44 protein-coding genes and 1 pseudogene are annotated in these 54,701 nt (G+C 64.2%); 20 read left to right on the top strand and 25 right to left on the bottom strand.

Translation table 11 applies throughout. The features are described from left to right. Positions 1 to 1,550: thiamine pyrophosphate-binding protein (locus Q7T45_RS17610; RefSeq protein WP_304872270.1), on the bottom strand; the 1,550-nt coding region annotated here is incomplete at its 3' end. A 218-nt stretch (positions 1,551 to 1,768) separates the two neighbouring features. Here Q7T45_RS17610 and Q7T45_RS17605 point away from each other — a divergent pair. The 7 genes from Q7T45_RS17605 to Q7T45_RS17575 all read left to right on the top strand — a co-directional run bounded on the left by Q7T45_RS17605 (position 1,769) and on the right by Q7T45_RS17575 (position 12,354). Continuing rightward, positions 1,769 to 2,662, top strand: coding sequence for an IclR family transcriptional regulator (locus Q7T45_RS17605; RefSeq protein WP_370691301.1), 894 nt, complete (start codon positions 1,769 to 1,771; stop codon positions 2,660 to 2,662). A 147-nt stretch (positions 2,663 to 2,809) separates the two neighbouring features. Then, positions 2,810 to 4,048: an ABC transporter substrate-binding protein gene (locus Q7T45_RS17600; RefSeq protein ID WP_304872266.1), complete on the top strand. Its 1,239-nt coding sequence runs from the start codon at positions 2,810 to 2,812 to the stop codon at positions 4,046 to 4,048. A 105-nt stretch (positions 4,049 to 4,153) separates the two neighbouring features. Further along, positions 4,154 to 5,029: a branched-chain amino acid ABC transporter permease gene (locus Q7T45_RS17595; RefSeq protein ID WP_304872265.1), complete on the top strand. Its 876-nt coding sequence runs from the start codon at positions 4,154 to 4,156 to the stop codon at positions 5,027 to 5,029. Further along, positions 5,026 to 7,566, top strand: a complete 2,541-nt coding sequence (locus tag Q7T45_RS17590) for a branched-chain amino acid ABC transporter ATP-binding protein/permease (RefSeq protein WP_304872264.1) — start codon at positions 5,026 to 5,028, stop codon at positions 7,564 to 7,566. The genes Q7T45_RS17595 and Q7T45_RS17590 overlap by 4 nt, the downstream gene beginning before the upstream one ends. A gap of 123 nt (positions 7,567 to 7,689) precedes the next feature. Then, complete coding sequence (locus Q7T45_RS17585; RefSeq protein ID WP_304872263.1) at positions 7,690 to 8,646, top strand: sugar ABC transporter substrate-binding protein; 957 nt, start codon at positions 7,690 to 7,692, stop codon at positions 8,644 to 8,646. Positions 8,647 to 9,143: 497 nt separating this feature from the next. Then, entirely contained in the window at positions 9,144 to 10,205 is a 1,062-nt protein-coding gene (locus tag Q7T45_RS17580) for a ketopantoate reductase family protein (RefSeq protein WP_304872262.1), read from the top strand. A gap of 280 nt (positions 10,206 to 10,485) precedes the next feature. After that, complete coding sequence (locus Q7T45_RS17575; RefSeq protein WP_304872261.1) at positions 10,486 to 12,354, top strand: caspase family protein; 1,869 nt, start codon at positions 10,486 to 10,488, stop codon at positions 12,352 to 12,354. A gap of 176 nt (positions 12,355 to 12,530) precedes the next feature. Here Q7T45_RS17575 and Q7T45_RS17570 read toward each other — a convergent pair whose 3' ends face one another. The 8 genes and pseudogenes from Q7T45_RS17570 to Q7T45_RS17535 all read right to left on the bottom strand — a co-directional run bounded on the left by Q7T45_RS17570 (position 12,531) and on the right by Q7T45_RS17535 (position 20,369). After that, positions 12,531 to 13,301, bottom strand: a complete 771-nt coding sequence (locus tag Q7T45_RS17570; RefSeq protein WP_304872260.1) for an ABC transporter ATP-binding protein — start codon at positions 13,299 to 13,301, stop codon at positions 12,531 to 12,533. Further along, positions 13,298 to 14,110 (bottom strand): ABC transporter permease, encoded by an 813-nt coding sequence (locus Q7T45_RS17565; protein ID WP_304872259.1) that lies wholly within the window; start codon positions 14,108 to 14,110, stop codon positions 13,298 to 13,300. The genes Q7T45_RS17570 and Q7T45_RS17565 overlap by 4 nt, the downstream gene beginning before the upstream one ends. Continuing rightward, positions 14,107 to 15,078 (bottom strand): ABC transporter substrate-binding protein, encoded by a 972-nt coding sequence (locus tag Q7T45_RS17560; RefSeq protein WP_304872257.1) that lies wholly within the window; start codon positions 15,076 to 15,078, stop codon positions 14,107 to 14,109. Before Q7T45_RS17560 ends, Q7T45_RS17565 begins: the two co-directional genes overlap by 4 nt. 36 nt (positions 15,079 to 15,114) lie before the next feature. Beyond that, positions 15,115 to 15,579 (bottom strand): carbon monoxide dehydrogenase subunit G, encoded by a 465-nt coding sequence (locus Q7T45_RS17555; RefSeq protein WP_304872254.1) that lies wholly within the window; start codon positions 15,577 to 15,579, stop codon positions 15,115 to 15,117. A 12-nt stretch (positions 15,580 to 15,591) separates the two neighbouring features. Beyond that, the gene (locus Q7T45_RS17550; protein ID WP_304872253.1) at positions 15,592 to 16,569 is read right to left on the bottom strand and encodes an amidohydrolase family protein; all 978 of its coding nucleotides are present in this window, start codon (positions 16,567 to 16,569) and stop codon (positions 15,592 to 15,594) included. Positions 16,570 to 16,804: 235 nt separating this feature from the next. Continuing rightward, positions 16,805 to 18,970 (bottom strand): annotated as a pseudogene (locus tag Q7T45_RS17545) (xanthine dehydrogenase family protein molybdopterin-binding subunit); the annotation flags it as partial. Next, positions 18,967 to 19,488, bottom strand: a complete 522-nt coding sequence (locus Q7T45_RS17540) for a (2Fe-2S)-binding protein (protein WP_304872252.1) — start codon at positions 19,486 to 19,488, stop codon at positions 18,967 to 18,969. The pseudogene Q7T45_RS17545 and the gene Q7T45_RS17540, both read right to left, overlap by 4 nt. Further along, positions 19,485 to 20,369 carry a xanthine dehydrogenase family protein subunit M gene (locus Q7T45_RS17535; protein ID WP_304872249.1) on the bottom strand — a complete coding sequence of 295 codons (885 nt, stop codon included), beginning with the start codon at positions 20,367 to 20,369 and terminating at the stop codon, positions 19,485 to 19,487. The genes Q7T45_RS17540 and Q7T45_RS17535 overlap by 4 nt, the downstream gene beginning before the upstream one ends. Positions 20,370 to 20,789: 420 nt before the next feature. Here Q7T45_RS17535 and Q7T45_RS17530 point away from each other — a divergent pair, with 420 nt between their 5' ends. The 3 genes from Q7T45_RS17530 to hemE all read left to right on the top strand — a co-directional run bounded on the left by Q7T45_RS17530 (position 20,790) and on the right by hemE (position 25,431). Next, positions 20,790 to 22,160: a PLP-dependent aminotransferase family protein gene (locus Q7T45_RS17530; protein WP_304872247.1), complete on the top strand. Its 1,371-nt coding sequence runs from the start codon at positions 20,790 to 20,792 to the stop codon at positions 22,158 to 22,160. A gap of 263 nt (positions 22,161 to 22,423) precedes the next feature. Further along, positions 22,424 to 24,277, top strand: a complete 1,854-nt coding sequence (locus Q7T45_RS17525) for an alpha/beta hydrolase (protein ID WP_304872273.1) — start codon at positions 22,424 to 22,426, stop codon at positions 24,275 to 24,277. 182 nt (positions 24,278 to 24,459) lie between these two features. Then, positions 24,460 to 25,431, top strand: a complete 972-nt coding sequence (hemE, locus tag Q7T45_RS17520) for a uroporphyrinogen decarboxylase (RefSeq protein ID WP_370691305.1) — start codon at positions 24,460 to 24,462, stop codon at positions 25,429 to 25,431. A gap of 165 nt (positions 25,432 to 25,596) precedes the next feature. Here hemE and hemC read toward each other — a convergent pair whose 3' ends face one another. From hemC to Q7T45_RS17465, 11 genes are all read right to left on the bottom strand, one after another. Next, entirely contained in the window at positions 25,597 to 26,565 is a 969-nt protein-coding gene (gene hemC / locus Q7T45_RS17515) for a hydroxymethylbilane synthase (protein ID WP_370691303.1), read from the bottom strand. 280 nt (positions 26,566 to 26,845) lie between these two features. Continuing rightward, complete coding sequence (locus Q7T45_RS17510; protein ID WP_304872244.1) at positions 26,846 to 27,703, bottom strand: CoA ester lyase; 858 nt, start codon at positions 27,701 to 27,703, stop codon at positions 26,846 to 26,848. 4 nt (positions 27,704 to 27,707) lie between these two features. Further along, the gene (locus tag Q7T45_RS17505) at positions 27,708 to 28,169 is read right to left on the bottom strand and encodes a MaoC family dehydratase (protein WP_304872243.1); all 462 of its coding nucleotides are present in this window, start codon (positions 28,167 to 28,169) and stop codon (positions 27,708 to 27,710) included. A 40-nt stretch (positions 28,170 to 28,209) separates the two neighbouring features. Next, positions 28,210 to 28,986: an enoyl-CoA hydratase/isomerase family protein gene (locus Q7T45_RS17500; RefSeq protein ID WP_304872242.1), complete on the bottom strand. Its 777-nt coding sequence runs from the start codon at positions 28,984 to 28,986 to the stop codon at positions 28,210 to 28,212. Between the two features lie 26 nt (positions 28,987 to 29,012). Then, positions 29,013 to 30,218: a CaiB/BaiF CoA-transferase family protein gene (locus tag Q7T45_RS17495; protein WP_304872241.1), complete on the bottom strand. Its 1,206-nt coding sequence runs from the start codon at positions 30,216 to 30,218 to the stop codon at positions 29,013 to 29,015. 142 nt (positions 30,219 to 30,360) lie between these two features. Then, positions 30,361 to 31,560, bottom strand: a complete 1,200-nt coding sequence (gene uxuA / locus Q7T45_RS17490) for a mannonate dehydratase (RefSeq protein ID WP_304872240.1) — start codon at positions 31,558 to 31,560, stop codon at positions 30,361 to 30,363. A gap of 10 nt (positions 31,561 to 31,570) precedes the next feature. Next, entirely contained in the window at positions 31,571 to 32,644 is a 1,074-nt protein-coding gene (locus tag Q7T45_RS17485; RefSeq protein WP_304872239.1) for an L-idonate 5-dehydrogenase, read from the bottom strand. Next, positions 32,641 to 34,047, bottom strand: coding sequence for a TRAP transporter large permease (locus Q7T45_RS17480; RefSeq protein ID WP_304872238.1), 1,407 nt, complete (start codon positions 34,045 to 34,047; stop codon positions 32,641 to 32,643). The genes Q7T45_RS17485 and Q7T45_RS17480 overlap by 4 nt, the downstream gene beginning before the upstream one ends. Before the next feature lie 4 nt (positions 34,048 to 34,051). Then, positions 34,052 to 34,627, bottom strand: coding sequence for a TRAP transporter small permease (locus Q7T45_RS17475; RefSeq protein WP_304872236.1), 576 nt, complete (start codon positions 34,625 to 34,627; stop codon positions 34,052 to 34,054). A 69-nt stretch (positions 34,628 to 34,696) separates the two neighbouring features. Then, positions 34,697 to 35,605, bottom strand: coding sequence for a sialic acid TRAP transporter substrate-binding protein SiaP (locus Q7T45_RS17470; RefSeq protein WP_370691302.1), 909 nt, complete (start codon positions 35,603 to 35,605; stop codon positions 34,697 to 34,699). A gap of 185 nt (positions 35,606 to 35,790) precedes the next feature. After that, positions 35,791 to 36,528 carry a FadR/GntR family transcriptional regulator gene (locus Q7T45_RS17465; RefSeq protein WP_304872233.1) on the bottom strand — a complete coding sequence of 246 codons (738 nt, stop codon included), beginning with the start codon at positions 36,526 to 36,528 and terminating at the stop codon, positions 35,791 to 35,793. 129 nt (positions 36,529 to 36,657) lie between these two features. Between Q7T45_RS17465 and Q7T45_RS17460 the strand changes: the two genes are divergently transcribed. The 4 genes from Q7T45_RS17460 to ppsA all read left to right on the top strand — a co-directional run bounded on the left by Q7T45_RS17460 (position 36,658) and on the right by ppsA (position 44,151). Then, positions 36,658 to 38,115, top strand: a complete 1,458-nt coding sequence (locus tag Q7T45_RS17460) for a mannitol dehydrogenase family protein (RefSeq protein WP_304872231.1) — start codon at positions 36,658 to 36,660, stop codon at positions 38,113 to 38,115. Positions 38,116 to 38,265: 150 nt separating this feature from the next. Continuing rightward, complete coding sequence (locus Q7T45_RS17455) at positions 38,266 to 39,540, top strand: efflux RND transporter periplasmic adaptor subunit (RefSeq protein WP_304872230.1); 1,275 nt, start codon at positions 38,266 to 38,268, stop codon at positions 39,538 to 39,540. A 65-nt stretch (positions 39,541 to 39,605) separates the two neighbouring features. Then, entirely contained in the window at positions 39,606 to 41,693 is a 2,088-nt protein-coding gene (locus tag Q7T45_RS17450; RefSeq protein WP_304872229.1) for an ABC transporter permease, read from the top strand. A 52-nt stretch (positions 41,694 to 41,745) separates the two neighbouring features. After that, entirely contained in the window at positions 41,746 to 44,151 is a 2,406-nt protein-coding gene (ppsA, locus tag Q7T45_RS17445) for a phosphoenolpyruvate synthase (protein ID WP_304872228.1), read from the top strand. Positions 44,152 to 44,229: 78 nt separating this feature from the next. On the opposite strand, the gene Q7T45_RS17440 is transcribed toward ppsA, so the two are convergent. Beyond that, a complete protein-coding gene (locus Q7T45_RS17440; RefSeq protein ID WP_304872227.1) occupies positions 44,230 to 45,567 on the bottom strand; it encodes an agarase in 1,338 nt (445 codons plus the stop codon). Between the two features lie 143 nt (positions 45,568 to 45,710). On the opposite strand from Q7T45_RS17440, the gene Q7T45_RS17435 reads away from it, so the two are divergent. The 6 genes from Q7T45_RS17435 (at position 45,711) to Q7T45_RS17410 (ending at position 51,034) form a co-directional block, all read left to right on the top strand. After that, complete coding sequence (locus Q7T45_RS17435; RefSeq protein WP_304872225.1) at positions 45,711 to 47,066, top strand: GH1 family beta-glucosidase; 1,356 nt, start codon at positions 45,711 to 45,713, stop codon at positions 47,064 to 47,066. 32 nt (positions 47,067 to 47,098) lie between these two features. Continuing rightward, a complete protein-coding gene (glk, locus tag Q7T45_RS17430) occupies positions 47,099 to 48,046 on the top strand; it encodes a glucokinase (protein WP_304872222.1) in 948 nt (315 codons plus the stop codon). Further along, positions 48,039 to 49,022, top strand: coding sequence for a 1-phosphofructokinase family hexose kinase (locus tag Q7T45_RS17425; RefSeq protein WP_304872220.1), 984 nt, complete (start codon positions 48,039 to 48,041; stop codon positions 49,020 to 49,022). The genes glk and Q7T45_RS17425 overlap by 8 nt, the downstream gene beginning before the upstream one ends. Then, positions 49,015 to 50,109, top strand: coding sequence for an SbmA/BacA-like family transporter (locus Q7T45_RS17420; RefSeq protein ID WP_304872219.1), 1,095 nt, complete (start codon positions 49,015 to 49,017; stop codon positions 50,107 to 50,109). Before Q7T45_RS17425 ends, Q7T45_RS17420 begins: the two co-directional genes overlap by 8 nt. A 111-nt stretch (positions 50,110 to 50,220) precedes the next feature. Continuing rightward, on the top strand, positions 50,221 to 50,502 hold the full coding sequence (locus Q7T45_RS17415) for a YARHG domain-containing protein (protein WP_304872217.1): 282 nt from the start codon (positions 50,221 to 50,223) through the stop codon (positions 50,500 to 50,502). A gap of 67 nt (positions 50,503 to 50,569) precedes the next feature. Next, positions 50,570 to 51,034 (top strand): hypothetical protein, encoded by a 465-nt coding sequence (locus Q7T45_RS17410; RefSeq protein WP_304872216.1) that lies wholly within the window; start codon positions 50,570 to 50,572, stop codon positions 51,032 to 51,034. A 34-nt stretch (positions 51,035 to 51,068) separates the two neighbouring features. Here Q7T45_RS17410 and Q7T45_RS17405 read toward each other — a convergent pair whose 3' ends face one another. The 4 genes from Q7T45_RS17405 to Q7T45_RS17390 form a co-directional block, all read right to left on the bottom strand. After that, a complete protein-coding gene (locus tag Q7T45_RS17405; protein WP_304872215.1) occupies positions 51,069 to 51,668 on the bottom strand; it encodes a hypothetical protein in 600 nt (199 codons plus the stop codon). Between the two features lie 49 nt (positions 51,669 to 51,717). Then, complete coding sequence (locus Q7T45_RS17400; protein ID WP_304872213.1) at positions 51,718 to 52,029, bottom strand: hypothetical protein; 312 nt, start codon at positions 52,027 to 52,029, stop codon at positions 51,718 to 51,720. A 77-nt stretch (positions 52,030 to 52,106) separates the two neighbouring features. After that, positions 52,107 to 53,084, bottom strand: coding sequence for a zinc ribbon domain-containing protein (locus Q7T45_RS17395; RefSeq protein WP_304872212.1), 978 nt, complete (start codon positions 53,082 to 53,084; stop codon positions 52,107 to 52,109). A 31-nt stretch (positions 53,085 to 53,115) separates the two neighbouring features. Continuing rightward, positions 53,116 to 54,701: hypothetical protein (locus tag Q7T45_RS17390; RefSeq protein WP_304872210.1), on the bottom strand; the 1,586-nt coding region annotated here is incomplete at its 5' end.

Below are 54,701 nucleotides of genomic sequence, written 5' to 3'. Positions count from 1 at the left end.
TCATGGAAGTCGGTGGCGAGTTCGCGGCCGCCGAGATAGCCGCGCTGCAGGCCCCGGATCGAGGCATAGGCGTAGTTGTTCCAGACCACCCAGACCACGGGCAGATTATATTCGACCGCCGTCCCCAGCACGTTGGCGTGCATGAAGAATGCACCGTCGCCGCACACCGACACGCAGGGCCGGTCGGGAGCCGCGAACTTCGCCCCCATGACGCCGGCCACCCCAAATCCCATCGGGCCAAAGCCCATCGAACCAATCAGCGAGTCCGGTCGCTTCGGCTTGCAGAAGCTCAGCAGCCAATTGTGGTGGACACCGATGTCAGAGACCAGGATCGCATTCTCCGGCAGCGCCTTGTCGATTTCGAGCGCGGCGCGCTGCGGATTGATCGGCGTGGTGTCGTCGGAGAATCCCGGCGCAACGAACTTGTCCCACTCCTGGCGATAGGTGTCGATCTGCGCCAGCCACTTCTTGCGGGCATCGGCGCGCTTCGTCAGATCGGCGCGGCGGTCGAGTTCGGCATGGATCTGTCGCAGGAACGTACGCACATCGGCCATCAGACCGAGCGCGACCGGATAGTTGCGGCCGATTTCGTCGGGATCGATATCGACATGGATCAGCCTGGTCGGCGGAATATTGAAGGAATAGCCCGGGATCCACGAACTCGAAGTGCGGTCGTCGAAGCGCATCCCCATCGCCAGCAGCACGTCGGCCTGGCGCGTCGCATGATTGGCCTGGTAATGGCCCGCGCGTGCGACGAGGCCGAGCGCCAGCGGATGATTGCAGTCGATGGCGCCAAGCCCCGAGGCTGACGCCGCCACCGGAATTTGCAGGCGCTCGGCAAGCTTGAGCAATTCGTCGGCCGCGCCGCCGTAGCGGACGCCCTGCCCGACGATCATCACCGGCCGCTCGGCGCCGAGCAGCATGTCGACCGCTTTCACCACGCCTTCCGGGTCGGCGCCGCAGCGGCTAGAGATATTGCCGTTCCAGGCTTCCGCGTTCGGCGCCTCCTCGGCGGCCGACTCCATGAACACATCGAAGGGAACGTCGAGCACGACCGGGCCCGGACGGCCGGTGGTCATGGTCTTCCAGGCCTGCCGGATCGCCAGCGGCACCATCTCGCCGCGCGTCGGCTGGAACACCTTCTTGCAGTAGGATCGCACGGTGGAGGGAAAGTCGGCCTGATAATGCCGATACAATTCCTGAAACGCGCCGCGATTGAACTGGCTGGTCGGCACGTTGCCGGTCACCGCCAGGAACGGGACCGAGTCGAGAAAGGCGTTGCCGAGCGAGATCGGCAGGTTCGCCGAGCCCGGGCCGCAGGAAGTGAAGGTGGCGGTCGGCCGCCCGGAAACGCGGTAATAGACGTCGGCCATGAAGCCGGCGACGCTCTCGTGATGCACCGAGATGGTCTTGAGTTCGTCGGCACGCTCGTACAGCGCGTCGATGAACTGAATATTGCCGTGGCCGCACAGGCCGAACACCTGCGGAACTTTCTCCTGGATCAGATAGTCGACGATAACCTGGGCACCATTGAGCGTATTACCCGCCATTGCATTACTCTCCTGCTCGCTCAACGATATCGCGGCCCAAGCGAATGGGAGCCGCCTCCGACACGTCAGTCCGGCGCGCGAAACCTATTTCCCATAATACTGTACGTCAATTGATATTGTGGTATGCTTGAGATCGACGCCGTACGCGCGGCCAGGGCGCTGTTCAGTCGTTCCGATCGCCTGATAGAGTGCGGCATCGTCGCGGGGAGATGAGATTCGTGGCAGCGCGTACCAGACAAAAGACCGTTGAGAAGCAAGCCGCTCCGCGCAAGACCGCGATCGCGAAGCTGGTGCAGCCTCCGCAGGCCGACATCGACGACGACGCCGACGACCGGCAGCGGGTCGGCGTTCAATCGCTCGGTCGCGCCTTCGCGATTCTCGAAGAAGTGGCGCGTCACCGTGACGGTATCGGGCTGGCCGACCTCTCCAAGCTGGTCGGCCTGCACAATTCCACTACGTTCCATCTGGCCAAGACCATGGTGTCGCTGGGCTATCTGCGCCAGGAGAAGGACTCCAAGCGCTACCGCATCGGCCGGCCGCTGTTTGCGCTGGCGGCCAGTGCGCTCGACGAAATCGAGATGGTGAATGTCGCCACTCCGGTGCTCGAGGATTTGTCGCGCGAAACCAGCGAAAGTGCCCATTTTGCAGTGCGAATGGGCGATGCGGTGGTGGTGATCGCCCGCACCAGCGGCCCCGGCGCGTTTCAACTGACCGACCGCGTCGGCGTGGTGCGGCCGGCGCATTGCACCGCGCTTGGCAAGATCATTCTCGCCTCGCTGCGTCCCGAGCAGTTGAAGCGGTTTCTCGAACGCGTCGACCTGAAACCATCGACCGAAAAATCGATCACCGACAGTGCGGCGCTGATGAAGGAGATCGCCGAGATCAAGCACAGCGGCATCGCCTTCGATGACGCCGAGTTCAATCCGGAAGTGCGCTGCATCGCCGTGCCGGTGATGGATTTCACCGGCCAGACCGTTGGAGCGCTTGGGATATCCGGCCCGATCTGGCGCCTTTCCATCCAGGCGTTGCAGAACCACGCCAGGACGATTCGGGCTGCGGCCAATCGTCTGTCTGCCGAATTTGGCGCCAAGGACACCGCGAAATCCTCCTGACGGCGAAGCCGGCGCCCGCTTTTGGCGTTGACAGGAACCTCCGCGTCCGAAAATATCATCCAACATTAGAAAAACGTCTCTCACATTCTCGCATACGCCGGAATGAAGGGGGACATCGCGGAAACGCCCTTTGGGAGGAGACCAACGATGACCCGCTACAGCCGACGAACATTGTTGAAAGGAAGCGCCGCCTTTGCCGGCGCTGCCGCGATCGGATTTCCGGCGATCAGCTATGGCCAGTCCGAAAAGATCAAGATCGGCCATCTGACGCCGCTGACCGGCTTTCTCGGCGCGCTCGGCGCCTATGCGCAGCTCGGCATCCGCATGGCCGAGGAGGAAATCAACCAGGCCGGCGGCGTCATGGGCCGGCAGCTCGACATCACCTCGGAAGATTCGGTCAATCCCGCCACCGCCGCGACCAAGGCACAGCGCATGCTGGATCAGGACGGCGCGCTCGTCTTGATGGGCGAAATCAATTCCGCCTCGGCGCTCACGATCATGCAGGTCGCCGAACGCAACAAGAAGCTGTTCATGCAGATCGGCGCGCGCTCCGACGCGCTGCGCGGCAAGAACTGCAACAAGTACACCTTCCACGTCGACATCCCCTCCACCGTCATGGTCAACGCGGTCGGCAAGGCGCTGGTGCGCGACAACATGATGAAGGACAAGAAGTTCTACACGCTGACCGCCGACTACATCTTCGGCCACGATCTCGGCCGCGCGGCGAAAGCGTTCTTCAGCGCCAACGGCGGCAACCTGATCGGCGACGAACTGGTCGCCACCGACGTCACTGACTTCAGCCCGTACCTCTTGAAAATCCGCCAGGCCAAGCCGGACATCGTCTGCTCCAACCTCGCCGGCAACCAGGTCACCAACCTGATCAAGCAATATGCCGAATTCGGCCTGCCCTACCCGATCGTCGGCTTCAACCTCAACACCGCCGACGCCTGGGCGGCGGGCGACGGCAATCTGAGCGGCACCTGGCCGACGGTCTGGTACCACACCTCGGAAGTGCCGAGCTCGAAGACCTTCGTGACCAACTTCACCAAGAAGTACGGCAAGCCGCCGGAGAACCATGCCTGGATCGAATATGTCTCGCTGAAGATGATGGCGCAGGCCATGAACGAGACCAAGTCGACCGACACCACCAAGCTGATTGGCTACTTCGAGAAGGAAACCCAGTTCGATATCCTGAAGGCGCGCAAGGCGCATTTCCGGTCGTGGGATCATCAGCTGATGCAGGAGGCCTACCCCTTCACCGTCAAGGCCAAGGGCCAGGCCAAGGACAAGTGGGACATGCTGGTGCTCGGCGGGGCGATCCCCGCAGCGAACGAATCGCTGGAATCCATCGCCCTCACCAAAGAGCAGAACCCCTGCTCGATGTAATCGTTGCGTAGTTTCACCCGGCGCAGCGCCCATCAGGCGCGCGCCGGGTGACACGCTTATCGGCGTCTTTTCACCGCCGCCACCTTGTGTCTTCCGGGATCGAGAATGCAGTTCGGGTTCTTGCTGGAACAGGTGGTGAATGGCCTCGTGCTCGGGGGCTACTATCTCCTCATCGCGCTCGGCCTGTCGCTGATCTTCAGCGTCGGCGGCGTGGTCAATCTGGCGCATGGCGCTTTCTACGCGCTCGGCGCCTATGCCTCGGTCGAGATCACCAGATATCTCGGCTTCGGCCCGGCCATGGTGTTGTCGCCGATCGCGGTCGGCATGCTCGGCATTCTGTTCGAGCGATTCATCCTGCGCCGGTTCTATAGCGCCGATCCGATCCTGAGCCTGCTGGTGACCTTCGGGCTCGCCATGGTCGCGGAGCAGGCGATCCGCATCGTCTGGGGCGCGGCGCCGCTGTCGGCGTCGATCCCCCAGGTGTTTCGTGGCTCGGTCATCGTCGGCGATTTCCTGTTCTCGCGCTACCGGCTGCTGATCCTGGCCGTGGTCGCGCTGGTGTTGCTTGCGATCTGGCTGTTGCTGCACAAGACCTCGTTCGGCCGCGTCGTGCGCGCCGGCATCCAGCGGCCGGACATGGTCGCCGCCCTCGGCATCCGGCTGCAGCCCTACATGACCGCCATCGTCATGCTCGGCGTCGGCATGGCCGCGATGGGCGGCGCTTTCTTCGCACCGATCACCATCGTGCATCCGGCGATGGGGGCCGAGATCATCACTGTCGCCTTTGTCGTCGTGGTGATCGGCGGCCTCGGGAGTTTCTGGGGCGTCGTGATCGCCGCCATGCTGGTCGGCGTCGTCAGGGGCATCACCATCCATTTCGTTCCCGCCGCCGGCGAAGCCTCGATCTACGTCCTGATGTTCCTGATCCTGCTGGTACGCCCGCGCGGCCTGCTCGGCGAGCGTATCGAGAAGTTCGAATGAAAACCGCCCCGCATCTGGTAAAATACCGGCCATTGCTATTGGCAGCCCTTGCACTGGTCGCACTGCCGTTCGGCTTGCAGGCGCTCGGGCTGTCGCTCAACACCGGCATCATGGTGGTGGCGCTGGCGATTGCGGCGATGGGCCTCAATCTCTGCGTCGGCTACACCGGGCTGGTGTCGTTCGGTCACGGCACCTGGTTCGGCATCGGCGCCTATGCCGCGGGATTGATGCAGCTCAACTGGTTTCGCGGCGATGTCTGGCTGCCGCTGCTGCTGTCGATGGTATTCGTCGCGGTCGCCTCGACCATCGTCGGCATCGTCATCCTGCGCCGCCGCGGCGTCTACTTCTCGCTGCTGACGCTGGCGCTGGCCGCACTCAGCTACACGATCGCGTTCCGCTGGAGCAACGTCACCGGCGGCGAGGATGGCCTCGGCGGCCTGAAACGCGGCAGCATCGGGCCCTTCAATCTCGACAATGCGCTGACCTACTACACCGTCGTCGCGCTGATCGGGCTCGCCGTGCTCTACGTGCTGCTGCGCATCGTGCGCTCACCGTTCGGCCATGTGCTGGTGGCGATCCGCGAGAACCAGCTGCGCGCCACGTTCCAGGGCTATCCGGTGGAGCGCTACAAGCTCGGCGTGTTCGTGATCTCGGCCGTGGTGACCGGGCTCGCCGGCGCGCTGACCGGGTTCCAGAATTATCTGGTTTCGGCCGAAGCGGTGTCGGTACCCTTCTCCGGCGAGTTGCTGGCGATCGTCGTGATCGGCGGCATGCGCAACATGCTGGGGCCGGCGCTCGGCGCGCTGTTCTTCATCCTGTTCCGCGAGCTGTTTTCGATCTGGACGCCGAACTGGCTGCTCTGGTTCGGACTGATCTTCGTCGCCTTCGTGCTGTATTCGCCGGGCGGGCTGGTCGGGATCTGGGCCACGCTGAGCCGGCGCTGGTGGCCCGCTCCGGAAGAAGCCGCCGCGATGTCGAGGCGCAAGATCTACGAAGGCCTGCCGCTGCCGGAATTCTTGCGGCCGGAGGGCCTCAAGGGCACCGTGCTGGAGGTTACGGGCATCTCCAAGCATTTCGGCGGCATCCGCGCCGTTCACAACGCCAGCCTCGAGGTCGGCGCCGGCCAGATTCATGCCCTGATCGGTCCCAACGGCGCCGGCAAGACCACGCTGTTCAACCTGATTTCCGGACTCTACACCGCAGAACACGGCACCATCCGCCTCGATGGCCAGCCAATTCACGGCGTGCCTGCCGAGTTGATCTGCCACCGCGGGCTGGCGCGCTCGTTTCAGATCACCAATTTGTTCAAGGAGCTCACGATCTACGAGAACCTGCGGCTCTCGCTGCAGGCGCAACGCGCCATGCGCTTCAACATCTGGCGCGATATCGACAGCTACCCGGAAGTTCACGCCGAGACCGCCGAACTCGTCAAATTCCTTGGCCTCGAAGGCATCGAGGAGATCCAGGGTGGTGAGCTGTCCTATGGCGGACAGCGGCTGGTCGACCTCGGCATTGCGCTCGGCTCCAAGCCGAAGGTGCTGCTGCTCGACGAACCCTTGGCGGGGCTGGCCGCCGCCGAGCGCGAACGGGTCTCCAACCTGATCAAGAACGTGGCCGCCAACATTCCGGTCCTGATCGTCGAGCACGACATCGATCGCGTGCTCGGCTTCTCGCAAGTAGTCACCGTGATGAACCAGGGCGAAGTGCTGATGACCGGCACGCCTGAGGCGGTGCGCAGCGACCGCCGCGTGCAGCAGATCTATACGGGAACCGGCATTCCCGAAGTCGAGCACAGCCGCAGCGATGCGGCTCGCGAGGACGCGGCACAAGTGCTGCGCTTCGAGGGCGTCAATACGTTCTATGGCAAGAGCCACATCCTGCACGATGCCACGCTCGATGTTCGCGAAGGCGAGATCGTGGCGCTGCTCGGGCGCAACGGCGCCGGCAAATCCACGCTGTTGAAGACGATCGCCGGGCTCGTGCCGCTGGCGTCCGGAACCATGCAGTATGAGGGCCGCGATATCGCCGGAACCTCCGCGCCGGATATCGCGCGCGCCGGCATCGGTTACGTGCCGCAGGGCCGCGGCCTGTTCGCGGGCATGACGGTGCGGGAAAATCTCTCGCTCGGCCGTCTCGCGCGCAAGACCGACGGCAGCCACGGCGTGGTGTGGAGCGAGGAGCAGATCCTCGATTATTTCCCGCGGCTGAGGGAGCGGCTCGATGTCGCGGCGGATTACCTCTCCGGCGGCGAACAACAGATGGTGGCGGTGGCGCGCGCGATGTCGGGCAACGTCAAGCTGCTGCTGCTGGATGAGCCGTTCGAGGGGCTGGCGCCGACCGTGATCCTCGAACTGTTCAAGGTGTTTGATCTGTTGCGCCGGCACACTTCGATCGTGATCGTCGAACATAATCTCGATCTGGTGCTGGCGCTGGCCGACCGCGTCTTCGCGCTGGAGCGCGGTACGGTGTTCCACCAGGGGCCAGCGACGCCGCTGCTGACCGACCTGGAGTACCGCAAGAAGATTCTGTGGCTGTGAATAGTTCGTCATTGCGAGCGGAGCGAAGCAATCCATAGCAACAATGAGAGGGAAGCTGGATTGCTTCGCTCTGCTCGCAATGACGGGATTGGGTTCCTGAGCAAAACTCCAAGGGAGGCTGCGATGCGATATCTTGTTGCGACCATGCTGGTCGGTTCGATCACCTTGTTCGCTGGTCACGCCCGGGCGGCGGACGGCATGACCATCGCCGTCTTCACCAAGAACTCGACCAACCCGGCCTATGAGGCGTTCCGCATCGCCGCCGACCAGGTCGCAAGGACGGCGGGCGCGCGCGTCGTGCATCTGGTTCCGAAAAAGCCCGACAATGTCGAGGAGCAGAAGGCGATGGTGGAGCAGGCCCTGAACGACAAACCGGATGCCGTGATCTTCATCCCGGTCGATGACGTCGCCATGATCGACTCTGTGAAGAAGCTGAACGAGGCGAAGATACCCATCATCCTGGTCTCCAACCCCCTTCCCGGAAAATTCGTCACCTATGTCGGCGCCGACGATTTTGAGATTGGATACCGGGAGGCGAAATATCTGTTCGAACATCTCGGCGGCAAAGGCAAAATCGTCGTCATCGAGGGCACACCAGCCGCGCCGACCAACCGCGAGCGCGTGCGCGGGTACCAGCGCGCCTTCGCCGAATTTCCCGGTATCCAGGTGCTCGGCTCCGGGGTCGGCAATTACCAGCAGCCCGACGCCAAGCGCGTGATGGCGAAATTTCTGGGTGAGCATCCCCAGATCGACGCCGCGCTCTCGGCCAATGACGGCATGGCACTCGGCGTGCTGGAGGCGCTGAAGGAAGCCGGCCGCAGCTCGATCGTGATCGGCATCAACGGCATCCTGCCGGCGGTGAAGCAGATCGAGGCCGGCGCGATTCTCGCCACCGTCGATTTCAACATGTTCAAGATCGGCTGCACCGCCACGCGGGCTGCGGTGCGCCATCTCAAGAAGGAACCGCTGCCGGAAAAAGTCATGCTGCCGGCCGAGATCATCGACAAGACCAACTACAAGGCATGGCTGGTGCCGGTGGATCAGCGCGCATGTCCGGAGTGGAGTGAGGTGGTGAGGTAGCTGCCGATCGCAAGGCACGCTCGCTGAACACCCACAACTGTCGTCCTCCGCGAAAGCGGGGGACCCAGTACGCCGCGGCTTCTCGGTTCTATCGCTGGCGTCTCTGGAATACTGGGCGCCCGGTCTGCGCCGGGCGATTACAGCGGTGTTTGTGCGAACGGTGTACGCTCATTCCTCAGATTCAAAATTTCGAACAGCACGAAGATACACGCCCGCATTCTCGCGGCGCGATGCGCCCGAGGCTTGCTTCAGCTTCACTCCTCTTGAGAAAGAAGGGCGCAGGGAAAGCCGGGCGCCGATTGCACCCACGGTCGTGCACACAAGGCGCACGAGTGGACCACAGGTAAACCGGATCATTCGGCTTTCCCGGCACGATGGTTACGGCTTATAGGTGAGCGCAGAGCATAGCGGCCGTGCAGGCTGCGCCACGGTTCGCCGCTTGTGATGAGCCCCATCGGCGCGCTAGCCTCGGGCAAAGGGAATGCCGGGAGGACAGAATGGGCCGCAAGATAGCGATCGTCGGAGCAGGTGCGGTCGGCGGATATGCCGGCGCCCATATGGTGCAGGCCGGCGAAGACGTCACCTTCATCGATCCATGGCCCGAGCATGTCGAGCACATGCGCAAGCACGGCCTGCGCGTCACCCACGCCAAAGACGTCGCGGAATTCACCGTCCCCGTGCGCGCGCTGCACGTCACCGACGCGCAACAGCTGGCGCGGGAAGCGCCGGTCGACATCGCCTTCATCTGCATGAAATCCTACGACACGGCATGGGCCACCATGCTGATCCAGCAATATCTGGCGCCGGATGGCTACGTGGTGTCGCTGCAGAACTGCATGAATGAAGAAACCATCGCCGGCATCGTCGGCTGGGGCAAGACGCTGGGCTGCATTGCCAGCAGCATCACGGTCAACCTGCCCGAGCCCGGCCACATCCACCGCGGCGCCGGCAAGCACGGGGCAGCCCACACGGTGTTTCGCGCCGGCGAGGTGCACGGCCGTATCACGCCACGGGCGGAGGAAATCTGCCGCCTGGTCGGCACCGCCGACAGCGCCAAGGCGACTTCCAATCTATGGGGCGAACGCTGGTCGAAACTGGTGGCCAACGCCATGGGCAACGGGCTCTCCGCCTGCACCGGTCTGCCCGGCGGCGAGATGCTGCACAACGAGCCGATCCGCCGCTTCTCCACCCGGCTCGGCAGCGAAGCGATCCGCGTCGGCCAGGCGCACGGCTATCAGCTCGAAGAGATCCTGCACCTGGCGCCCGAGACCATCGCGCGTGCCGGCGAAGGCGACGAAGCAGCGATGCGCGCCTGCGACGACCGGCGCTTCGCCGACAGCAAGCATACCGCCGCCGGCCAGCGTCCCTCGATGGGCCAGGACATGGAGAAGGGCCGCCGCACCGAGATCGAATTCCTCAACGGGTTTGTGGTGCGCGAGGGCGAAAAGGCCGGCGTCTCCTGCCACGCCAATGCCGCGCTGACGGATATCGTCAAGCGCGTGGAACGTGGCGAACTGAAGCCGGATCCGCGGCATATCACGGAGCTCAGGTTGAACTGAGCGGGCTTCAGGCAAAGGCGTTCCTTTGAACCTAGTGTAACCAGCGCCTTTGCAGAAATATTCTGGAAAGTCTTGCCCATACGATATCAACATTTCGCCGACCTGCATGGTCGTCGGCATCTCATACGCCGACGCCGGGATGGACCGGCTTCCCCCACGGCGTTAGTCTGCAACACTAGACCGCGCACGACTGTGACTGAGATCACATAGATTAATCTGATTCTAGCGCATTGTGATCGATAGCTCTGAAGCTTGGCTCGTTATCATCTGGGATTTCCTGATGCGCGCCGTGGGGACTATTTTTTTAACAGTTTGGCTGACTTCGCTGTTCGGCCAACCGGCGCTGGCTGAGAAGCGAGTTGCGTTGGTCATCGGCAATTCTGGATACCAAAATGTTGCTCGCCTGACTAATCCTGCGAACGATGCTGCGACAATCGCTGGCACGCTTAAGAAAGCCGGGTTCGATATTGTAAATACCCGGTCCGATCTCAAAGCAGCAGAGATGCGGCGCGCGTTGCGCGATTTTGGCAACAAGACCCACGATGCCGATGTGGCTTTGATCTACTATGCGGGGCACGGAATCGAGTTGGATAATACAAACTACCTAATTCCAGTCGATGCTCGACTCGAAACCGACGTTGACGTTTATGACGAGACCATTTCGCTTGATCGGGTTTTTGTAGCTATTGAGTCCGCCAAAAGACTACGGCTCATCATTCTCGATGCTTGCCGTGACAATCCCTTCTCCAAGATCATGAGACGTTCTGCGGCTTCACGTACGATCGGCCGCGGGCTGGCCAAAGTTGAACCGACAAATCCCAACACGATGATAGCATTTGCGGCGAAAGCGGGGTTCATCGCATTTGATGGCGACGGGACGAACAGTCCCTTTGCGGCAGCGCTTTCGAAGCATTTGGCGACACCGGGGCTCGACCTGCGCAAGGCTTTCGGGTTCGTTCGAGACGACGTGCTGAAAGCGACGGATAACAAGCAGGAGCCATACATTTATGGTTCACTGGGCGGCGACGATGTCCTGCTGGTTCCAGCGAAGGCTGCTGTCTCGACGCCTGGGTCGAATTCGCAGGCTGAAATGCGCCGTGATTATGAATTGGCTCTCCAGATTGGCAGCCGGGCTATCTGGGCTTCCTTTTTGAACCAACATCCTTCGGGATTTTACGCCGATCTTGCCAGGGGGCATCTGGAAAAGATCGCCTCGAAAGAATCGCGCGTCGCTGCTGCCGAGAAGCTTCGGTTGGTGCAGGAGGATAGCGCTCGACTGGCGACAGAGAACGCGAAGCAAGCCGAGCAGACTAAGGCCGCGACGCAAGCCAAAGCGGCCGATGATGCCAGACTCGTCGCCGAGAAAGTCAAGCAGGTCCAACAAGCAAAGGCGGCTGCGGCAGAGCAGGCCCGCTTTGCCGACGAAAAAGCCTCGGCTGAGATGGCTGCGGCGATGAAGGCCGAAGCCGACAAAGCTGTGGAAACCCGTTTAGCTGGAGAGAAGGCCGCCGCTAACAGGTTCAATGAGGAGAAATTGGTAACCGAGAAAGCCACCTCAAGGGAAGCCACGGCTGAAGCCAAGCCTCCGGAGCCCAAGGTGCCCCAACAAGTCGCATCGCTTCCCACCGAGACAGCTTCGGCCGAACGAGAGCTTTCGTCGCGGGAGATTGCTCAATCGATCCACACCGAGTTGCGGCGAGTCGGATGCTTTTCCGGTTCGGTCGATGGCGAATGGAACGCAGCATCGCGACGCTCGCTGGACCTGTTCAACGCGCGTGCCGGCACGAAGCTCGACGGGGAACTCGCCCGTCTCGAGGTTCTGAAGGTGATCAAGGAGAAGCCGGCGCATTTTTGCCGCTTGACCTGCGATCACGGCTTCAAAGCTGACGGTGAACGCTGCGTCACGATGACCTGCGGCGCAGGCTTATTCCTCAACGGGAATAATGAATGTGAAAGAAAGCTCAAGAAGCGGTCAGCCGCGCGGTACCGACCGGAACGCGCCAAGGCCGAAAACGAGCCAGCCAAGCCTAGGACGAGTGAGCCATACTGCAGCATGTCTGCCATGTGCGACCGAACTGAGGGTGCCGAAAAACGCGCGGTTGAGGCTTTCCGCAAAGAGGAATTGCGCCTCGGCCGAGGATCCCGATAAAAGGATGCCACAATCGCTCGTTGCCGTCGCCGACAAGGTGATCGAATGGCTCATTTCCGCTGTCGGCAGTTTTCGGACAGGCGCCATACCTTGCTTGAGTCCGCAATCCGCACCAAAGCGCACATCCGCCAACCCGATGGATTTACGAGTTCTGCTTCGGGTGCCAGCGTCGCCCCTCACACCGCCAGCACCTCGACGATCCGGCTCCTGATGTCCTCGCGTTCCTCCGGGCCGGTGTCGGCATCGAAGCTGACGTCATAGGCGATCATCGCGGGGCGTTTCAGCACCACGATGCGGTCGCCGATCTCGAGGGCTTCGCGAATCGAATGGGTGATGAAGACGGCGGTCTTGCCGTTTTCCTTCACCAGTCTGACGAATTCGGCGCGCAGCCGTCCGGCGGTGGATTCATCGAGCGCCGAGAACGGTTCGTCGCAGAGCAGGATGTTGGCGTTGGTGGCAAAGGCGCGCGCGATCGAGACGCGCTGGCGCATGCCGCCGGACAGCGCGTGCGGATAGTCGTTCTCGTGGCCGCCGAGCCCGAGTTTGGTCAGCCACAGCTGCGCGGTCGCGCGGCGCTCGGCGACCGGTACCTCCAGCATCTCGAGCCCGAGTTCGACGTTCTGGATCGCGGTGCGCCATGGCAGCAGACGGTCGTTCTGGAACACGATCGCCATCTTGCCGCGAAAGGAATCGAACTCGGCGAAGGGATCGCGGCCGTCGACCCGCACCGTGCCGCTGCTCGGCGCGGTCAGGCCCGCGATCATGTTGAAGATGGTCGACTTGCCGCAGCCGGTCTTGCCGAGCAACGCCAGCATCTGCCCCGGGCGGACGTCCAGATTGAGACCGTCCACGGCGCGGAACGCGGCGTCGGTGCCGATCTTGCCGAACACCTTCGAGACATCGACGAGGTGAATGGCGGCTTCGGCCGGCGTGACATTGTCCTTCATATCGCCCGCTCCGACACCGCGCGATAGCGAAACGCGATGTTTTCGATCAGCGTCAAGGAGCCCTGCACGATCAGCACGAAGAACACCAGCTGCAACGTCCAGGCCAGCGCGCCGGCCATGTCGAACAGCTGCTGCTGCAGCAGCAATTGATAGCCGACGCCGCCGGTGGCGCCGACCAGTTCGGCGACCACGACCACGCGCGAGGCGTTGCCGAGATTGACTTTCCAGGCGGTAAGAATGTCCGGCAGGATCGCGGGCAGGATCATCACCCGGAACAGTTTTGCCCGAGAGGGCCGGAAGCTGAACACCATTTCCATCAGATCGCGCGACATGCCGCGCAGTGCGCCCAGCACCTGGAAGGTGAAGGCTGGCAGCGTCGTCAGCACCATGATGAAGAGAATGCGAAACTCCACGCCGTGAAACCAGATGATGGCGAACACCACCCAGGACAAGGCCGGGATGCCCTGGAACAGCGTCAGGATCGGCGACAGGAACTTGTCGACGGCGCGGGAGCGCACCATCAGCAGCGCCAGCGCGGCGCCGATGACGAAGGAGCCGGCGAGCCCCGCCATGATGCGATAGATCGTGACCGCCACATCCTTGAACATCGATCCGTCGGCAAAAATCTCCAGGCAGCGCCAGAACACGTCGATCAGCGATGGAAACAGAAACCGCGGAAAGAACAGCGAGGCGAATTGCCAGAGCGCAATCACCACGATGAAAGGCAGTACCGACTCCCACAGCCGCTTCGCCGCCGCGGACAGCATGGTGGGCGGCGTCGATCCGGCCTGGGAGGCGGTTTCGCTCATTTGCCCGGCGCCTGGTAGATCGTCGCGGGAGAAGGATCCGACGGGAAATGCGCAATCGCCTTGCCGGCCTGATAGACCGAATTGATTTCCTTGCGCACGTCGGAGGCCCACTGCACGTTCATGCCGAGCCGGTCATTGGCGCGAATGAGTTCGGCGATCGCCTTGTGGTCGTCGGGCGTGCCCTTGGGAAGGATCAACTTCGCCGCGTCATCGGGGTGAGCCGTGACCCATACGGAAGCTTCCTTGTAGGCGGCGTACAGCTTTTCGACCAGCTTCGGGTTCTTCTCCGCCCAGTCGATATGCGCGGCGACGCCGAGATAGGGAATGTTGCGGCTGCCGGTGAATTTCTTCCAGCTGTCGGCGATCGCAAGGTCGATGGTCCGCATCTCCGGCTTCTTCGACAGCAGCGTAGTATAGGCGGGCTCCCAGAGCTGCACCGCCGTGGCGCGATCGGCCAGCGCGTAGCCGATCAGGCCGGGGGTCGCGGTATTGACCACCTGGAATTTCGAGGTATCGGCGCCGAGCTGGCGGGCGAACCAGTCGAACATCACCCAGTTGGTGGTGCCCTTGGCCGCGGCGACGTCCTTGCCTTCGAGATCCCTGAGCGTCTTGATCTCGGGCCGCGCGGTGACGACCGCGCCCCAGAAGTCGAACAGGTTGAACAAATACGTCACCTTGACGCCGCGGATATCGGCAAGGCCGACGGTCATCAGCGACGCGCTGCCGCCGAGCTTGAATTCGCCGGAATTGAATTGCGCGGTGTAGGCGTCGGGCGTGCGCTCCTCGAACTTGATGGCAAGGCCATGCTTCTCGTCGAGCTTCTGCGCCTTGATCACGGGCGGCAGGAACGCGCCGAGCGAAGGCGGGCTGAACACGACGATCGAGAGCGGCTCGGGCGCTTGCGCCAGAGCCGGCGTGCTCAACAACAATGCCGAAATGCAGGCTACACCAAAACGAACTCTATTCATGGCTATCCTCCCAAAAGCTTTTTTCGTTAAACGCAGTTATGCAGCGCCCTCGGCCGGTGTCTCCACTTCTTTGCGAAGTGCGACAAAGAACCGCCCGACCAGGTGCTTCGAGACGCTGCTCAAAATCCGCTGGCCGACGCCGGCCACCAGGCCGCCGATCTCGCCATTGCCCTGAAAGGTCAGCCGGGAGGTATCGGGTCCTTCCGGCGCGATCTCGAACCGCGCGCTGCCATTGCCATGGCCCAGCGTGCCGGCGCCGGACACCTTGATGCTGCAGGTTTTGGGCGGCGTCTTGTCCGCCAGCGAAATCTCGCCCTCGAACGAACCGCCGACCGCGGCGACGCGGAGCTGCAGCTCGACCTTGTAGGCATCGGGCGCGATCTCGGTCATGGTCTTGCAGCCAGGAATGCAGCGCGTCAGCACGGCGGGATCGTTGAGCGCCTTCCACAGCGCTTCGACCGGTACCCCTATGGTTTCGACACCGCCGATATCGAGCTTCATGGCGAGCGCCCCTTACAGCCCGAACAGCCGCTGCGCCAAACCGCCATTGATGGCGGCGCGCTCGGCATCGGAGAACCGGGTCTCGGCGACGATTTTGGTCGGCGCGAGATCGCCGATCGGGAACGGCATGTCCGACCCCATCATGATCCGTTCGGCCCCGACGATGTCGGCGAGGTAGCGCAACGTACGGGGATCCTGCACGATGGTGTCGTAATACATAGCGGCCAGCGCCGCGTCGGGATCGCCGAGTTTTTCCTTGTCGAGCGAATAGTTGCGGCGCAGCCGGCCGATCACGTAAGGCAGCGCCGCGCCGCCGATGCCGGCGACGATCCTGGCATTGGCGTAGCGGGTGACATGGCCGGCATAGATCAGCCGCGACATCGCGATCAGCGTATCGGTGATGCGTCCGACCGCATTGGCCATGCCGTAATCATGGACGCGATCGTCGCCGCTCTCGAACACCGGATGGATGAAGACGATCGAGCCCAATTCATTGGCGGCTTCCCAGAACGGTGTCAGCGCGGGATCGTCGAGCACGCCGCCTTTGCCTTTCGGTTGGGTCCCGATCATCGTGCCTTTAAAGCCCGCGGCATGCGCCTCGCGCAGCACTTCGGCGGCGCGCGCGCCGTCCTGCAGCGGCACGGTGGCGAGCGGCACGAAGCGCGGTTCGCGCATCGCGGTCTGCGCCAGATGGGTATTGATCAGGCGCGACCAGACCGCGCCCTCCGCCGCCGGCACTTCGTAGGCGAACATATCGAGCCAGCCGCCGACCACCTGACGCTCGATTTTCTGTTCGTCCATCCATTTCAGGCGGGCGGGCAGATCGCTCAGCGGTTTCGACACCGGCCGGGTCGGCTTGCCGCCGGCGAAGGAGAATCCGAGGCTGCCGCCTTCCTCGATCAGGCGGATCGACGGGAATTGCGCGGCCTGCGAGCGGATCGATTCCAGCAGGCTCGGCGGCACCAGATGGGCGTGGCAGTCGATGATCATTTGGCTTGCTCTTGCGGTTTGCCTTGTTGCGCGTCGGCGATGGCATCGCCGATGCGGAAATGCGGATGGGCAGCTTGTTGAAGGAAATGCCGAGCGGACTGACGCAGTCATTGACCGCGGCCGAGATCGCCGCGGGCGCGCCAAGATAGCCGCTTTCGCCCGAACCCTTTTGGCCGAACACCGTGAACGGCGACGGCGTGCAGTGGTGCACGATCTCGACCTCCGGCACCTCGTGCGCGGACGGCAGCAGATAATCCATGAAACTCTGGGTCATCAGGTGGCCTTCGTCGTCATAGACGAACTCCTCCAGCAGCGCGGCGCCGAGACCATGCGCGAGGCCGCCCAGCGTCATGCCCTTGACGATGTGCGGGTTGATCACGGTGCCGCAGTCATGCCCGATCACGTAACGCCGGATCTCGGGCTTGCCGAGGGCGGGATCGATCGCCATCAGCACCACGTGAAACTCGAAGGAATGGCACGGATACATCTGCACCCGCCCGTCCTTCGGCAGCGTGCCACCGGTCGGCACCTGCATCACATGCGTGCTTTCGAGCCCGGGCTCCATGCCCTCGGGAAGCATGTGATACTGGCGATGCGCTATCGTGACGAGGTCGATCCAGGCAAGCTGCTTGTCGTTACTTGCGACGCTGCCATTGGCGTAGGCGGCCTTGTCATCGGCCACGCCGAACTGATGCGCGCCGATCCGTGTCAGCTTCGTCTTCAGCTTCTGCGCGGCATGAAACGCCGCGCCGCCGAGCATGATGGCCATGCGGCTGCCGACCGGCGAGTTGGACGGCAGGCACGCCAGCGAATCCGGCCGGATCACCCGGATCAGGTCGGGATCGATCTGCAGGACTTCGCCGACCACCGTCGACACCAGGGTCTCGTGGCCCTGCCCCGACGAGGTGTTGTGGATGGTCACCGTGACGAATCCGAGCGCGTCGACAACGATGCGGCAGGAATCCATCCAGGTCGTGGTGGTGTTCTTTTCGTTCAGCAGCGGCTCGAACGATGAATTGGCGCCTGACGGCTCCAGACACGCCGCGATGCCGATGCCGGCCAGCAGGCCGGAGGCACGCAGGCGGTCGCGCTCCTTCTCCATCGATGCGAAATCGATATGCGCGAACACCTTGTCGACCACGGTGTGGTAGTCGCCGCTGTCATAGGTGCTGCCGCTCGGGATCAGGTAAGGAAACTGGTCCTTGCGGATGAAGTTGCGGCGGCGCACCTCGATACGCGCGAGGCCGGTGGCGGCGGCGACCTTGTCGATCGCGGTCTCGATCGCGTAGTTGGTCGGCGCCTGGCCGAAGCCACGCACTGCTTCCTGCACGGCCTTGTTCGAGGTCACCGACTGCGCGCGGTACTGCACGCTTTCGATCTGGTAAGGACCGACGATGGCGCCGATCGGTTTGCCGAGCTGGAACGGGGCGCGGCCGGCATAGGCGCCGGCATTGTCCAGCGCGCGGATCTTCATCGACCTGACGATGCCGTCGTCGTTGAAGGCGACGTCGACGTCGAAAATGCGCTCCGGGCCGTGCGCGTCGCCGCCGCGCATGTTTTCCAGCCGGTCCTCGATCAGCCGCACCGGACGGCCGAGCCGCCGCGCCAGATGCGCCACCAGCACGGTCTGCTTGATGCCGCGCTTGACGCCGTAGCTGCCGCCGACGTCGACATCCTGATGGACGCGGACGTTATTGGCGGGGATCCGCAAGGCGCGCGCGATTTGATCAGGGTATTTCGGCATCTGGATCGACGCCCACACATCCAGCATGTCGCGCCACGGATCCCAGGAGGCGGCCACGCCAAAAGTCTCGATCGGAACGGTGGAGCTGCGTCCCCAGGTGACGCGGAACGACAGTTTTCGAGGGCTCGCGGCAAAATGTTTTTCGACCTCGCCCCACACGAAAGTGCGGTCGAGCAGCACGTTGGAGCCGTGGGCCGGATGTACCGGCGGGCTGTCCGGCTTCAGCGCTTCTGCCGCAGTCATTACGAATGGCAACGGCTCATAAATAACGCGAACCTTTTCGGTGGCGTCCTCGGCGAGCGCACGGCTTTCCGCGACCACGGCCACCACCCATTCGCCGGCATAGCGGGTCTGTCCGACGGCGAGCGGATGACGCCGGACGTTCGGCGTATCCAGCCCGTTCATCAGCGGATCGGTCGCCGCCGCAAGCTCATCGCCTGTCAGCACGTAATGCACGCCCGGCATCGCCAGCGCCGCCGAGACATCGATCGAGACGATGCGCGCGGCCGGATGCTGCGACGGCAGGATCGCCACATGCAGCAGGCCTTCGAGCGCGACATCGGCGACGAAGTGGCCTTGGCCTGCAACGAAGCGGCGATCCTCGCGGACGCGGCGGTTGGTCGAGACAAAGCGGAAGGCGGCGGGATCGGCGCTCATTTCGCCTCCACGATTGGCTTTTCCGCCAATGCCGCCGGGCGCGGCGTATTGGCGACGCGCAGGCGGTCGGCGGCAAACTGCACCGCCTCGATGATTTGCCCGTAGCCGGTGCAGCGGCAAATATTGCCGGAGATCGCCTCGGCAATGTCTTCGCGGGTCGGCGTCAGCGTGTTCTGCAACAAGGCATGCGCGGCCAGGATCATGCCCGGCGTGCAGTAACCACACTGCAGGCCATGGGTTTCGCAGAAGGCATCCTGGATCACGCTGAGTTCGCCCGGCGCCGGCGCCAGGCCCTCGATGGTGGTGATCTCGTAGCCGTCGGCCTGCACCGCGAACATCAGGCAGGACCGCACCGGCTCGCCATCGACCAGCACCGTGCAGGCGCCGCAGACGCCATGCTCGCAGCCGGCATGGGTGCCGTTGAGCAGAAAATTCTCGCGCAGCACGTCGAGCAGCGTCTTGCGCGGCTCGACCTCGGCGGAACGATTGATGCCATTGATGCGCAGATCGACTTTCATCGCGCGCCCTTCCTTTGCGTAGCAGCGGCGTTGTCGCGCGCCGCTTCGAGGGCGCGAATGCCAAGCGTGACCGCGACACGGCGGCGATAGGCGGCGCTGGCGTGCAAGTCGCTCATCGCGTCGATGTCGCCGGATGCGGCGTTGATCGCGCCGGATATCGATGCGGCATCCAGTCTGGTGCCATTGAGCTGGGATACATCGAGCCGCAACGGCCGGTCGCCGACGCCGCCGACGCCGAGCGCGACTTCAAGGCAGTGACCGTCGTCATCGAGCGCGACCTGTGCGGCGGCCGCAACGAAGGCAAAATCCGACTTGCGCGCGCTGATCTCGAAAAAGCCCGTACCGATGCGCTTATGCGGCCAGACTGGAAAGCGGATCGCGCGCACGCACTCGCCCTGCCCGATCGTCGTCAGCATCGGCCCGATGAAGAAGTCATCCGATGACATCGATGCCGGGCCATCGGGAGTAGCCAGCAGGATCTCGGCGCCGAGCGTGACGGCAACCAGCGGAATCTCGGCCGACGGATCGGCATTGGCGATCGAGCCGCCGACAGTGCCGCGGTTGCGGGTCGGCGGATGTCCGACCCATGGCAGCACCCGGGCCAGCATCGGCACCGAGGCGCGGATCACGGGATCGCGCTCGGCTATCGCCTGGCGCGTGGTGGCGCCGACGATGACCGCGCCGTCTTCCTCGCGGATCCCCGCAAGCTCCGGCAGGCGCAAAATATCGATCAGTTTTGCGGGACGCGCCAGCCGCATCGCCAGCATCGGCACCAGCGTCTGTCCGCCGGCGATAACCCGCGCATCCTCGTCGCCGGCCAGCAGCGCACAGGCTTCGGCGAGCGTCTCCGGCCTGACATAATCGAAGGGTGCGGGCTTCATCCGCTAGCCCCGCGGCAGGCCGGCGATCGCCGGCAACGAGAGCATCGCATTTCCGGTACAGGCTTTTGCGGCCTCGGGGATCCGGATTGGACCGTTCAACACGCGCTCCCATTGTTGCGGACAGCTTGTGCGAAGCGCTGCCTTGGCTCGAACGATAGAAGCCACGGCCGGAAATTGTCAAACCCAAACTGAGGCAATCGACGAATTATGTGTGATTGAGTTGGTGCAATTTGACAAATGAACAATCACTGAAGGTCTTGGAGAAAATCTCAATATAACAATGCCATAACTGTACCAAACCCGGCTGCAACGACTGGATTGGGCCGAAAATGGCCATCAGCCTGTATCAAATATTGCAACAATCCTTCAATTGTACTACTCATCGAATGACTCGCAACGACGTCCCGCGGATAACGAGACATGACCGACTGGGTACCCAGCCTCGCCTCGCTCCCCGGGCCACGCTATCTCGCCTTCGTTGCCGCACTCGAGGCCGATATCGGCGCCGGCCGGGTCAAGCCCGGCATGCGGCTATTGCCGCAGCGTGACATGGCGCAGCGGCTCGATCTCAGCGTCGGGACCATTTCAAAGGCCTATGCGGAAGCCGAACAGCGCGGATTGATATCAGGCGAAGTCGGGCGCGGCACCTTCGTGCAGCGGCGGCGGCCGGAAGCGCGCGGCCCCGGCGCGTCGGAGGCGACGATCAACCTGGCGCTGAATGTCCCGCCCTATACCGGCGAGGACGACGTCATTGCATCCGTGCTGTCGGACATCGTCGCCGACGGCGAGTTGTCGAACCTGCTCGGTTATTTGCCGCACCAGGGTCTACCAAGGCATCGCGAGGCGATGGCGACCTGGCTGACTTCGCTCGGCGTCACCACGGATGCCGACCAGCTCTTCATCACCCATGGCGGGCAGCATGCGCTGTCGATCGCGCTCGGCATGGTCGCAGCATCCAGCGACACCGTGCTGACCGAGAGCTACACCTATTCCGGCATGCTGGCGCTGTCGGCGCAGTCGGGCTATCGGCTGCACGGCGTCGCCACCGACGCGCACGGGCTGATCCCGGAAAATCTCGATCGCGCATTCACCGAAACGCGCGCGCGCGTGCTCTATTGCATGCCGACGCTGCAGACCCCTACGGGATCGGTGATGCCGCTGTCGCGCCGGCAGGAGATCGCCGGGATCGTGCGCCGGCACGACGCCTGGCTACTGGAGGATGACGCCTACGGATATCTGCTGTCACCGCCGCTCCCCCCGATCTCGCGGCTGATTCCCGAACGCAGTTTCTACATCGTCAGTTTCGCCAAATGCCTGGCGCCGGGCCTGCGCATCGCCGCGATGATCGCGCCGGAAGCGTTTCGCGATCGCGCCATCAACGCGTTGCGCGCCACCGGCTGGATGGCGGTGCCCGTGATGGCCGAAGTGGTGGCGCGACTGATCCACAATGGCGGGCTGGCACGGCAGGCCAGGCTGAAGCGCGACAAGGCCGCGGTGCGTGACGCCATCGCCCGGCGAGTGCTTGGGGAATGGCTGCCGGCCACCAACAATGTTCCGGGCTTTCATCTCTGGCTGCCGCTGCCTGCAGGCCGCACACTGGCGGCGCTGATCGCGCAGGCCGCCCAGGCCGGCATCACGCTGGCCCCACCCGGCGCGTTGCGCCGCATGGAGAACGAAAGCCTCGGCGTGCGGCTCTGTCTCGGGGCACCCGCCACCGAAGCCGACCTCGAGCGCGCGCTGATCGAAATCCGGCGCATTCTCGAGATGGCCGAAGCGATCTCGTTCGTCTGAACGACGGCGGCGTCAGCAACTTGATCCAGGTCAACAGTTATTGACCAGCTCTGGATACACGGTTTTCATCAGCGGTTTCTGCGCGCGGTGCCGCGGCTTTCGTGACACTTTTGTGATGAGGCAGGAATGCGGGACCGCGGCCGACGTCGATATCTCTTGCGTGCGTGACTGCTTCGGCTCAAACGAAAGTCTCTTCGCGCAGGTCCCCGACTGCGACTCGTTCATCGGGTGAACGCAGACGCCCACAGCTTTGGAAAAGGGTTATGTCCAGAAAGAGTTTGGTATTTCCTTCGACGAAGACGGAACTGGCTCCGTCCTTGCAGGCTCCGTCCGTGCAGGCTCCGTCAGTGCAGACTCGATCAGTATCGTTGCCGCCGGCCGAGGAAAGCGTCGGCAGCGAAGCCTTCCGCGCCATCGACCGGATGCGCGAAGCGCTTACCGCGCAGTCGACCGGAGGAATTTCTCCGGCGTCGCTGGCCCTCGCCTTCTTTGACTGGTCCATTCATCTTGCGTCGGCTCCCGGGAAACGCCTGGAATTGATCGACAAGGCGTCACGGAAAGCGGCTCGTCTGATGGCTCACTGCACAGCTGCAGCACGCAATCCCGATGCGCCGCCGTGCATCGAGCCGTTGCCGGGCGACTACCGGTTTCGCGCCGAGGGATGGCACAAGCAACCCTACAATTTCCTGGCTCAAGCCTTCCTGCTCAATCAGCAATGGTGGCACAACGTCACCCGCGAAGTGCCCGGCGTCGCGCCGCACCATGAAGAGGTGGTGTCGTTCGCCGCGCGTCAGTTCCTCGACATGTTCTCGCCGTCGAACTTCCCGTTCACCAACCCCGAAGTGATCGAGAAGACCGTCGAGACCGGCGGGGCCAACCTCATCCGCGGGTTCCAGAACTGGGTGGAGGACGCCAGCCGGCTGATCAGCAGGCAGCCACCGATGGGCACCGAGAATTTCAGGGCCGGCAAAGAGGTCGCCGTCACGCCCGGAAAGGTCGTTTACCGGAACCACCTGATCGAACTGATTCAATATGCGCCATCGACGGAGACGGTCATGGCCGAGCCGGTGCTGATCGTGCCGGCCTGGATCATGAAGTACTACATTCTCGATCTGTCGCCGCAGAACTCGCTCGTCCGCTATCTGGTCGGACGGGGCCACACCGTCTTCTGCATCTCCTGGCGCAATCCAGGCGCCGAAGATCGCGAGCTTACCCTGGACGACTACCGGCGTTCCGGCGTCATGGCCGCGCTCGAGGCCGTCAGCGCCATCGTTCCCGGGCGCAAGGTCCATGCGACGGGGTATTGCCTTGGCGGAACGCTGCTATCGATCGCGTCCGCCGCCATGGCCCGCGCCGGCGACGACCGCCTGGCGACCGTCACTCTGCTCGCAGCCCAGACCGACTTCACCAAACCCGGTGAGCTCGCCCTCTTCATCGACCACAGCCAGATGCATTTTCTGGAGAGCATGATGTGGAACAAGGGCTATCTCTCCGCCGACCAGATGGCAGGCTCCTTCGAGCTTCTGCGCACCAACGACCTGATCTGGTCGCGGCTCGTGCACGAATACATGATGGGCGAGCGGATGCCGATGACCGATCTGATGGCGTGGAACGCCGACTCCACCCGCATGCCCTACAAGATGCATGCGGAGTATCTGCAGCGGCTCTATCTCGACAACGAGCTCGCGGCGGGCAGCTTCATGGTCGACGGACGAACGGCCGCACTCCAGAACATCCGCGCGCCGATGTTCGTCGTCGGAACCGAGCGCGATCATGTCGCGCCATGGCGGTCGGTCTACAAGATTCACTATCTCACCGATACCGACGTCACCTTCGTGCTCACGAGCGGCGGACACAACGCCGGCATCGTCAGCGAGCCCGGCCACCCGCATCGGCATTTTCGCATCGCTTTCAAGCGTAACGCCGATACCTGTCTCGACCCGGACGAGTGGGCTGCGGCGGCCGGGTCGAAAGACGGATCATGGTGGGTGGATTGGGCGCAATGGCTCGCCAGCCATTCCGCGCCGGAACGCGTGTCGCCGCCTGCCATGGGCGCCCGCGAAAAAGGTTATGCGCCGATCGAGGATGCTCCAGGCACCTACGTCTTCCAGCGGTGATGCCGATGGATTTGGGAGGTCAATCGTCCGCCCGGTGACCGTGGCCAAGACCGCGACGGCAGTGTATCAGGAGCGGCCATTACAGCTGTCGAACCACGGAACCACGCTTGACCCAGATCCCTGCCACAAAACGCTTTGTCGAAGTTCTTTCGGGCCGCAGGCAGCCGGTTCCGCCGCTCTGGATGATGCGGCAGGCCGGCCGTTACCTGCCCGAGTATCGCGAACTGCGCGCCAAGGCCGGCGGCTTTCTCGACCTGTGCTTCACGCCGGAGTATGCCGCGGAGGTGACGCTGCAGCCGATCCGCCGCTTCAGCTTCGACGCCGCCATCATCTTCTCGGATATTCTGGTGATCCCTTACGCGCTCGGCCGTTCGGTGCGGTTCGAAGTCGGCGAAGGGCCGCGGCTCGACCCCATGGACACACCGGACAAGGTCGGCACGCTGGCCTCGAAGGGCGACTTCTCCAGGTTGGAGCCGGTCTATGAGGCATTGCGCCGCGTGCGCCGCGAGCTCGATCCCAAAATCGCGCTGATCGGCTTCTGCGGCGCGCCGTGGACGGTCGCGACCTACATGGTGGCCGGACAGGGCACGCCCGACCAGGCGCCGGCACGGATGATGGCCTATCGCCACCCCGAGGCGTTTTCAAAGATCATCGACGTGCTGGTCGAGAACTCGATCCATTATCTGCTGGGACAGCTCAAGGCCGGCGCCGACGTGCTGCAGATTTTCGACACCTGGGCCGGCGTGCTACCGCCGCGCGAATTCCAGCGCTGGTCGGTGGAGCCGACCCGGCGGATCGTCGAAGGCGTCCGCCGGCAGGCGCCGGATGCGAAGATCATCGGCTTCCCCCGCGGCGCCGGTGCGCAGCTGCCGGGCTATGTCGAGGCCACCGGCGTCGATGGCGTCAGCATCGACTGGGCGGCCGAGCCGTCGCTGATCCGCGAGCGCGTGCAGAGCAAGGTCGCCGTGCAAGGCAATCTCGATCCGCTGGTGCTGATCGCCGGTGGCGAGGCGCTGGACCGCGCGGTCGACGACGTGCTGGCGAATTTTGCCGGCGGTCGCTTCATCTTCAACCTCGGCCACGGCATCCAGCCGGAAACCCCGATCGCGCATGTCGAGCAGATGGTGCAGCGGGTGCGGGCTTACAGGGGGTGAGGCGAAGCGCCTTCTTCCTTCTCCCCTTGTGGGAGAAGGTGGCGCGAAGCGCCGGATGAGGGGTTCTATCCGCTGGCGCAGTGCTCGTTGAGGCAACCCCTCACCCGTCTGCGATGCTTCGCATCGCAGCCACCCTCTCCCACAAGGGGGGAGGGGAAGAAAAACTCACACCGGCCGGCTGCGCTCGATGATCTCGGCCGCGCCCTTGTGCAGCAGTTCGAGCCCGACCGCGCGGCCCAACTCCCGCGGGCGATCGGCCGGGCCTTCGCGCGTGACTTCGATGAAGTGCCCGCCGGCTTCGTCCAGCACCGAGGCGGTCAGCGTCATCTGCACGCCGTCGATTTCGGAATAGCCCGCGATCGGCGAGTTGCAGTGACCGTTGAGCACCCACAACACCTCGCGCTCGGCGTCGCAACTCAGATGCGCCCAGGGATCGTCGATCAAGGACAGATAGCCCCGGGTCTGCCAGTCGCCGGCGGCGCATTCCACCGCGACGATGCCCTGCCCTGCCGCCGGCAGCATTTCGCGCGGCGAGAATTCATGGGCGATCCGGTTCGAAAGACCGACGCGCTCCAGTCCGGAGCGCGCCATGATCAAGGCGTCGGCCGGACCGACCTCGCCGCCGCCGGGCAGCCGCTGCAGCTCGCGGTTGTCGAGCTTGCGCACACGGGTGTCGGCGGCGCCGCGAAAGTGAATCACCTCGATTTCCGGTAACAGCCGCCGCGCATAGGCGGCGCGGCGCACCGCATTGGTGCCGATCCGAAAACCCTTGCCGCCAGAGCGCCTGATCTCCTCGAATGAAACGCCGGGCCGCAGCACCAGCGCATCGGTCGGCGGATCGCGCGCGAGTGTCGCGCCGATCACCAACCCCGGCGTGTCCTCGTTGCCCGGCATGTCCTTGAGCGAATGCATCGCGGCGTGCAGTTTGCCCGCGCGTATGGCGGCGCGGATTTCGGCGACGAAGGCGCCGCCCTTGCCGCCATGCATCAGCAGCTTGCTGGTCTGGTCGGTATCGCCGACGGTTTCGAACTTGACGATTTCGACCTCGAGCCCGGGCGCCGCGGCCCGCAGCCGCCGGGCAATTTCCTCGGTTTGGGCCAGCGCCATGGTGCTCTTGCGCGTGCCTATCCGCATTGAAACTGCCACCAGAGGCTCCATTCGATCATTGCGCGCGCAAGGCTTCGGCGCTGCCCCCTTCTATCCGCAAATCCCCGAGGTCACAAATCCGGATCCGTAGCCCGGATGGAGCCAAACGGGCCGGTGCCAACGGGTCGCGCGAATGCGCGCCCGATGACAGGCTCCGCGCCGCCCGGTGGCGCAATCCGGGACTTTTCTTGCATCGCTCCCGGATTTCGCTTCATCGGCCGGCGCTTTGCGCCGACCATTTCACTCCATCCGGGCTACGGACGGCGACCTAGCGCCCGACCAGCGCCAGAATCTTCACCGCCGCGCGCAGATGCGGCTTGTCGATCATCTTGCCGTCGATCTTCACCACGCCGGAATTGGGATTGTCGTCGAACGCCTTGACGATCTTCTCCGACCAGGCGATTTCCTCTTCCGTCGGCATGAAAGCGGCGTTGACGACGTCGACATGCTTGGGGTGGATCACGGCCTTCGACAAGAACCCGTCCTGACGGGCGGCGATCGCCTCTTCCTTCAGGGCGGCTAGGTCGTCGATGTCGGTGGCGATGGTGTCGATCGCCACCACGCCGATGGCGGCGGCGCTGATCAGGCAGAGATCGCGCGCCAGCAGGAAGGGCCCATGAAAACGGCCATTGCTGCGGTTGCGCGAGGCGCCGAGCGAGGCCGCGAGATCCTCCGCGCCCCACATCATGCCCCACAGCCGCGGGCTGGCGCCCTCGAAGTCGAGCAATTTCGTCACCGCCCGCGCCGTCTCGGTCGCGACCACCACGATCCGCGTGGTGCCCTGCTCGGTGCCGGACGCGGCCTCGAAGGCGTCGAGATACAAGGCCAGATGATTGACGTCGGCAGCGCCAGCGCATTTCGGCAGCACGATCCCGTCGGGCCGGCCCGGCATTACGGCGGCGAGGTCGCCGAGCGTCATCCCGGTATCGAGCGCATTGACGCGAATGTAGATCTTCTGGGCGGGATTTCGCGCATCGAGCATATCGCGCGTAACGCCGCGCGCGGCCACCTTCTGGTCCGGCGCGATCGAATCCTCGAGATCGAGGATCAGCGCGTCGGCCGCGGTCTTCTTCGCACTTTCGTATTTGCGGAGACTGTCGCCGGGAACGAACAGGAATGAGCGCATTTCATCAGGCCTTGGGTTGCGGTTTGCAATGCATCAGTCCGGTGCGGCGGCAGATCGCCACCACCTCGCCGCGCTGGTTGGTGGCGGTGTGCTCGAACTCGACGATGCCCTGGGTCGGCCTAGACTGGCTGAGGCGCTTGGAGATGATTTTGGTATGCGACTTCAGCGTGTCGCCGTGAAACACCGGCTTCGGGAACTTGACGTCGGTCATGCCGAGATTGCCGATGGTAGTGCCGAGCGTGGTGTCGTAGACGCTCATGCCGATCATGATGCCGAGCGTGTAGAGGCTGTTGAACAGCCGCTGGCCGAATTCGGTGTTTTCCGAGAAATGGGCGTCGAGATGCAGCGGCTGGGGGTTCATCGTCATCAGGCTGAACATGGTGTTGTCCATCTCGGTGACGGTCCGGCTGAATTCATGATGATATTCCCGGCCGACCTCGAACTCCTCGAAATACAATCCTGCCATGGTGTCCCCTTTTCAGGTGTTGATTCGCGTCAATGATCAGTCAGCGCCCGGTGTATTTCGCCGCCCGCTTCTCGACGAAGGCGTTGAGCCCCTCCTGACAATCTTCCGTGCTGGCGACAAGCGCAAAGCTCTCGGCCGCATTCTCGACCGCGCGGCGGTAGTCGGCATCGACCGCGCGCATGAAGGCGTCGCGGCCGATCTTCATTACAACAGGCGATTTTGCGGCAAAGCGGCGCGCAATGGCCCGCGCGCGCTCCAGCGCAGTCCCTTTCGGCACCACCTCGCTGACGAGCCCCATGCGGTACGCGGTCGCGGCGTCGAAGGGATCGCCGAGGAACAAGGGACCAAAGGCCTGGTGCTTGCCGACCAGCCGCGGCAATTGCACGAAGTGCAGCGCCGGAATCAAGCCGACGTCGATCTCGGGATAACCGAAGGTGGCGCCATCGCCGGCAATGACCATGTCGCAGGAGATCGCGATGGTCATGCCCCCGGCCCGCGCCGCGCCGTCGACGGCCGCGATGGTCGGCTTGCCCATCCGGTACTGGATGTCGTTGAGCGCGAAATACAGCCGCTCGAGAAATCCCTTGGTTTCGGTGGCGCGCTTGCCCCTGATGATATCGAGGTCGAGTCCGGCGCAGAACACCTTGTGGGCGCTGCAAATAATCACCGCGCGCACGTTGTCGTCGTCCCGCGCCTTCGCCAGCGCCGTCAGCAGCGCGTCGATCAGCGCCAGGCTCAGCGCATTGACCGGGGCGCGGTCGAGCGTGATCTCGGCAATCGCATCCGAGACGGCATAGCGAACGAGTTCCTGGGCCATGGCGCATGGTCTCCTGTTGGTCCGGCCTAGCGGGCGGAGGTGCGGACAATGCCGGCGCTGATCAGGCCGTCGATGGCGTCAGCATCGAATCCGGCGTCGAGCAGAACCTCGCGGCTGTCCGCGCCGATATCCGGCGCCGGACACAGGTCATCTTCGGACGGTCCCGCGATGCCCGGCGTGCGCGCGGTATATATCTTGCCGATGCCGGCCGTATCCTGACAGACCGCGCCCCTCGTCGCTTCGACGTGAGCATTGTGCAGCCAGTCGCCGGGGGTGAGGATGTGTTCGGCGATGATATCGGCCGCGTGCAGCCGGCCGAGCCAGGTCTCGCTGGTTTCGGTCAGGAATACCTGTCGCAACTGCGCCATCAAGGTATCCGCCGAGTCCGCGCGCCGGGCAAAATCCTGATAGCGCGGATCGCTGCCGAGATCCTCGCGTTCGATCGCGGTGCAGAGGCGCTTGTACTGCGCCTCGTTGACCAAAGTGACCATGATCCAGCCGTCGCGGGTCTGGTAGGAGCCGGCCGGCACGTTGAGCGCGCGCGGGGCGCCGCCTTCCAGTACATATTCGGCGGCCTTGTGGCCGAGCAGTGCGGCGGTCGACTGCGCGAGGTTGACGTCGATCCAGCGGCCGGTGCCGACGGTGGCGCGAGCGAACAATGCCGTGGCGATCGCCTGGAACGCATAGACCCCGGTGGCGACGTCGGAGATGGTGTGGCCGACCCGGTGCGGCACCTTGTCGTTGCCGAGGTTGACCGAGACCAGACCGGAAAAAGCCTGCGCCACCGAATCCGAGCCCGGACGCTTTGAATAGGGACCGTCCTGCCCGAAGCCGGAGACCGAGAGATAGATCAGGCCCGGATTGTCGCGCGACAGCTCCTCATAGCCGATGCCGAGCCGGGCGGCGACGCCGGGCCGGAATCCTTCGACCAACACGTCGCTCTCGGCGGCGAGCCGTTTGGCGATCGCGATACCCTCGGCGTGCTTCAGGTCGAGGCACAGGCTGCGCTTGCCCCTGTTGTAGACCGCCGACAGCGCGGTGTGGCTGCCATAGGTGGTTCCGAGGTAGCGCGACCAGTCGCCCTCGGGCGGTTCGACCTTGATCACCTCGGCGCCGTAGACGCCCAGCAGCATCGCGCAATAGGGCGACGCGATGCCCTGCCCGAAGTCCAGCACCCGCAAGCCGCGATAGGGCGCTTCATGCGTCGGTGACATTTTCCGTTTGGCGGTCATTTTTTGTTTTTCTCATCCCCCGGAATCCGCTCGAGGCGGATCCGCAGGGAGAGAAGAGGATGGCCTTGGATGAGTCAAGCGCGCGCCAACGCGGGTCGCCCTGCGCTGGATAGGTGGTTCGAGGATGATCCGAAGGCGCCGCTCAGGCGCGATCGGCATGCTCGATGGCGCGGATGGCGCCGCGCAGTTCGGCGAGGCCGCGCAGCCTGCCGATCGCGGTATAGCCGGGATTGGTCCGCTTGGTTTCCTGGAGATCGTCGAGCATGCGGTGGCCGTGATCGGGCCGGAACACGATCTGGTCTGTGGCCGTACGGCGCCGGTTTTCCGCAAGCAGCGCCTTCAGTACCGCGATCATGTCGACGTCGCCGTCGAGATGATCGGCTTCGAAAAACGACAGGCCGTCGGCCTCCCGTTTGGTCGCCCGCAGATGGGCAAAGCCGATGCGCGACGCGAAGCGTTGCGCCATCGCCGGAAGATCGTTTTCCGCGCGCACGCCGAGCGAACCGGTGCACAGACAAATGCCGTTCGCCTTCGAGGGCACGGCGTCGAACAGCGCCTGATAATCTTCCGCTGACGAGGCGATGCGCGGCAAACCGAACAGCGAGCGCGGCGGGTCGTCGGGATGCAGCGTCAGCGTCACGCCGAGCCCTTCCGCCACCGGCGCGACGCGGGCGAGAAACTCGACCAGATGCCGGCGCAACACCTGCGAGGTGATGCCGCGGTAATGTTCGAGCCGGTCGCGAAACTGCGGGATCGAGAGCGCATCGGTGGTCGAGCCGGGCAAGGCGCTGGCGATCACCATCACCATGTAATCGATATCAGCCTGGCTCATCGCCTCGTAGACCTGCTTCGCCCGCGCCTGCGCCGCCGGCGAATATTCCGCGGCAGCACCGGGTCGTTGCAGAATATGCAGGTCGAACGCCGCAAAACGGTTCTGGTCGAAGCGCAGCGCACGGGCACCGTTCGGGAGCTCCCATTCGAGGTCGGTGCGGCACCAGTCGACCACCGGCATGAAGTTGTAGCAGATGATCTTGATGCCGGCGGCGGCGACCGCCTCCAGGCTCGAGATCCACGCCTCGATCGAGCGCGTGGCCCCGCCCCCGAGCCGCTTGACGTCGTCGGGCACCGGAATCGATTCCACCACCGACCAGGTCAGCGGTGAGCGGCCGGGCGGCCCGTTCTCGATGATCGCTTTGCGCTGCTCGACCGCCGCGCGGGTCCAGGCTTCGCCGATCGGTATCTGATGCAGCGCGGTGACGACATCGGTCGCACCGGCCTGCCGGATATCGTCCAGCGACACCGGATCGTCAGGCCCGTACCAGCGCCATCCCTGCAGCATCATCGAAAATCCCTCAATGCGCCGTGAGCACGACCTTGACGCTCTGCGAGCGATCGAGCGCCAGCCGCATCGCGTCGGGTGCGGCGGCCAATGGACGTTCGGCCGTCACCAGCGCCATCACATCGACGCTGCCGTCGGAGATCAATTCGACTGCGGTCATGAATTCGGAGCCGAACCGGAACGAGCCCCGGAGATCGATCTCCTTCGCCATGACGGCATTGGCGGGCACTGCAATCTGACCGCCCGGCAGATTACCGATCTGCACCACGATGCCACCGCGTCTGACAATGCCTATGGCGCTGGCGAGGCCGGCCGCCGTTCCCGAGACTTCGAACGCGAGATCAAATGGGCTCGTCGCGGCCTGCGCCTTCAATCCGTCATCGCCGCCGGAGACATCGGCGACATGGTCCGCGCCGAGCCTGGTGGCAAACGCCAGCGGTGCGGCGGCAATATCGACGACGGTGATTTCGGCAATGCCGGCGCGCCGCGCCGCCAGCATGGTGAGCAGGCCGATCGGGCCGGCGCCGAACACCACCGCGCGCTTGCCGCTGATATCGCCGGCGCGGGCGACCGCGTGCAGGCAGACCGCGAGCGGTTCCGCCAGTGCGGCCGCCTGGTACGGCACATGATCCGGAATTTTGACGCACTGCTCCGGCACGGCGTCGAAGAAACTGGCGAACCCACCCTGCATGTGCGGCGTCTTCGACGCCGAGCCCATGAAGAAGATGTTTTCGCACAGATTGAGCCTGCCCTCGCGGCATGGCTTGCAGCGGCCGCACCAGCGCGACGGATTGACGGCGACCCGGTCGCCGATCTTCAGTCCGGCCGCGCTGCGCGCGATCTCGATTGCGGCGCTGCTCGCAATCTCGATCACTTCGCCGGCGATTTCGTGGCCGAGCACCAGCGGCGACGTCACCACGAAATCCCCGGTGCGGGCATGGCGGAAGTAATGCATGTCCGAGCCGCAAATGCCGCCGGCGCCGAAGCGGATGCGCACCATGCCAGCGGCAAGGCGCTCGAGCGGTCGCTCGACCATGCGCAGGTCTTCCGGGCCGAACAGAGTTGCAGCCAAAGCCATCGATGTCATTTCGCAAGCCCCATATATTTCGGCAACCACAGCGTCAGTTCCGGGATGTAGGTGATCGCAATCAGCGCCAGCATCAGCGGCACCAGCCACGGCAGGATCGCCATCGTGGTGCGCTCGACCGAGAGCTTTGCGACGCGCGCCAGCACGAACAACACCATGCCGAGCGGTGGATGCAACAGGCCGATCATCAGGTTCAGCGTCATGATCAGCCCGAAGTGAATCGGATCGATGCCGAGCTTGAGGACGATCGGCAGAAGGATCGGCACCAGGATGGTGATCGCCGCGATGGTGTCGATGAAGCATCCGACGAACAGGATGAGAATGTTGGCGAGCAGCAGGAACACCCATTTTGTCTGGGTCAGCCCGAGGATGGCGTCGGTCATCAGCTGCGCGGCCTGCGAGACCGTCAGAAGCCAGGCGAAAATCGATGCCGCCGTGACGATGAACAGCACCGATGCCGTGGTCTCGATGGTGTCGAAGGTGGCCTTGGCCACCGTCTTCACGGTCATGGTGCGATAGCGCACCATTCCGAGAAACAGCGACCAGATCACGGCCGCCACCGCGGCCTCCGTCGGCGTGAACCAGCCGAGCGTCATGCCGCCGATCAGGATCACCGGCGCCATCAGCGCCATCACGGCGGAAAAATCGAAATACCAGTCGATCAGCAGCAGCACCGCGAGCCCGATACCGATCGCGAGGTTGGTCGAGACGCCGGCGATGGTCAGCAACCACACCGCGAGCGGGAAGGCAATGACGAGCCCGATCTCGGTAGCCGCCGACCCCAACTGCGTCCACGAGAACGGCGCGTCGCTGCCCCAGCCGTTCTTGTGGGCGAAGTACGCCACCGTCGCCATCATGAATAGCGTCATGAGGACGCCGGGGATGAGGCCGCCGAGGAACAGCGCGCCGATCGAGACGTTCGCCATCATGCCGTAGATCACGAACGGCAGCGATGGCGGAATGATCGGACCGAGCGTCGCCGAAGCCGCGGTGACGCCGACGGCAAATTCGGTGGAGTAGCCGTGATCCTTCATCGCCTTGATCTCGATGGTGCCGAGGCCGGCGGCGTCGGCGATCGCGGTGCCGGACATGCCGGAGAAGATCACCGAACCGATGATGTTGACGTGGCCGAGGCCGCCACGCATCCAGCCGACCAGCGCCACCGCGAACTTGTAGATGCGGCCGGTGACCCCGGCGATGTTCATGAGGTTGCCGGCCAGAATGAAGAACGGCACGGCCAGCAGCGGAAAGCTCTCGACGCCGGCGATCATGCGCTGCGCCAGCGTCACGTCGGGCGTGATGCCCGTGACGAGAATATACAGCAGCGACGACGTCGCCATCGCCAGCGCGACCGGAAGGCCGGCCAGCATCAATACCAGAAACGCTCCGAGCAGCAGCAGCATGACGTCAGCTTTCCGTTCCGTCGAATGCGCCGGGGCGCTCCAGGATCGAGTAACCGCGCCGCCAGTTGTCGACGGCGATCTGGACCGATCGGACGAACATCATGACGAATCCGAACAGCACGATGTAATAGACGAAACCCTTCTGGAATTTGATCGTCGTCATCCGCTCGTCGCCCACGACCTGAATGAAGACCCAGACCAGCTTGATGGCGTAGCCGAAGAAGGCGATCCGGATCAGGTCGATGACGGTCGAAAGCGCGCGCGCCGGCCGACGCGGCAGATAGCGAAACAGCAGATCGACCTGGATATGCCGCGACAGGCGCACGCACATCGACGATCCCACAAATACCACGCCGATCAGGCAATAGGTCGCGATCTCTTCGGTCCAGGCGTAGCTGTCGTTGAGGACATAGCGGGTAAAGAACTGCAGGAAGACGCTGAGCGCCATGATCCAGAAGATCGCCAGCGTCAGCCAGTCCTCGAACGCGTACTGCCCAAGATCGACCTTGGGGATCGCCTCCTCATCGAAGGTATGGGCGATCTCTTCCGCCGTGATCTGCGTGTGCACTTCGGCCGTCATGGGCATCTCTTTGCGTGATGAGGTCGCCTCTCCCCGCGGTTGGCGGGGAGAGGCCGAATGCCGCTTCTCTTACTTGATGGCCTGGATGCGATCCCAGTCGGCCTTGCGGTAATCAAAACTCTCGAAGGTCGTGGTCTTGAGCACCGTGTCGCGGAACGCGTTCTTGTCGACTTCGGTGACGGTGAGGCCCTTGGTCTTGAAGAAGTCGACCAGCTTGGCTTCGTTGGCCTTGATTTCCGCGGTCGCCTTGGCCGCCGCTTCCTGTGTCACGTCGGTGAAGATCTTGCGGTCTTCCTCGCTGAGCTTCTTCCAGAGGCCGCCCGCGATCACCGTGTTGAGATGGTCGACGATGTGGCCGGTCAGCACGATGTGCTTCTGCACTTCGTAGAACTTCTTGGCTTCGATCGTGGTCAGCGGGTTCTCCTGGGCTTCCACCGTGCCGTTCTGCAGAGCGAGGTAGACTTCGGCAAAGGCGATCGGCGCGGTGTTGGCGCCGCAGGCGCGCGGCATCGCCAGGTAGGCCGGAACATCCGGCACCCGGATCTTGAGGCCCTTCATGTCGGCGCAGGTCTTGATCGGTTTGTTCGACGAGGTGTGACGCACGCCGTAATAGGTGACGGCCGCGATGTGATGGCCGCTCTTGTCCTCGTAGCCCTTGGTCAGTTCCTTGAAGACGTCGCTCTTGGTGTAGGCCAAAAGGTGCTCGGCGTCGCGGAAGGTGTAGGGATAATAGGTGACGCCGATCGGCGGATAGCTTTTCGCCGCGAAGCTCGATCCGGAAATGATGATGTCGACGGAGCCGAGCGCCAGGCCCTGGTTGATGTCGGTTTCCTTGCCGAGCTGCGAGGCCGGATAGACGTCGATCTGGTAGCGTCCGCTGGTCCGCTTGCCGATCTCCTGCGCGGCCCATACCGAAGCGGTGTGGAACGGCTCCGACGTCTCGTAGACGTGGGCCCATTTCAGTTTTGCCTGGGCCATGCCGACATTGGTCGCGGCCACCAGCGCTGTTGCCGACGCGGCCAATACAATCATTGCTCTCTTCAACATGACAATTTCCTCCACTGTTACGTTTGCTTTTTTACTCAATCGGTTCGGGTTTCAGCCGAACCGTTCGAATCGATGTTTCAACGCGCCCGTCACCACAGGCGTGTCGCCAAAATTTCTCAGCCGCTCCTGATTGAAACGCGCGATGGCGAGGCTGCCTCGGCCCCAAAACTCTGGGCAAAGCGTTCCTGCGAACAGGCGAGATGATGACGCATCGCGATCCCGGCGGCTTCGGGCTCGTGCGCCGCGATGGCGTCACGGATCGCGTGATGCTCGGCGAGCGCAGCGCGCCACGATTCAGGATTCTCGAAATAGTGCGCCAGCTTGGCGAAGTAGGGATTGAGCCGCTGGTCGAACAGTTCACCGACGACGCGGACCAGCACCGCATTGTCGAGGCTCCCCGACACCGCAATATGGAAGGCGCGGTCATGGATCATCGAGGGTTCGCCGGGATGCTGCACCGTCGCCATCGCCACCAGCGACGCGTCGATGCGCTCGATATCCGCTGCCGTGGCGACCCGTGCCGCCTGTTCGGCGATCGCGCCTTCGATGAATTCGCGGGCCCGCAACACCTCGAACGGCCCTTCGATCGTGGCGGACGCCGGCAGGGGGGAAGTGGGTGCCGCCGGTTCGATGACATAGATTCCGGAGCCGACGCGGATGCGGACCCGGCCCTCGACTTCCAGCGCAATCAGCGCTTCGCGCACCGTCGGCCGCGAGACCTTCAACTGCTCGGCGAGATCGCGTTCGGTCGGCAGCCGGCTGCCGACGGCGTATTCACCGCTGTCGATCAGGGCGCGCAGTTGATCGGCAATCTGGCGATAGAGGCGCCGCGCCTCGACAGCTTCGAGCGGCACGCTGGTCTCCCTGTAACGGTTCCCTGTGGCACATTGGCCTTACCAATTGACCGGAGGATTGACGGGAAAAGCCGCCTATGTCAAGCGAGAGGCGAAAAATCCCGCTTTTCACCCAGATTGGGGTCGATTTTGCGCCTCTCCAACGCCAGCCTCGATCTGCTTCCGGACAGTGTTCGCCGCCCTGATTATGACCGCGCGCGGGTCACGCCGGGCATCGTTCATCTCGGCATCGGTGCCTTCCACCGGGCGCATCAGGCCGTGGCCATCGACGACCTGCTCGCCAGGGGGGCAACCGATTGGGGAATCGTCGGCGCCAGCCTGCGAAGTTCGGACACTCAGGATGCCCTCGCCCCGCAGGACTGCCTCTACACAGTGGCGACCCGTTCCGGCGCGGGCGCCGAGCACCGGGTGGTCGGCGCGGTCGTTGCGACCGAGGTCGCCAGGGCCAACCCCGCGCGCTTGATCGCGCGCATGGCCGATCCGGCAACGCGGATCGTCTCGCTCACCATCACCGAGAAGGGATACTGCCACACGCCGCAGACCGGCGAACTCGACGAAGGTCATCCCGACATCGTTCATGACCTGAAAAATCCGGATGCGCCGCGATCGGCCGCGGGATTCATCGTCGCCGCGCTGTCGCGCCGCAAGGTTTTGGGCCTGGCACCCTTCACCGTGCTCTCTTGCGACAACCTGCCCGCCAACGGCGTTACCGTGGGCCGAATACTGCAGCGGTTCGCCGATTTGCGATCGCCGGAACTCGGCCAATGGATCGCGGATGAGCTCGCCTCCCCCTCGACGATGGTGGACCGGATCGTGCCCGAGACCACCGATGCCGACCGCGCGGCCGTCGCCGCGGCGCTTGGCATGGTCGACGCGTGGCCTGTCGTCACCGAGCCCTTTACGCAGTGGATTGTCGAAGACCGCTTTGCGGCCGGCCGGCCGGATTTCGCCGCCGCCGGCGTGCAGCTGGTCTCTGATGTCACGCCGTTCGAGCACATGAAGCTGCGGCTGCTCAACGCCAGCCACTCGGCGCTGGCCTATCTCGGTTATCTCGCGGGCCATGAAACCATTGCCGCCACCATGGCCGACCATCGCTTCGCGGCGTTTGCGGCCCAAGTGATGGACGAGGCTGCGGTGACGCTGACGATGCCCCAGGGAACCGATCTTGCGACCTACAGCCAATCGCTGCTGCAGCGCTTTTCCAATCCGGCGCTGCATCACCGCACCTGGCAGATCGCGATGGACGGATCGCAAAAACTGCCGCAGCGGCTGCTCGGCACGATGCGCGACCGGCTGGCGCTGAATCTACCGATCGACACCCATGCGCTCGCGGTCGCCGGCTGGATGCGCTACATCACCGGCACCGACGAGCAAGGACGGAAGATCGACGTGCGCGACCCGATCGCAGCTGAACTTGCAGCGATAGCCCGGGCGGCCGGGCCGGTCGCGGACCGGCTGGCCCCGGCGCTGCTCAACGTCAGCGCGGTGTTCGGCACGCTGGGGACCGATCCCCGCATGCGTAAGGCGGTCACCGCTGCGCTGGCGCGGCTCTATCAGCTTGGCGCCGACCAGGCGCTGCCGAAGTAACGGGTATTCTATCGCCGGAAGGCCTTCGATCAGCACATCGATTCCGCGCTACGGGACGAAGCTTGATCCCAATCAATAATCCGGATCCGGTCGCAGACTACGCTTGATGCTTGGCGGCAACGGCCATCATGCACCCGGAGCCCACGCGACATGAACAAGCAGCTCGGCACCGGCGCACCCGAAAGCGGGGAAGCGTTGCCACAGGGGCCGCCTCCGTCAGCTGTACGCCCGGTCACGGAACCGCCGGCGCAGCCACGATTTGCGACCCGGCGCTGGATCATCCTCGCCTTCGCCGTGCTGCTGCTTGCGGCGGCCGGCGGCATCTGGTGGGCGGTCGGCGGCGGCGACGCCGTCGTTCGATATGAAACCGCGCCGGTTACCACCGGCGCGATTGCCCGCGGTATCAACGCTACCGGCACGGTCAATCCGGAATTGACCATCATCGTCGGGACCTATGTCTCCGGCGTAATCCAGGAATTGACCTGCGATTACAATACCCAGGTGAAGCGCGGACAGATCTGCGCCAGGATCGACGGACGCCCCTATCAGAGCATTGTCGATCAGGCGAAGGCCAACCTCGCCGTCGCGCGCGCGCAACTGGAGAAGGACAAGGCATCGCTGACCTATGCCAAGGTGGCGTATGAACGGCTGGCGACGCTGGTCGAGACCAAGGCCGTATCGAAAGACGCCTACGACAGCGCTCACAGCGAATACTTGCAGGCCCTTGCCCAGATTACATTCGACGAAGCGACCATCCAGCAGCGTCAGGCCGTGCTGGATGCCGCACAGGTCAACCTCGATTACACCAGGATTATCTCGCCGGTGGACGGCACCGTGGTTTCGCGCAACGTCACCATCGGGCAGACCGTGGCCGCCAGCTTCCAGACCCCGACATTGTTCCTGATCGCGACCGACCTCACCAGGATGCAGGTCGACGCCAATGTCAGCGAAAGCGACATCGGCGGCGTCAAGCAAGGCAATCAGGCCACGTTCACCGTCGATGCCTATCCCAAGCGTGTGTTCGAAGGGACGGTGGCCCAGGTCCGGCAGTCCCCGCAAACGGTACAGAACGTCGTCACCTACGACGTCGTCGTCAGCGTCGCCAATTCGGATCTGGCGCTCAAACCGGGCCTCACCGCGGCGACGCGCATCCTGGTCGATCAGCGCAATGACGTGCTGCGGGTTCCGAACCAGGCATTGCGCTATGTCCCGACCGGCAGGGCCATTCGTGACACGGGACAGCCGCGCATCTGGGTACTTCGCGACGGAGTTCCGGCGCCGGTTCAGGTTGCGACCGGGTTGGACGACGACGAGTTCACGGAAATCGTTCAAGGCGAGCTCAAGCCGGGCGACAAAGTGGTCGTCGGCGAACAGCGCGCCAGTTCGGGCAATGCGCGTTCCGGCGTGCCGCGCCCCCGACTCTAACCGTCCAGACGACGACAAAGCGGCGATTGACTGAAATGGCGGAGCCGGTCATCAGGATTGAAGGCGTGTCGCGGACATATCATGTCGGCGATATCGACGTTCATGCGCTTCGCGCGGTCGACCTGACCGTCGAACACGGCGAGTTCATCGCCATCATGGGCGCGTCCGGATCGGGCAAATCGACGCTGATGTCGATCCTCGGCTGCCTCGACAGGCCGACCAGCGGCCGTTACCGGTTCGACGGCATCGATGTGGCGCAGCTTGCCGAGCCCGATCTCGCGGGCCTGCGCAGCGAGCGGCTCGGCTTCGTGTTCCAGAGTTTCAATCTATTGCCGCGCACCAGCGCCATCGACAACGTCGCCCTGCCGCTGTTGTACGCCATGTCCGGCCAAGGCCATGCGCGGGTGCGCTTCGAGCGGGCGCGCGCGGTTCTGGACAAGCTCGGACTGCGCGACCGCGAACGCAACACGCCCGGCCAGCTCTCCGGCGGGCAGCAGCAACGCGTCGCCATCGCCCGCGCGCTGATCAACCAGCCGAGCCTGCTGCTGGCGGACGAGCCGACCGGCAATCTCGATACGCGCAACTCTCACGAGATCATGGAGACGCTCAGTTCGCTCAATCGCGAACAAGGCGTCACCATCATCGTGGTGACCCACGAGTCTGATGTTGCAGCCTTTGCAGATCGCGTGCTGACCATGCGCGATGGCCAGATCATTTCCGATGTGAGAAAGACGAAGCCCGCGGCGGAGTCCGGACCGGCAATTGCTGCAGCCGAGGCGGTGAGCGAGTTGCCGCCTCTCTCCCCGTCCGCGGCGCCGCGCTCCTACGTCAAATCCTCCGGCGCATCCTGGCCGTTCGCGTGGATGGTGATGACGGCGGCGGCGGAAGCGATCTGGCGCAACAAGATGCGTTCGGCGCTGACCATGCTCGGAGTCTTCATCGGCGTCGCCGCCCTGATCGTCATGGTCTCGGTCGGCCAGGGGGCCAACGAGGCGGTCCGCAAGGAGATCGCAAGGCTCGGGACCAACCTCGTGGTGATCGTGCCGGGCGCCGCGACCCGCGGCGGCGCGCGCGGCGGCTCCGGCAGCGCCTCGACCCTGACGGTGGCCGACGTCCAGGCGATCCGGCGGGAAGCGCCTGCCGCCGGCGAAGTGAGCTATCTGATCCGCCAGTCCGGCCAGATCCGGTTCGCCAGCCAGAACTGGACCACCGGCATCCAGGGCGTCAGCTTCAACTACCCGCCGATGACGAACTGGCAGATCACCGCCGGGCGGGCGATCACGTCGGAAGACGAGCGAAGCGCCGGGCTTGTCGTCGTGCTCGGCGAGACCGTGCGCCGCCAGTTGTTCGGCGCCACCCAGAACCCGATCGGCGCGCTGGTGCAGGTCCGGGGCGTTTCGCTGCGGGTCATTGGGGTTCTCGACTCCAAGGGGCAGACCTCCTTTGGCCAGGACCAGGACGATCTCATCATGGTTCCGTTCACGACAGCCGAGCGCAAGATTATCGGCGTTGCGGCGCCGAGCCAGCAAACGACGGTCACCTGGATCTACCCGACGCCGCCCAATCCCTATGGGCTGCAACCGCGCCTGACCGGCTTTGTGAACCAGATCTACGTGCAGGCGGTGGATCAGACCGCCATTCAGACGGCGATCAGTCAGGCCAGCGAAATTCTGGCCCGCCGTCACCGCATCCGACCGGGCGCCAGCAATGATTTCTCGGTCCGCAACCTCAGCCAGATCGCGGAAACCGCGGAGGGCAGCAGCCGCATCATGGCGCTCCTGCTGGCCGCGGTGGCGTCGATATCGCTGGTGGTCGGCGGTATCGGCATCATGAATATCCTGCTGGTTTCGGTGACGGAGCGGACCCGGGAGATCGGACTGCGGATGGCGATCGGCGCCCGACGGCTGCACGTGCTGCTGCAGTTTCTGGCCGAGGCGATCTTCATCAGCGTCAGCGGCGGCATCGTCGGAATTGTCATCGGCGCGGCACTTTCACTGGCCGTGTCCGCCGTCACCGGCTGGCCGGCGCCGATCTCGCTGACAGCCATCGCCGGCGGATTCCTGTTTTCGGCCGCCGTCGGCATCTTCTTTGGCTACTATCCGGCCCGCAAGGCCGCCCGGCTCGATCCGATCGAAGCGCTGCGCTACGAGTGAGCGCCTTGACCTTGCTCAATATCCGCCGGGTCCGGCCTGATCTACTGCCGCCATGGCAAATTACATCAGATCGTTTCTCGAACTCGGGCTGAACGACGTCGGGCTGGTCGGCGGCAAGACCGCCTCGCTCGGCGAGTTGTATTCAACCCTCGCATCCGAAGGGGTCGCCGTTCCCAACGGGTTCGCCGTCACCGCCGACGCCTACCGCGATGCGCTGTCGCAGCCCGGCGTCGCGGAGCAGCTGCATCAGTTGCTCGACGGCCTGGACAAGAGCAAGATCAAGCGCTTGGCGGCCGCCGCAGCCAAGGCGCGCGCCGTCGTCTACAAGGCGATGGATACCGCGCCGATCCGCGATCAGATCATGGAAGCCTACCGGAAGCTGGAGCGGGAAGCCGGCAAAGGCGTCGCTGTCGCAGTGCGCAGTTCCGCGACGGCGGAAGACCTCCCGACCGCGAGTTTTGCCGGCCAGCATGAAAGCTTCCTCAATGTGCGCGGACCGAAGGACCTGTTCGAGGCCTGCCGGCGCTGCTTTGCCTCGATCTTCACCGATCGCGCGATTTCCTACCGCATCGACAACGGCTTCGACCATTTCAAGGTCTTCCTTTCCGTCGCCGTGATGAAAATGGTCCGCTCCGACATCGGCGCCAGCGGCGTCATCTTCACGCTCGATACCGAATCCGGATTTCGCGACGTGGTCTTCGTCACCGGCTGTTACGGCCTCGGCGAAACCATCGTGCAGGGCCAGGTCGATCCCGACGAGTTCTACGTGCACAAGCCGACCCTCGCCAAGGGCTTCCGCCGCGTGTTGCGGCGCCGGCTCGGTGGCAAGCAGATCCGGATGATCTACGGCAAGCGCGGCGGCAGCCATGCGACGCTGACCCGGAACGTGCCGGAAGCGGAGCGGCGGAAATTCTGCATTTCCGATCCGGACGTCTTGACGCTGGCCGACATCGCCGTGCGGATCGAGACGCACTACTCGAAGCATGCCGGCGCGGCGATGCCGATGGATATCGAATGGGCCAGGGACGGCGCCGACGGCAAGCTTTACATCATCCAGGCACGACCTGAGACGGTGGCCTCGCAGCGTTCCGCTGAAATGTTCGAGACCTACAATCTCAAGGGAAAAGGGTCCGTCATCGTCACCGGCCGCGCGGTCGGCGAAAAGATCGCCTCTGGACGCACCCGCCGCATTGCCAGCGCGCGGGACCTCTCGACCTTCAAGCCCGGCGAAATCCTGGTCGCGCCGGCAACCAGTCCGGACTGGGAGCCGGTGATGAAGATCGCGGGCGGCATCATCACCGACAAGGGCGGTCGCACCTGCCACGCCGCCATCGTGGCGCGTGAGCTCGGCATTCCCGCCGTGGTGGGAGCGACTCACGCGACCGAGAAGCTCAAGACCGGGAGCCAGGTCACGATCTCCTGCGCCGAAGGGGACGTCGGCAATGTCTATCAGGGCAAGGTTGCCTTCGACGTCACGCGAACGCCCGTCAGCGCGTTCAAGGCACCGCGCACACCGATCATGGTCAACGTCGGCACCCCCGAAATGGCGTTCCGGACGGCGATGCAGCCACAATCGGGCGTCGGGCTCGCCCGCATGGAATTCATCATCAGCGAGCATATCGGCGTGCACCCGATGGCGCTGCTCAAGCCGAAGAAGATCACCTCGGCCAAAGCAAGAACCGCGATCGCCCGTCTGGTCGAGGGCTACAAGACCCCAGCCGATTTCTTCATCGAGAGGCTGTCGGAAGGCGTCGGCACCATTGCCGCGGCGTTCTATCCCAAGCCGGTGATCGTGCGGCTTTCCGACTTCAAGACCAACGAATATGCCAGCCTGCTCGGCGGCGAGGCTTTCGAGCCGAAAGAAGAGAACCCGATGCTGGGATTCCGCGGCGCTTCCCGCTACAGCCACCCGGCCTATGCGGAAGGGTTTGCGCTGGAATGTGCCGCGCTGCGCCGGGTGCGCGAGGAAATGGGACTCTCCAATCTTCGCATCATGGTGCCGTTCTGCCGGACCGTCGAAGAAGGCAAGCGCGTCATCGCGACCATGGCCGCCAACGGCCTGAAGCGCGGCGAGAACGGGCTCGAGATCTATGTGATGTGCGAAATTCCCAACAACGTCATCCAGATCGACGCGTTCGCGCAATTGTTCGACGGCTTCTCGATCGGCTCCAACGATCTCACCCAGCTGACCCTCGGGGTCGACCGCGATTCCGATATCGTCGCCTTCGATTTCGACGAGCGCGATCCGGGCATGCTGGAGATATTCAGGCTGGCCGTCACGGGCGCCAAACGTAACGGGCGTCACGTCGGCATCTGCGGCGAAGCGCCGGCGAATTATCCGGAGATCGCGCGCTACCTGACGCAGCTCGGTATCGACTCGATCAGCGTCAATCCGTCGAGCGTGTTTCGCACCATGGCGGCGGTGCGCGAAGCCGAGGCCGCGAAGGATGCGGTTTGACGCAACGCAGCACAATTGCTGCACTGCGGCTTACTGTGCACGGGGTTGTTTTCGCGATTTTTGTCCGGGCCCGCCGGGCTAGCCGCGTGGCGCGGATTCGGCGTGAATCCGCTCGGCCAGGGCATTGACCCTGGTCATCGTCTCCGTCAACTCGACATAGGGATCGTCTTGGATCGTCACCGCGCCGTAGTTCGAATTCTCACCGTCAAACCGCCCTTCCGCAGGCTGGTCGGCATGCTCGAACCAGTGATATCCGACCACCGACGGGTTGCGCAGGGCGGCGGTGACGTAGCGCTCGAAGCACTGGGCGCGCTCGGTCTGGCTGGCGACCCGCGGCCCGGCGCCGTTGCCGTTGGGCAGGCCGGCATCGTCGCCGCGGAAGGAGAATTCCGAAATCAGGCATGGCTTGCCGCCGGCGGCATAGGCATCGATCTGCGGGGTCGCATCGAGTTCGTAGCAATTGAACGAGATCACATCGAGATAGCGGACGGCCGCGGCGATCACACTGGATTGCGCCTGATAGCCGAAGCGGGAGCCGATCACGAGGTGATTGGGGTCGGCGGCCTTGATGGCCGAGACGCACACCTCGAAATATCGATCGGCGTCGACGGCCAGAAAGGCGTCGCAATCAGCGGAAAAGGCCGCGCGGGCGGGGTTGGCGAGGTTGGCCTTGAGCTCGAGCGCGTCATTCAGGCCTCCGGCAGGCATTCGGAAGAATGGCGCTTCAACCCGTCCCATCGCCGCGAGTTGCTCCCATGATCGCGCCGGCGTCTGCCAGACCGCATTGAACTGCGAGAATTCGCGATAATGCTCCTGCAATCGTGCCGTGGCGGCGACGCGGCCGGGGCGGTGCGACGGCAGGTTCAGAAACAGCGTCAGCAACTCGTCAGCGCCACGCCAGTCGGGTGACCAGTACATCTCGTTATCGATGAACGTGCCGAGTAGCCCGACATCGTGAAATCGTCTTGCACAGTGAGTGCTGGCGCGTTCCCGGATGTGGGCCGCAAAGGCAGGATCGAACACATCGGGAAACACCTGGTCACGCCGGTGCAGCTTGAAGGAAGCCCCGAGTTCATTGGTGGGCGCGATCGCAAGCGGCGACGCACCGGCGCCGGCGACCAGTTCATCCGACCAGCAGCCCAGCGTGTTGAAATGCCAGCTGGCCAGCCGGTCCGCCACCGCCGCGCGCCAGACGTGCTGGCTGCCGTATTTGCTCCGGCACGCATCGGCATACGGGGCGCGAGCGGTATTGCGGACGTGGTCCGAATCGAAGCGTACATTGTTGACGCCCTTGGAGATAAAGCGACCGCCATCGGGATCGACCAGCCAGAATACGCCATCATGCTGGTCCACGCGAAAGAAGCCGCTTCCCCGGAAGCGGTCGTCGGCGATTCCACCCCATTTGGTTCTTTGCAAGCGGACACCCCAACGGCAAGATAACGGCACCTATTTGTCGCATCGGCTGGCCAGGAGCAGTTGATGTATCTCAAGATCGCCGGGTCACCGGCAGGACTAATGCTACGGTACCTCGCATTCCTGCCGGGGCGGAAGGGCCAAGAGTGAACTCGAACCGTCTCGTACCTGCGTCGCAGCTGCCTTCCACAGCCGGCCTGCGTCCGGATTTCATCTGGGGCGTCTCGACCTCCAGCTTCCAGATCGAAGGCGCGACCAGGGAAGACGGCCGCGGACCCAGCATCTGGGACGTCATCTGTCAGAACGGAGAAATCAGGAACCGCGACAGCGGCGACATCGCGTGTGACCACTACCATCGCTACCGCGAGGATGTCGCGCTGATGCAGCGGCTGGGCGTTCAGGCCTATCGGTTCTCGGTCGCCTGGCCGCGGGTGCTGCCGCAGGGCCGGGGATCGGTCAACGAGCCCGGCCTCGCCTTCTACGACCGGCTGATCGACGAACTGCTGGCCGCCGGCATCGAACCCTGGCTGTGCCTGTATCACTGGGATCTGCCGCAGGCGCTGGAGGATCTCGGCGGATGGCAGAACCGTGAGTCGGTCGCATGGTTCGCCGACTACACGACGCTGATCGCCGGGCGTTTCGGCGATCGCGTCAAGCGCTTTGCGACCTTCAACGAGCCTTCGATCTTCAATCTGTTCAGCCGCTCGCTGGGCAAGCGGGACCACAGCAGCGAAACCGGTCTTTACCGGGCGACGCACCACGTCAATCTCGCCCATGGCGCGGCCGTGGACGTGTTACGCGAGAAAGTTCAAGGCGCCTCGATCGGGTGCATTCACAACCTTCAGCCCTGCCGGCCTTCCAGCGCGAGCGAAGCCGACGCGGCGGCGGCCGCGCGCCTGGGCGTTTACTGGAACAGCGCCTTCCCCGATCCGCAATGCCGCGGCGAATATCCGCCCTCGATGCGGACCATGATCGAGCCGCACCTGCAGCCGGGCGACCTCGCGCGCATTTGCCGTCCGCTCGACTGGTTCGGATTGAACCATTACAGCCCGGTCTACGTGAAGGCACAGCCGGCGGCGATGTTGGGCTTCGACTTCGGCGAAAAGCCGGCCGGCGCTGCCCTGACGCAGATCGGATGGCCGATCGATCCGCCAGCCTTCGGCGAAACGCTGCGGCTGGTCCAGGAACGCTACCGCTTGCCGATCTATGTGCTCGAAAACGGATATGGCGGCAACGACAGGCCCGACGCGAGCGGCGCCGTGACCGATCCCGAGCGGATCGATTTTCTGCGCGGCTATATCGACGCGATGAATTCCGCCGGCGCCGGGGGCGTCGATGTCAGGGGCTACTTTGTCTGGTCGCTGCTCGACAATTTCGAATGGATGTCGGGGTACAGCGATCGGTTCGGCCTGGCCTATGTCGACTATGCCTCGCTGCAACGCATTCCAAAATCGTCGTTCCACTGGTACGCGGATTTGATCAAGGCGGCACGTCAGCGATGAAAGCAGCCTCTCCAGGATACGCCGGCCGGACCGTGCTGCTTGCCGACATCGGCGGGACCAATGCACGCTTCGCGCTTCTGGCCGGGGGCTCGGTCGGCAGGGTTACCCATATGGCGGTCCGCGACCACGGCAGCTTTCGCGAAGCACTCGACACCTATCTCGGCAGTCTGCCGGAGGCCGGCACGATCAGCGCCGCGATTCTGGCTGCTGCCGGCGTGATCGGGAACGGCCACTGCGCCCTCACCAACAATTCCTGGGTGATCGACGCTGAGGAACTGCGCGCCGTCTACGGATTCACCAATGTGCGCCTGCTCAACGATTTCGAAGCCGTGGCATGGGCCCTGTCCTGCCTTCCCGCTGAAAAACTCCTCCCCCTGGGCGGCGGACTGCCGATCGCGGGGGCGCCACTGGCCGCGCTCGGCCCTGGCACGGGCCTTGGAATGGCAGCCTGCATACCGCACGCAACCGGACGCCTCGTGCTGTCGAGCGAGGGCGGCCATTCCACCATGGCCGGCAGTTCGTCACGCGAGGACGCCGTCATCGCTCTCCTGCGCCAACGACTGGGACATGTCTCGGCCGAACACGTTCTTTCCGGTGGCGGGCTGGAAAATCTCCACCAGGCGCTGGCTACGCTGGACGACCTCGCGCTGCCGGGGCGCCGCGCCGCCGAGATCACGCGGGCCGGCATCGAGGGGACCTGTCCGACCAGCCGCGCCGCCATCGACATGTTCTGCGCGATGCTCGGGACGGTCGCCGGCAATCTCGCGCTGACGCTCGGCGCGAAGGGCGGAATATTCATTGCCGGTGGCATTCTGCGTCATATGCCCGAATATCTCGCCCGCTCGCAGTTCCGCGCACGCTTCGAAGACAAGGGCCGGCTTCGCGAGTATCTCGAACCGATTCCGGTCTGGCTGATTCTGGACGACGATGCCGCATTCGTCGGCCTGCATGCACTGGCGGAGGTCGAAGGCATTGGCTGACATTTCGCGGGGCATCGTCACCCTCACCATCAATCCCGCCGTCGACGCCTCGACGTCGGTGAAGAAACTGGCGCCCTTCACCAAGATGCGCTGCGCGCCGGCGCGCCGCGATCCCGGCGGCGGTGGCATCAACGTAGCCCGGGTTCTCGGACGGCTCGGCATCGCCGCGTCGGCCATTTACACGGCCGGCGGCGCAACCGGGCAATTGCTCGGCGCCCTGGTCGCGCGCGAAGGCGTGCAGGGCCTCATGGTCCCGGTGCAGAACGAGACGCGGGAGGACCTGACGGTTTTCGACGAGACCACCCGGGAGCAATTTCGCTTCGTCTTCCCGGGAGCGCCGCTCGGTGAATCCGAGTGGCAGGAGTGTCTGGCATCGATCGCGCGCATCGAACCGCGGCCGGCGTTTGTGATCGCCAGCGGCAGCCTGCCGGCTGGCGTACCGGAAGATTTTTATGGCAAGCTGGCGCAGGCCTGCAGGGCGCACAGCAAGGTCATCGTGGACACGTCCGGCCGCTTCCTGAAGGCGGCGCTCGAACAAAGCGTCTATCTCATCAAGCCCAATCTTCGCGAGTTTCAGGAGCTGGCTGGCATGACGGCCTCGGATGACGCTTCGTTGATCGAGGCGGGACGGCGCCTGATCGGCCGCGGCCAGGTCGAGGTGATCGCGCTCTCGATGGGGCCGGACGGCGGCTTGCTGATCACGCGCGATCTGGCCCTGCGCGCCAACGGCCTCGCGATCAAGCCGGTCAGCGTCTCCGGCGCCGGCGACAGTTTTCTGGCGGCGATGGTCTGGAGCCTTTCCAGCAACGGCAGTCTCGAAACCGCCCTGCGCTACGGGGTTGCCGGCGGTTCCGCCGCGCTGCTCAGTCCGGGGACCGACCTTTGCCGGCCGCAGGACATGCACCGCCTGGTCACGGAGGTGATGGTCAGGCCGATCATGTCGCAAACCGCCCTGCCCGATCCAGCTCATGAATAACGACAGCTACATCGCTCCCAGCGAGCAACGCCTGCTCTCTCGTTTCTGGCAGAGCGCGCGCGGCTTCTGGGGCGGCGCGACGGCCCCGTGGGCCTGGCTGCTCACCGTGTTGCTGATCGTCACCGTCCTGCTGCAGCTGTTGACCCAGTACTCGCTGAATTTCTGGAATCGCGATTTCTTCAATGCCGTCGAACGCAAGGATGGCGCGGAGCTGCTGGCGCAGGCATTGCGTCTTTTGCCGCTGGCCGCGGCCAGCCTCGCGCTCGCCGTGTTCTCGGTGTGGGGCCGCATGACCCTGCAACGGAAATGGCGAGCGTGGCTGAGCAACCACCTCTACAAATACTGGCTGGAGCGCGACCATTATGTCCGGCTCAGATTCATGCCGGGGGAGCATCAGGCCCCCGAATATCGCATCGCCGAGGACGCCAGGCTTGCCACCGACCTGCCGGTCGACCTCGTGCTCGGGCTGTTCTCCTCGCTGATCACCGGCATCACCTTTATCGGCATCCTCTGGACGGTGGGTGGTAGCTCGACCATCGACCTGTTCGGCCTGGTGCTGACCATTCCGGGCTACCTCGTGGTGGCGGTGATCGTTTACTCCATCATCGTTGCGGCGGCGATGGTGCTGATCGGCAGCCGCCTGACCCGCGTCGTGGAGGACAACAAGCGAGCCGAAGCCGAGCTGCGCGCGATAGGAACCCACATCCGCGAGAGCGGCGAAGGCAAGACATTGCCTGACAACATCAAGGACCGGCTTGAGGCCGTCAGCACGGCGCTGCGGGTGGTGATTGCCACCTGGCTGGAGTATTGCTGGCAATTGATGCGCCTGACCGTGGTCACGCACAGCAATACGTTGCTGGCGCCGGTCGTCGGCTTGCTGCTCTGCATGCCGAAATACGTCGCCGGCACGATGCTGCTCGGCGAGGTGGTCCAGGCGGCCGCAGCCTTTGTCGTGGTGCAGGGTGCCTGCAACTGGTTCACCGACAACTACATTCGCCTGGCCGACTGGGCCGCCTCCGCCAACCGCGTCGCATCCCTGCTGCTGGCGCTGGATCGGATCGACCCGCCCGACGCCAGCGCATCGTGACCGTCTGCAGCCGAAACGCATCGACGGGCGGCATCATTGATTCAGCGCAAGGCGTTTGCCGGGAGCGGCGGGTAATGGAATGAACCATTGTTGGACAGAGGTGCGACTGCCATGAAGATTGGATATCGATGCCTGATTGGCGCATTGGCTGTGGCGGCAAGCGCCGGCGGCCTGATCTCGACGGCCAGTGCCCAGAGTTGCCAGGAACTATGGGTCGAGCGCAATTCCTACTACAAGCAAGCCGGCTACTGCTTCAAGACGTCCCGCGCGATCTCCTATTTCGGCAACGGGGGCTGCATCTATGACATCGAGGCCAGCGTGCCGTTGCCGCGCGATATTCGCGCCCGCATCGCCGAGATCACCCGGATCGAGCGGCGCAGCGGCTGCAATTGAGGAACACCCGTTGGAGGACGGGAACCCGTTGAAAGGGGCGCACATGATCGTGAGAGTTCTTCTCGCCATGCTCGCCTGTGCAATCGGCGGCAACGCCGTCGCCGCACAGGGCTGGACGCGGCCGCAACTTCCCGCGGCGCTCGGCTTTCTCGTCATGCAGTGCGACCAGCGCGATTTCTGTTTCGCGATCGCCTGCCCCGACAGGAAGCTGCAGCTCGTCAACATTTCGCCCGGCGGCGGCCCGATGGGCAATCCCGACGTCGGCGCGAATGGCGGCGCCGCGAAGCTGACCGTGGGCCAGGAAGTATTTTCGCTGTCATTCAGCTGGGACGACAGCATCCTGGAACGGGTTGGCAATGCCGGCAGCCGCAGCGAATTGCCGGTCGCGGCGTTGATGGCGCTTGCCCGGAGCAACGGCAGGATCGAAGGCACCAACACCGGGCCGGTCAAGGCCACCCTCCCCAGCAGCGGGCTGAAGCAGCATTGGCCCGTGATCGCCAGGACATGCGGACTTCCCGAACTGCCACGCTGATCGGGGAGGCAAAGTCCTTTACGGGCACACGTCTCTAGGGTTTCTCGAAATGCGCCGGATTTTCGACGACACCTTTCTCACAGAACCGCTGGAATGATCCCAATCGCGAGCCGAGGTCAGAAAGAGCAATGGCGTAACTGCGTCCCGCCAGCGTCAATTCGAGCTCGCTGGCCGTCTTGAACGACTCCAGCTGCGCCACGCCGATTTCGGCATAGTGAATATCCGCATCCCAGTCCAGACTGCGAGAAAGCAGCGACTTCGTCTTGTAGAGGTTGCGGAAGGTCAGCGCGGCCGGCGCTGCGCTCGCCGCATCCGCGGCGCGCACGGAGATGGAGATCACGGCCGGTTCGGTATCTCGCAATTTCACCGAGGGCTGCACCAGCAGCACATAATAGTTCGACTTCATGCAAACGAACTCGAACAGGCCAATCCCCGCGTCAGAACCATTCTCCTGCTTCGGCAACAGGGTGGGCAGGTCCTTGTATTCCTTGCTGGGCTTGTGGATTTGCCAGCCGCCTGTTGTGACCATCACCGTTTCGGCAGCCGCAACGGTCGGATTGAAGCCGGCCAGGACGACAGCAACGACCGTTGACAACAGGCCTGCCCTGCTTCGAATTCTGCTGAGAGCTTTCATGGCTGGCTCGCTTTCACCGTAATATCCCGAGAGCATCCGTTTCGCGGCACTATTTCCCTGCCGGCCGCATGATCCTGCAGGGGCCGGAGTCGGCCGGCGGATTTTTGAGGATGAAGGCATCGCCCGGCAGCAAGTCGCCTCTGATGGTCACCTGATGTCCCTCGAAACGGCGGAGATCGACATCCTTCCCGTTGGCATCCATCGGACGGATGTCGTAGCCATCAGAAGAAACGAAGCCTCCGTTGAAGACACAGCCTACAATCGTTTTCGGAACCGGCTTTGATGCGACGGCCGGAAGGAGGGTTGTCAGTCCGGCGAGGGTTGCGACGCCGAAAGCGATCAGGCGGCGATTGGTGAACATCAGGAGTCTCCGAATAGGCCGCATCATCAGGCGCGCGGAATTCCGTTTCATTGATCCAGAACAAAAGCCGAGACCGCTCATGCCAGCGCGGCTCCGCATTGGCCGCAAAAGCGGTCCGCAGCCGTCGCGGGATGGCCGCATTGCCGGCAGAAGCGCGGCGCTGCGGCCGCCTTCGGCGCTTGCGGCGGCGCGGCGGGCTCCTTCAGCGCCAGTGCGATGGCGTCATGCACCAGCGTCCTCGCATCAGCGGCGCTCACGGAGCTGAGGCGCACCGCGCTCGGCGCTCCGGCCGGACCGCGCGGATCAATGACCCACACGGCGGCGAAGCTGCGCAAAAATACCAGCGACGCGGAATCGAATCCGCCCGCTCGTCGTCGGTCGACCGACAGCACCGCGGCGGCGAGCGGCAATTCGAGATGCGCGAAGGCGGTGACGAACGCCGGCTGCGGCGACCACAGCCCCGTCTTCCCCCGCACGATCAACCCGCCGCGCGCCAGCACGTCGAGCCCTGCCAGCAACCGCGCCTCCGTGACGTCGCCAGGGCCGAAAATCTGCGTCAGCATGCCCGACAGCCAGCGCGGATCCGGCAGCGTCGCGCCATCCAGCGCACGCAGGTAGATGCTGTCCTCGTTGAGCGCGACCTGACGTGCCGGCGATCGCGCGAGCAGACTTTCCAGTTCGGCCTGCCGGTGCGCATCGGCCATCGCCGCCAGCGCCCACAGGGCGGCGATGTCGAGTTCGCTGCGATGGTCGACAGGGGCGAGCGGCTGATCAAGACCGAGGGTTTCAACGATCAAGGCTTCCGCCAGCGCGCTATCGACCGGGAACGACACCGCGGCGCCGCCCTCGGCGTCCGGCGTCACCGCCGCCATCTGCTTTCCCGCGCCAGCGACGGCATAGCAATCCAGCCGCCGCCCGCCGTCGCGCGTTACCGTCGTCACCGCGATGCGCGCCAGGGGATCGGCGAGACCGGCGCGCACCGACGGCGGCAATTGCGCGGCGTTAGCCGCGCGATCGAGCTGAACCGCATCCGGTGCAATCGTTTGAGTAGTCATGACATTCCTCCTGAGCGCGATTGCGCGCGTTCTATGTTGTCCATTTCAGCCCCTCGAACTGGCTGGAGAGTTTTTCGCTGAAGTCGCCGATGTCGCTGAAGCCGAGCCGCTCGAGTTTGCCTTCCAGCGTGTGCAGCACCGCGGCGTCGGGATGAACGGGCAGGTTGGAGCCTTTCACCAGATCCATCGCCTGGCGCAGATTGCCTGGCAGTTCGCCGGCCGGGATGTTTTGCGCGCCATAGGCCTTGCGCACGGTGTCCAGCGTGTCGACGCCCTTCTGCGCCTGGGCGATCGCCTCGAACGGATCGCCGCGGCGCAGATTGCCGGTGACCTTCTCGTGGAACTGCTGCGCCAGCCCCTGCGGGTCGGCGAGTTTTATCGGTTGCGACGGGACGGGCGCCTTGCCTGACGCGATGTCCTTCAACTCGGCGATCCGGGTCGTGCCGGTGCCGGCCACCTCGCCGGCGGCGAGGTTGCCGCGCTGGCCGGTCCTGAGATCGGCGATCTGGTCGGAGTAGTCGCGACCCGCCTCGCGGAAGGCGCGATCGGTCGGGGTGTGGCCGTGCTGCTCCGCCCACCACGCCTTCTGCTGCGCCGGGTCCATGCCCCCAGGGCATTTTGTCTTGTCGAAGAAGGTCAGTTCGGCGAAGGCATCGTTGGAGTGCTGCTCCCATTTTGTCTTGGGCACCTCGACCCACTTGCCGGTGCTGTCCTGCATCAGCACCCGGAAGTCGCGGTCGGTGTTGATCGGGTTGGCGGTTTTGCCGGGGGTGCGGAACTCGTGAATCACGAGCTTCCTGTCGGCCAGCTCCGGGCTCGACTTCCGGAGCCGCTCCAGCAACATCTGGTCATGCGGCTTGTAGACCTCGTTGCGCAGTGTGTTGTTGAAGGCTTCCTGGGTCGATGCCGATCCGCTCTGCTTCAGCGCGCGGACCTGATGCGGGTTCTTCTGCACCTCCAGCACGTCGGTCAACGAGGCGCGCATCCGCCCTGAACCGTCGACATGGACGCCCTGGTCCAGCGTCGTCAGATTCTTGCGCATCTTCTCGACCAGGTCGGTGGCGACCTTGGAGCGCCGGCTCGCCTGCGCCAGCAGATCGGCGCCGCTCTCGGCAATGCCGGCCACCGCCTTCTTGCCGGCGCGCCAGGCCTCGCCGGCATAGCCTGCGCCGTAATGGATCGCCTGGCCGAACAGGACATCGGTCACCGCCGCCTTGACCCCTGCGGTCGCGATGTCGAGAACGCCGCCGCCGGCACGGGCGGCGTCGCGCATCGCAAGGCTGCTGCCGACCGCCGAACTCGCCCAGCCCTTGGTCAGCACCGCATCGAGCGCCGCCGCCCCGCTCTGCAGCAGCGTGTCCTGGGCTGCGTCCTTGTAGGTGTAGGTCGGGGTGTAGCCCGGACGCATCTGGTTGCCGATCACATCGGCGAGCGGGATCAGTTTCTCGAGGCCCTTGCGGTAGTCGTTGTCGGCGGGCGTCGCCAGCAGCCGGTCGCTGAGTTCGTCGAACAAGCCGGAGCGCGACTCGTCGAGCAGCGCATCGACGCCCTCGCGGCCGCGTTGCTCGCCGAGCGCGCCCAACAGCTCGTCGCGCGCCTTGAAGTAGGTGCGCATCT

This window comes from Bradyrhizobium sp., assembly GCF_030646015.1.
Taxonomy (GTDB): domain Bacteria; phylum Pseudomonadota; class Alphaproteobacteria; order Rhizobiales; family Xanthobacteraceae; genus Bradyrhizobium.
The sequence above is the reverse complement of the archived record's forward strand: the minus strand, read 5'-3'. Positions and strand labels throughout refer to the sequence as shown.

Excerpts from the sequence above, each read along its gene's own strand:
- Q7T45_RS17600 (WP_304872266.1), top strand. The coding sequence starts at position 2,810 with ATGACCCGCTACAGCCGACGAACATTGTTGAAAGGAAGCGCCGCCTTT.
- Q7T45_RS17595 (WP_304872265.1), top strand. The coding sequence starts at position 4,154 with ATGCAGTTCGGGTTCTTGCTGGAACAGGTGGTGAATGGCCTCGTGCTC.
- Q7T45_RS17590 (WP_304872264.1), top strand. The coding sequence starts at position 5,026 with ATGAAAACCGCCCCGCATCTGGTAAAATACCGGCCATTGCTATTGGCA.
- Q7T45_RS17585 (WP_304872263.1), top strand. The coding sequence starts at position 7,690 with ATGCGATATCTTGTTGCGACCATGCTGGTCGGTTCGATCACCTTGTTC.
- Q7T45_RS17580 (WP_304872262.1), top strand. The coding sequence starts at position 9,144 with ATGGGCCGCAAGATAGCGATCGTCGGAGCAGGTGCGGTCGGCGGATAT.
- Q7T45_RS17575 (WP_304872261.1), top strand. The coding sequence starts at position 10,486 with ATGCGCGCCGTGGGGACTATTTTTTTAACAGTTTGGCTGACTTCGCTG.
- Q7T45_RS17570 (WP_304872260.1), bottom strand. The coding sequence starts at position 13,301 with ATGAAGGACAATGTCACGCCGGCCGAAGCCGCCATTCACCTCGTCGAT.
- Q7T45_RS17565 (WP_304872259.1), bottom strand. The coding sequence starts at position 14,110 with ATGAGCGAAACCGCCTCCCAGGCCGGATCGACGCCGCCCACCATGCTG.
- Q7T45_RS17560 (WP_304872257.1), bottom strand. The coding sequence starts at position 15,078 with ATGAATAGAGTTCGTTTTGGTGTAGCCTGCATTTCGGCATTGTTGTTG.
- Q7T45_RS17555 (WP_304872254.1), bottom strand. The coding sequence starts at position 15,579 with ATGAAGCTCGATATCGGCGGTGTCGAAACCATAGGGGTACCGGTCGAA.
- Q7T45_RS17550 (WP_304872253.1), bottom strand. The coding sequence starts at position 16,569 with ATGATCATCGACTGCCACGCCCATCTGGTGCCGCCGAGCCTGCTGGAA.
- Q7T45_RS17540 (WP_304872252.1), bottom strand. The coding sequence starts at position 19,488 with ATGAAAGTCGATCTGCGCATCAATGGCATCAATCGTTCCGCCGAGGTC.
- Q7T45_RS17535 (WP_304872249.1), bottom strand. The coding sequence starts at position 20,369 with ATGAAGCCCGCACCCTTCGATTATGTCAGGCCGGAGACGCTCGCCGAA.
- Q7T45_RS17530 (WP_304872247.1), top strand. The coding sequence starts at position 20,790 with ATGACCGACTGGGTACCCAGCCTCGCCTCGCTCCCCGGGCCACGCTAT.
- Q7T45_RS17525 (WP_304872273.1), top strand. The coding sequence starts at position 22,424 with ATGTCCAGAAAGAGTTTGGTATTTCCTTCGACGAAGACGGAACTGGCT.
- hemE (WP_370691305.1), top strand. The coding sequence starts at position 24,460 with ATGATGCGGCAGGCCGGCCGTTACCTGCCCGAGTATCGCGAACTGCGC.
- hemC (WP_370691303.1), bottom strand. The coding sequence starts at position 26,565 with ATGCGGATAGGCACGCGCAAGAGCACCATGGCGCTGGCCCAAACCGAG.
- Q7T45_RS17510 (WP_304872244.1), bottom strand. The coding sequence starts at position 27,703 with ATGCGCTCATTCCTGTTCGTTCCCGGCGACAGTCTCCGCAAATACGAA.
- Q7T45_RS17505 (WP_304872243.1), bottom strand. The coding sequence starts at position 28,169 with ATGGCAGGATTGTATTTCGAGGAGTTCGAGGTCGGCCGGGAATATCAT.
- Q7T45_RS17500 (WP_304872242.1), bottom strand. The coding sequence starts at position 28,986 with ATGGCCCAGGAACTCGTTCGCTATGCCGTCTCGGATGCGATTGCCGAG.
- Q7T45_RS17495 (WP_304872241.1), bottom strand. The coding sequence starts at position 30,218 with ATGACCGCCAAACGGAAAATGTCACCGACGCATGAAGCGCCCTATCGC.
- uxuA (WP_304872240.1), bottom strand. The coding sequence starts at position 31,560 with ATGATGCTGCAGGGATGGCGCTGGTACGGGCCTGACGATCCGGTGTCG.
- Q7T45_RS17485 (WP_304872239.1), bottom strand. The coding sequence starts at position 32,644 with ATGACATCGATGGCTTTGGCTGCAACTCTGTTCGGCCCGGAAGACCTG.
- Q7T45_RS17480 (WP_304872238.1), bottom strand. The coding sequence starts at position 34,047 with ATGCTGCTGCTGCTCGGAGCGTTTCTGGTATTGATGCTGGCCGGCCTT.
- Q7T45_RS17475 (WP_304872236.1), bottom strand. The coding sequence starts at position 34,627 with ATGACGGCCGAAGTGCACACGCAGATCACGGCGGAAGAGATCGCCCAT.
- Q7T45_RS17470 (WP_370691302.1), bottom strand. The coding sequence starts at position 35,605 with ATGGCCCAGGCAAAACTGAAATGGGCCCACGTCTACGAGACGTCGGAG.
- Q7T45_RS17455 (WP_304872230.1), top strand. The coding sequence starts at position 38,266 with ATGAACAAGCAGCTCGGCACCGGCGCACCCGAAAGCGGGGAAGCGTTG.
- ppsA (WP_304872228.1), top strand. The coding sequence starts at position 41,746 with ATGGCAAATTACATCAGATCGTTTCTCGAACTCGGGCTGAACGACGTC.
- Q7T45_RS17420 (WP_304872219.1), top strand. The coding sequence starts at position 49,015 with ATGAATAACGACAGCTACATCGCTCCCAGCGAGCAACGCCTGCTCTCT.
- Q7T45_RS17415 (WP_304872217.1), top strand. The coding sequence starts at position 50,221 with ATGAAGATTGGATATCGATGCCTGATTGGCGCATTGGCTGTGGCGGCA.
- Q7T45_RS17410 (WP_304872216.1), top strand. The coding sequence starts at position 50,570 with ATGCTCGCCTGTGCAATCGGCGGCAACGCCGTCGCCGCACAGGGCTGG.
- Q7T45_RS17405 (WP_304872215.1), bottom strand. The coding sequence starts at position 51,668 with ATGAAAGCTCTCAGCAGAATTCGAAGCAGGGCAGGCCTGTTGTCAACG.
- Q7T45_RS17400 (WP_304872213.1), bottom strand. The coding sequence starts at position 52,029 with ATGTTCACCAATCGCCGCCTGATCGCTTTCGGCGTCGCAACCCTCGCC.
- Q7T45_RS17395 (WP_304872212.1), bottom strand. The coding sequence starts at position 53,084 with ATGACTACTCAAACGATTGCACCGGATGCGGTTCAGCTCGATCGCGCG.